The sequence below is a fragment of the Streptomyces sp. BBFR51 genome, from assembly GCF_044591655.1.
Lineage (GTDB): Bacteria > Actinomycetota > Actinomycetes > Streptomycetales > Streptomycetaceae > Streptomyces.
On sequence record NZ_CP172448.1, the window covers coordinates 9,141,498 to 9,198,980 of the forward strand.

The 57,483-nt window shown below is 71.8% G+C and carries 50 protein-coding genes (2 of these 50 running past the window's edge); 28 read left to right on the top strand and 22 right to left on the bottom strand.

Translation table 11 applies throughout. The annotated features are described in order from the left end of the window. Window positions 1-322, top strand: partial view of a serine hydrolase domain-containing protein gene (locus tag ACGH7X_RS41245; RefSeq protein WP_399896362.1) — the end only. It extends 875 nt beyond the left edge of the window; the window shows 322 of its 1,197 coding nt (coding positions 876-1,197); its start codon lies off the left edge, out of view; it ends in the stop codon at window positions 320-322. Window positions 323-422: 100 nt separating this feature from the next. On the opposite strand, the gene ACGH7X_RS41250 is transcribed toward ACGH7X_RS41245, so the two are convergent. Then, window positions 423-1,001: a DJ-1/PfpI family protein gene (locus ACGH7X_RS41250; protein WP_399896365.1), complete on the bottom strand. Its 579-nt coding sequence runs from the start codon at window positions 999-1,001 to the stop codon at window positions 423-425. 246 nt (window positions 1,002-1,247) lie between these two features. Between ACGH7X_RS41250 and ACGH7X_RS41255 the strand changes: the two genes are divergently transcribed. The 6 genes from ACGH7X_RS41255 (at window position 1,248) to ACGH7X_RS41280 (ending at window position 6,067) form a co-directional block, all read left to right on the top strand. Further along, on the top strand, window positions 1,248-2,279 hold the full coding sequence (locus ACGH7X_RS41255; RefSeq protein ID WP_399896368.1) for an ABC transporter substrate-binding protein: 1,032 nt from the start codon (window positions 1,248-1,250) through the stop codon (window positions 2,277-2,279). A 56-nt stretch (window positions 2,280-2,335) separates the two neighbouring features. Beyond that, the gene (locus ACGH7X_RS41260; protein WP_399896370.1) at window positions 2,336-3,301 is read left to right on the top strand and encodes a FecCD family ABC transporter permease; all 966 of its coding nucleotides are present in this window, start codon (window positions 2,336-2,338) and stop codon (window positions 3,299-3,301) included. A gap of 3 nt (window positions 3,302-3,304) precedes the next feature. Beyond that, window positions 3,305-4,102, top strand: a complete 798-nt coding sequence (locus ACGH7X_RS41265) for an ABC transporter ATP-binding protein (RefSeq protein WP_399896373.1) — start codon at window positions 3,305-3,307, stop codon at window positions 4,100-4,102. Window positions 4,103-4,233: 131 nt separating this feature from the next. Then, window positions 4,234-4,449, top strand: coding sequence for a heavy-metal-associated domain-containing protein (locus tag ACGH7X_RS41270; RefSeq protein WP_399896376.1), 216 nt, complete (start codon window positions 4,234-4,236; stop codon window positions 4,447-4,449). 97 nt (window positions 4,450-4,546) lie between these two features. Then, window positions 4,547-5,317, top strand: a complete 771-nt coding sequence (locus ACGH7X_RS41275) for a hypothetical protein (protein ID WP_399896379.1) — start codon at window positions 4,547-4,549, stop codon at window positions 5,315-5,317. A 153-nt stretch (window positions 5,318-5,470) separates the two neighbouring features. Beyond that, window positions 5,471-6,067: a sigma-70 family RNA polymerase sigma factor gene (locus ACGH7X_RS41280; protein ID WP_399896382.1), complete on the top strand. Its 597-nt coding sequence runs from the start codon at window positions 5,471-5,473 to the stop codon at window positions 6,065-6,067. Window positions 6,068-6,135: 68 nt separating this feature from the next. Here the strand turns inward: ACGH7X_RS41280 and ACGH7X_RS41285 are convergent, their stop codons facing one another. Both ACGH7X_RS41285 and ACGH7X_RS41290 read right to left on the bottom strand, forming a co-directional pair. Next, window positions 6,136-7,404 carry an NAD(P)/FAD-dependent oxidoreductase gene (locus ACGH7X_RS41285; protein WP_399896385.1) on the bottom strand — a complete coding sequence of 423 codons (1,269 nt, stop codon included), beginning with the start codon at window positions 7,402-7,404 and terminating at the stop codon, window positions 6,136-6,138. A 193-nt stretch (window positions 7,405-7,597) separates the two neighbouring features. Then, window positions 7,598-8,812 (bottom strand): ROK family transcriptional regulator, encoded by a 1,215-nt coding sequence (locus ACGH7X_RS41290; RefSeq protein ID WP_399896388.1) that lies wholly within the window; start codon window positions 8,810-8,812, stop codon window positions 7,598-7,600. A gap of 237 nt (window positions 8,813-9,049) precedes the next feature. On the opposite strand from ACGH7X_RS41290, the gene ACGH7X_RS41295 reads away from it, so the two are divergent. The 8 genes from ACGH7X_RS41295 to ACGH7X_RS41330 all read left to right on the top strand — a co-directional run bounded on the left by ACGH7X_RS41295 (window position 9,050) and on the right by ACGH7X_RS41330 (window position 19,959). Further along, window positions 9,050-10,390, top strand: a complete 1,341-nt coding sequence (locus ACGH7X_RS41295) for an ABC transporter substrate-binding protein (RefSeq protein ID WP_399896391.1) — start codon at window positions 9,050-9,052, stop codon at window positions 10,388-10,390. Beyond that, entirely contained in the window at window positions 10,387-11,334 is a 948-nt protein-coding gene (locus tag ACGH7X_RS41300) for a carbohydrate ABC transporter permease (protein ID WP_399896394.1), read from the top strand. The genes ACGH7X_RS41295 and ACGH7X_RS41300 overlap by 4 nt, the downstream gene beginning before the upstream one ends. Next, the gene (locus ACGH7X_RS41305) at window positions 11,334-12,224 is read left to right on the top strand and encodes a carbohydrate ABC transporter permease (protein WP_399896396.1); all 891 of its coding nucleotides are present in this window, start codon (window positions 11,334-11,336) and stop codon (window positions 12,222-12,224) included. The genes ACGH7X_RS41300 and ACGH7X_RS41305 overlap by 1 nt, the downstream gene beginning before the upstream one ends. 141 nt (window positions 12,225-12,365) lie before the next feature. Further along, complete coding sequence (locus ACGH7X_RS41310) at window positions 12,366-15,338, top strand: alpha-mannosidase (RefSeq protein WP_399897725.1); 2,973 nt, start codon at window positions 12,366-12,368, stop codon at window positions 15,336-15,338. An 83-nt stretch (window positions 15,339-15,421) separates the two neighbouring features. Continuing rightward, on the top strand, window positions 15,422-17,257 hold the full coding sequence (locus tag ACGH7X_RS41315; RefSeq protein ID WP_399896399.1) for a glycoside hydrolase family 2 protein: 1,836 nt from the start codon (window positions 15,422-15,424) through the stop codon (window positions 17,255-17,257). 133 nt (window positions 17,258-17,390) lie between these two features. Next, a complete protein-coding gene (locus tag ACGH7X_RS41320) occupies window positions 17,391-18,482 on the top strand; it encodes an FAD-dependent oxidoreductase (RefSeq protein WP_399896402.1) in 1,092 nt (363 codons plus the stop codon). Window positions 18,483-18,604: 122 nt separating this feature from the next. After that, window positions 18,605-19,072: a MarR family winged helix-turn-helix transcriptional regulator gene (locus tag ACGH7X_RS41325; RefSeq protein WP_399896405.1), complete on the top strand. Its 468-nt coding sequence runs from the start codon at window positions 18,605-18,607 to the stop codon at window positions 19,070-19,072. After that, entirely contained in the window at window positions 19,069-19,959 is an 891-nt protein-coding gene (locus ACGH7X_RS41330) for an SDR family NAD(P)-dependent oxidoreductase (protein WP_399896408.1), read from the top strand. The genes ACGH7X_RS41325 and ACGH7X_RS41330 overlap by 4 nt, the downstream gene beginning before the upstream one ends. 13 nt (window positions 19,960-19,972) lie before the next feature. On the opposite strand, the gene ACGH7X_RS41335 is transcribed toward ACGH7X_RS41330, so the two are convergent. Next, window positions 19,973-21,262 carry an MFS transporter gene (locus ACGH7X_RS41335; protein ID WP_399896410.1) on the bottom strand — a complete coding sequence of 430 codons (1,290 nt, stop codon included), beginning with the start codon at window positions 21,260-21,262 and terminating at the stop codon, window positions 19,973-19,975. A gap of 70 nt (window positions 21,263-21,332) precedes the next feature. Between ACGH7X_RS41335 and ACGH7X_RS41340 the strand changes: the two genes are divergently transcribed. After that, on the top strand, window positions 21,333-22,298 hold the full coding sequence (locus ACGH7X_RS41340) for a GlxA family transcriptional regulator (protein WP_399896413.1): 966 nt from the start codon (window positions 21,333-21,335) through the stop codon (window positions 22,296-22,298). Between the two features lie 24 nt (window positions 22,299-22,322). Here the strand turns inward: ACGH7X_RS41340 and ACGH7X_RS41345 are convergent, their stop codons facing one another. Beyond that, window positions 22,323-22,862: a hypothetical protein gene (locus ACGH7X_RS41345; RefSeq protein WP_399896416.1), complete on the bottom strand. Its 540-nt coding sequence runs from the start codon at window positions 22,860-22,862 to the stop codon at window positions 22,323-22,325. A 79-nt stretch (window positions 22,863-22,941) separates the two neighbouring features. Here ACGH7X_RS41345 and ACGH7X_RS41350 point away from each other — a divergent pair, with 79 nt between their 5' ends. From ACGH7X_RS41350 to ACGH7X_RS41385, 8 genes are all read left to right on the top strand, one after another. Continuing rightward, window positions 22,942-23,847, top strand: coding sequence for a LysR substrate-binding domain-containing protein (locus ACGH7X_RS41350; protein ID WP_399896419.1), 906 nt, complete (start codon window positions 22,942-22,944; stop codon window positions 23,845-23,847). A gap of 125 nt (window positions 23,848-23,972) precedes the next feature. Continuing rightward, window positions 23,973-24,464: a cysteine dioxygenase gene (locus ACGH7X_RS41355; RefSeq protein ID WP_399896421.1), complete on the top strand. Its 492-nt coding sequence runs from the start codon at window positions 23,973-23,975 to the stop codon at window positions 24,462-24,464. Window positions 24,465-24,821: 357 nt separating this feature from the next. Next, window positions 24,822-26,336, top strand: a complete 1,515-nt coding sequence (locus ACGH7X_RS41360; RefSeq protein ID WP_399896423.1) for an MFS transporter — start codon at window positions 24,822-24,824, stop codon at window positions 26,334-26,336. Between the two features lie 222 nt (window positions 26,337-26,558). After that, window positions 26,559-28,412: a ricin-type beta-trefoil lectin domain protein gene (locus ACGH7X_RS41365; protein ID WP_399896426.1), complete on the top strand. Its 1,854-nt coding sequence runs from the start codon at window positions 26,559-26,561 to the stop codon at window positions 28,410-28,412. Window positions 28,413-28,563: 151 nt separating this feature from the next. Continuing rightward, window positions 28,564-30,138, top strand: coding sequence for a hydantoinase/oxoprolinase N-terminal domain-containing protein (locus ACGH7X_RS41370; protein ID WP_399896429.1), 1,575 nt, complete (start codon window positions 28,564-28,566; stop codon window positions 30,136-30,138). Window positions 30,139-30,204: 66 nt separating this feature from the next. Further along, a complete protein-coding gene (locus ACGH7X_RS41375) occupies window positions 30,205-31,362 on the top strand; it encodes a hypothetical protein (protein WP_399896432.1) in 1,158 nt (385 codons plus the stop codon). Then, window positions 31,313-31,789 carry a PucR family transcriptional regulator gene (locus ACGH7X_RS41380; protein WP_399896435.1) on the top strand — a complete coding sequence of 159 codons (477 nt, stop codon included), beginning with the start codon at window positions 31,313-31,315 and terminating at the stop codon, window positions 31,787-31,789. The genes ACGH7X_RS41375 and ACGH7X_RS41380 overlap by 50 nt, the downstream gene beginning before the upstream one ends. 4 nt (window positions 31,790-31,793) lie before the next feature. Beyond that, window positions 31,794-32,867, top strand: coding sequence for a DUF917 domain-containing protein (locus tag ACGH7X_RS41385; RefSeq protein ID WP_399896438.1), 1,074 nt, complete (start codon window positions 31,794-31,796; stop codon window positions 32,865-32,867). A gap of 178 nt (window positions 32,868-33,045) precedes the next feature. Here ACGH7X_RS41385 and ACGH7X_RS41390 read toward each other — a convergent pair whose 3' ends face one another. Together ACGH7X_RS41390 and ACGH7X_RS41395 are read right to left on the bottom strand one after the other, a co-directional pair. Continuing rightward, entirely contained in the window at window positions 33,046-33,447 is a 402-nt protein-coding gene (locus ACGH7X_RS41390; RefSeq protein ID WP_399896440.1) for a hypothetical protein, read from the bottom strand. 1 nt (window position 33,448) lies between these two features. After that, window positions 33,449-35,107, bottom strand: coding sequence for a hypothetical protein (locus tag ACGH7X_RS41395; RefSeq protein ID WP_399896443.1), 1,659 nt, complete (start codon window positions 35,105-35,107; stop codon window positions 33,449-33,451). Between the two features lie 358 nt (window positions 35,108-35,465). Here ACGH7X_RS41395 and ACGH7X_RS41400 point away from each other — a divergent pair, with 358 nt between their 5' ends. Next, window positions 35,466-39,260, top strand: coding sequence for a S8 family serine peptidase (locus tag ACGH7X_RS41400; RefSeq protein ID WP_399896445.1), 3,795 nt, complete (start codon window positions 35,466-35,468; stop codon window positions 39,258-39,260). A 59-nt stretch (window positions 39,261-39,319) separates the two neighbouring features. On the opposite strand, the gene ACGH7X_RS41405 is transcribed toward ACGH7X_RS41400, so the two are convergent. From ACGH7X_RS41405 to cseB, 4 genes are all read right to left on the bottom strand, one after another. After that, window positions 39,320-40,213, bottom strand: a complete 894-nt coding sequence (locus ACGH7X_RS41405; RefSeq protein ID WP_399897729.1) for an endonuclease/exonuclease/phosphatase family protein — start codon at window positions 40,211-40,213, stop codon at window positions 39,320-39,322. Between the two features lie 94 nt (window positions 40,214-40,307). Beyond that, entirely contained in the window at window positions 40,308-41,381 is a 1,074-nt protein-coding gene (locus ACGH7X_RS41410) for a D-alanyl-D-alanine carboxypeptidase family protein (protein WP_399896447.1), read from the bottom strand. Window positions 41,382-41,566: 185 nt separating this feature from the next. Continuing rightward, complete coding sequence (locus ACGH7X_RS41415; RefSeq protein ID WP_399896450.1) at window positions 41,567-42,829, bottom strand: sensor histidine kinase; 1,263 nt, start codon at window positions 42,827-42,829, stop codon at window positions 41,567-41,569. Window position 42,830: 1 nt separating this feature from the next. Further along, on the bottom strand, window positions 42,831-43,538 hold the full coding sequence (cseB, locus tag ACGH7X_RS41420; protein WP_399897732.1) for a two-component system response regulator CseB: 708 nt from the start codon (window positions 43,536-43,538) through the stop codon (window positions 42,831-42,833). Between the two features lie 243 nt (window positions 43,539-43,781). Here cseB and ACGH7X_RS41425 point away from each other — a divergent pair, with 243 nt between their 5' ends. Next, window positions 43,782-44,741, top strand: a complete 960-nt coding sequence (locus ACGH7X_RS41425; RefSeq protein ID WP_399896453.1) for a LysR substrate-binding domain-containing protein — start codon at window positions 43,782-43,784, stop codon at window positions 44,739-44,741. Here ACGH7X_RS41425 and ACGH7X_RS41430 read toward each other — a convergent pair. The 8 genes from ACGH7X_RS41430 to ACGH7X_RS41465 form a co-directional block, all read right to left on the bottom strand. Beyond that, window positions 44,738-45,739: an amidohydrolase family protein gene (locus ACGH7X_RS41430; RefSeq protein ID WP_399896456.1), complete on the bottom strand. Its 1,002-nt coding sequence runs from the start codon at window positions 45,737-45,739 to the stop codon at window positions 44,738-44,740. The genes ACGH7X_RS41425 and ACGH7X_RS41430 overlap by 4 nt on opposite strands. A 3-nt stretch (window positions 45,740-45,742) precedes the next feature. Further along, window positions 45,743-46,264, bottom strand: coding sequence for a 3-hydroxyanthranilate 3,4-dioxygenase (locus tag ACGH7X_RS41435; protein WP_399896459.1), 522 nt, complete (start codon window positions 46,262-46,264; stop codon window positions 45,743-45,745). Then, on the bottom strand, window positions 46,261-46,734 hold the full coding sequence (locus ACGH7X_RS41440; protein WP_399896462.1) for a RidA family protein: 474 nt from the start codon (window positions 46,732-46,734) through the stop codon (window positions 46,261-46,263). The genes ACGH7X_RS41435 and ACGH7X_RS41440 overlap by 4 nt, the downstream gene beginning before the upstream one ends. Beyond that, window positions 46,731-47,498 carry a 2-keto-4-pentenoate hydratase gene (locus tag ACGH7X_RS41445; RefSeq protein ID WP_399896465.1) on the bottom strand — a complete coding sequence of 256 codons (768 nt, stop codon included), beginning with the start codon at window positions 47,496-47,498 and terminating at the stop codon, window positions 46,731-46,733. The genes ACGH7X_RS41440 and ACGH7X_RS41445 overlap by 4 nt, the downstream gene beginning before the upstream one ends. Next, window positions 47,495-48,526, bottom strand: coding sequence for a 4-hydroxy-2-oxovalerate aldolase (dmpG, locus tag ACGH7X_RS41450; protein ID WP_399896467.1), 1,032 nt, complete (start codon window positions 48,524-48,526; stop codon window positions 47,495-47,497). The genes ACGH7X_RS41445 and dmpG overlap by 4 nt, the downstream gene beginning before the upstream one ends. Continuing rightward, complete coding sequence (locus tag ACGH7X_RS41455; RefSeq protein WP_399897735.1) at window positions 48,523-49,458, bottom strand: acetaldehyde dehydrogenase (acetylating); 936 nt, start codon at window positions 49,456-49,458, stop codon at window positions 48,523-48,525. The genes dmpG and ACGH7X_RS41455 overlap by 4 nt, the downstream gene beginning before the upstream one ends. A 95-nt stretch (window positions 49,459-49,553) precedes the next feature. Beyond that, on the bottom strand, window positions 49,554-50,348 hold the full coding sequence (locus ACGH7X_RS41460; protein ID WP_399896470.1) for a 2-keto-4-pentenoate hydratase: 795 nt from the start codon (window positions 50,346-50,348) through the stop codon (window positions 49,554-49,556). Window positions 50,349-50,392: 44 nt separating this feature from the next. Next, the gene (locus tag ACGH7X_RS41465; protein WP_399896473.1) at window positions 50,393-51,892 is read right to left on the bottom strand and encodes a 2-hydroxymuconic semialdehyde dehydrogenase; all 1,500 of its coding nucleotides are present in this window, start codon (window positions 51,890-51,892) and stop codon (window positions 50,393-50,395) included. Between the two features lie 208 nt (window positions 51,893-52,100). On the opposite strand from ACGH7X_RS41465, the gene ACGH7X_RS41470 reads away from it, so the two are divergent. Then, window positions 52,101-53,447, top strand: coding sequence for an MFS transporter (locus ACGH7X_RS41470; RefSeq protein WP_399896476.1), 1,347 nt, complete (start codon window positions 52,101-52,103; stop codon window positions 53,445-53,447). 21 nt (window positions 53,448-53,468) lie between these two features. Then, window positions 53,469-54,665 (top strand): carboxylesterase family protein, encoded by a 1,197-nt coding sequence (locus tag ACGH7X_RS41475; protein ID WP_399896479.1) that lies wholly within the window; start codon window positions 53,469-53,471, stop codon window positions 54,663-54,665. A gap of 79 nt (window positions 54,666-54,744) precedes the next feature. Here ACGH7X_RS41475 and ACGH7X_RS41480 read toward each other — a convergent pair whose 3' ends face one another. The 3 genes from ACGH7X_RS41480 to ACGH7X_RS41490 all read right to left on the bottom strand — a co-directional run. Next, window positions 54,745-55,107, bottom strand: a complete 363-nt coding sequence (locus ACGH7X_RS41480) for a hypothetical protein (RefSeq protein ID WP_399896482.1) — start codon at window positions 55,105-55,107, stop codon at window positions 54,745-54,747. 219 nt (window positions 55,108-55,326) lie between these two features. Continuing rightward, a complete protein-coding gene (locus ACGH7X_RS41485) occupies window positions 55,327-57,279 on the bottom strand; it encodes a LamG-like jellyroll fold domain-containing protein (protein WP_399896486.1) in 1,953 nt (650 codons plus the stop codon). A 191-nt stretch (window positions 57,280-57,470) separates the two neighbouring features. Beyond that, window positions 57,471-57,483, bottom strand: the 3' end of a protein-coding gene (locus tag ACGH7X_RS41490; protein WP_399896489.1) for a GNAT family N-acetyltransferase. It continues 542 nt past the right edge of the window; the window shows 13 of its 555 coding nt (coding positions 543-555); its start codon lies off the right edge, out of view; the stop codon is at window positions 57,471-57,473.

Below are 57,483 nucleotides of genomic sequence, written 5' to 3' on the forward strand. Positions count from 1 at the left end.
CGACCTCAACCGCTTCCTCACCGCGCTCCTCGACGGCAGGCTTCTCAAGCCGGCGCAGCTCAAGGAGATGCAGACCACCGTCGACGCCCCCGACCTCGACACCGTCGGCGACGGCCACTACGGCCTCGGGCTCGCCACCTTCAAGCTCAGCTGCGGCGGCTACGCCTGGACCCACGGCGGCAACGCCCCCGGCTACACCACCCGCAACGCCGTGACCAAGGACGGCCGGGCGGCCACCATCGCCGTCACCGCCCTGCCCACCACCCTCCCCGCCGCGGAACACGTCGAGGCCGCCCTCGACACCGCGCTCTGCACGCGCTGACCCGGCCCCGCGACGGCAGGGACCCCACCCCGCGACGGACCACCGTGACAGGTGCCGGACGCGGGGCGGGGCATGCCCGGCTCCAGCGGGCAGGCGGGGCCTACTCCGCGGCGCCGGATTCGGAATCCCACGGATACTCCAGTACGTGAGCCACTTCCCGGGCCCGCGCGGTTCCCTCGACGCGCTCGACGAGGTGAAGCGACATGTCGATACCGGCGGACACACCCGCACTGGTCACGATGTGCCCGGCGTCGACCCACCGCTGCCCGGTGCGCACCTCGACGTCGGGGAACTGGGCGAGGTCGTCGAGCACGCTCCAGTGACTGGTGGCGGCCAGCCCGGCGAGGAGTCCTGCCGCCCCGAGGACGAGGGCACCGTTGCAGACGGACGCCAGGAGCGTGCCCGTGTCCGCGAAGGACCGCATCCGTGCCAGATGTGCCTGGTCGTATCGGAGGTGATCGATCCCCGAACCGCCGGGATGGATGAGGAGGTCCGGCCTCGGGTCGTCGTCGACACCGCCGTCGGGCGTGACGGCCAGTCCGAGGCTGCACCGCACAGGCTTCCCGTCGAGGCTCGCGGTGCGGACGAGCACCTCACGGTCGGTCAGCTCCTGCCAGAAGCGGAGGGTCTCCCACGGACCGAAGGCGTCCAGCTCCTCGACCCCTTCGAACAACAGCACGGTGACTCGATACGGAACGGTGTCGGGCATGGCTGGTCGGCCTCTCCGGGAAACATGCGGGATGGGCGAACAAGGTAGCGCGCCGCTTGGCGGCCGGCATGGTGCCGGCCTGGTGACGATGACGACATCGACGAGAAGGCGAAGCCCGGGAACTGGCGGCCCTCCCGCCGCGACTACTGCACCGAAACCACTCGGCCCAGACCACTCCGCCCATGAGTGGGTACGGCGCGCACCACAAGGAGTCCCATGTCGATGAACCGGCCGGCCGCGGCCACCCTGGCCGCGGCCTTCTGTCTGCTCACGGCGGCATGCGGCTCCTCGTCCGACGACACGGCGAGCGGCACCACCGAGGCCGCCGGATCGACGTCCGGCTACCCGGTCACCCTCGACAACTGCGGCCGGAAGCTGACCTTCGACAAGGCCCCCGAGCGGGTCGTCGTCATGAACGGCGCGTCCGTCGCCGAGGTCTCGACGCTGCTCGCCCTCGGGCTCGAGGACAAGGTCGTCGCCAACCAGCAGAGTTACGGCAGGTCCGAGGTACCCGGCCGGGCCGCCGCCATCAAGAAGCTCCCCACCGGCGGAATCACACTCAACGGCGCCGGTGACATCCCCCGCGAGGCCATGCTCGGCCTGCGTCCCGACCTCACCCTGTCCGTCACCTCGTACGGCTTCGAACAGAAGAACGGCTTCGCCACCCGTGAGCAGCTCCAGCAGGTGGGGGCCAACAGCTACATCTCTCCGCAGGGCTGCGACGACGATCCCTCCAGGATGACCGTCGCCGACAGCTACCAACTGCTGCGCGACATGGGGAAGATCTTCCATGTCGGCGACCGGGCCGAGAAACTGATCGCCGAGTCCGAGAAGAAGATCGCGGCGGTCGCCGGGAAGGCCAGGACGGACAAGCCCCCGAAAGTCATGGTGCTGTTCGCCAGCCCGTCGGGCGAAACCGACTTCAGCCTGGTCTTCGCCAAGGGCATCGTCAACGACATCCTCGCCAAGGCCGGCGGCGCCAACGCCTTCGAGGACACCGCCGAGACGCTCTTCACCAACGTCAGCAAGGAGAAGGCGGCCACCACGGACGTCGACGCCCTCGTCGTGATCGACGCCAGCGGCACCGACGCGGCCGGATACGCCAAGAAACTGCTCAAGGAGTTCCCCCAGTGGCCGGCCGCCAAGAACAACACGTACGTGACACTGTCCGACTCGATGTACCTCGGCCCCAGCAACGAAGTGGCCGTGAAGAAGATCGCCGAGGCGCTGCATCCGGACGCCGCCTGAGCCGGCTCACGCTGCCGCTGGCGTTCGCCCTCCTGCCCGTCGCCCTGGTCGCCGCCATGATCGTCTCGATCGGCGTCGGCGCGGTCAACGTGCCCGTCGGCGACGTGTGGAGCATCGTCGTCCACCACGTCACGGGTGCCGGAGCGGCACCCTCGGACCCCGCGCTCGACCAGATCGTGTGGAACTTCCGCGCCCCGCGCGTGGTTCTGGCGGCGCTGGCGGGCGCGGGCCTGTCCGTGTCCGGCGCCGTACTGCAGAGCGCCGTCTCCAACCCGCTGGCCGACCCCACCGTGCTGGGCTTCTCCTACGGCGCCACACTCGGCGCCGTCCTGGCCATCACCCTGGGCGGCTCGGTGGCGGCCGCCGGCCTCGGCGTCTCGACGGCGGCCTTCGTGGGGGCGATGGTGGCGGGAGCCCTGGTCTTCGCGCTGGGACAGCGACGCGGACGCATGGCCCCGACCCGGCTCGTGCTGGCCGGGGTGGCCGTCGGCTACGTCTTCCTGTCGGCGACGAGTTTCGTACAGCTCCACGCCTCCCCGAACGAACTGCGCACGGTGCTGTTCTGGACGCTGGGCAGTGTCGCGGGCGCCCAGTGGGACCAACTTCCCACGGTCGCCGTCGTGGTGATCGCCACGACCGTCCTGCTGTCCCTGTTCGGCCGCCGGCTCAACGTCCTGCTGGCCGGCGACGAGTCCGCCACCGCGCTCGGCCTCGACGTCAACCGGCTGCGCCTGCTCCTGCTGGTGCTCAGCGCCCTGCTGACCGGCACGGTCATCGCGGTCGCCGGCGGCATCGGGTTCGTCGGCCTGATGATCCCGCACCTGGTACGGCTGAGCACCGGTGCCGACCACCGCCGTCTACTGCCTCTGACCGCGCTGCTGGGCGCGGTGTACCTGGTCCTCGTCGACCTCCTCTCCCGCACCCTCGACCGCCCCAACGAGCTGCCCCTGGGCATCCTCACCGCACTGCTCGGCGCGCCCTTCTTCCTCTGGCTGCTGCGCCGCAACAAGAGCCTGGACTGACGTATGAAACTCACCGTCGAACGGCTCCACGTCACCCTGGAGGGCAACCCGATTCTCCGTGACGTGAGTCTTGAGGCCCGCGCGGGAGACATCGTCGGCCTCGTCGGGCCCAACGGCAGCGGCAAGTCGACCCTGTTGCGCACCGTCTACCGTTCGCTGCGTCCGGCGGGCGGCGTCGTGCGGGTCGGGGACGACGACGTGTGGACCCTGTCCGCCCGCACAGCGGCCCGCCGTACCGCCGCGGTGCTCCAGGACTCCGGCGGCAACACCACCGGTCTGACCGTCACCGAGATCGTCGCCCTGGGCCGCAGCCCCCACCACGGCCTGCTCGGACGCGACGGAGCCGAGGACCACCGGGCCGTCGAGGACGCCATCGACCACTGCGGCGTACGGCGCTACGCACAGCGCGACTACGCCTCCCTGTCCGGCGGGGAACGCCAACGTGTCCTGCTGGCGCGGGCGCTGGCGCAGTGCCCGCGGCTGCTGGTCCTGGACGAACTCACCAACCACCTCGACATCCGGGCCCGCTTCGAGCTGCTGGAGCTGGTCCGCGCCACGGGGATCACCACCCTGGCGGTCCTGCACGACCTCGACCTCGCCGCCCGGCTCTGCGACCACCTCGTCGTCCTGCACGAGGGCGCGGTGGTGGCCGCGGGCGCGGTCCTGGAGGTGCTGACGCCGCAGGTCCTCGGGGAGGTCTTCGGCGTACGGGCGAGCACCCACCGGCACGACGACGGCGTCATCCGCATCACCTACGCCGCCCAGCCACTCGCCACCGACGTGCCGGCCCCGCGCGGGTGACACGCACGACAGCGGGGAACTCCATCCGGGCGCACGGCGACTCACTGGGGGACGGCTCCACGTGAACGAGGGAGCCGGCGCACACCTCCCGGGGCGCACCCACACCTCCGGAGACCGTCAGGAGACGCACCATGGCACGTATCGAATACCTCGTCACCGGCATGACCTGTGAGCACTGCGCCGCGAGTGTCACCGAGGAGGTGTCCCAGGTGCCCGGCGTCACCGGCGTGAACGTCGACGTGAGCGCGGGAGCGGTCGCCGTCGACGGCGCCGGCCTGGACGACGCGTCGCTGCGTGCGGCGATCGCGGAGGCGGGGTACCAGGTCACGGCACTCGTCCTGGCCTGACGCGGGCCGCGGTACGGCGGCCCGCACCGGAGCGGAGCCCGTCCTGGCAGGAACCCGGGTGTCCGGCTTCTTCCGGTGGGTGCCAGGATGAGCTGCCATGGCAGCCGACGGAGCGTTGCGCGCGTTGCGGGCCGCGGTGTTCGCGGCCGTCTGCGTGGTGCTCGCCGCCCTCGGCCACGTGCTGATGTCCGGCTCCGGACTGCCCTGGTGGGTGCTGCTGTCCGGCCTCACCGCGGTCGGCGCGGTGGGCTGGTCCTTCGGCGGTAGGGAGCGGTGCGGCGCCGCGGTGGCCGCCCTGACCGTGGCCGTACAGACGGCCCTGCACCTCGGCTTCACCCTCGCGCAGTCCACGGCCCGGCCGCCCATGGCCAAGGCCGGTGGCACGCAGAGCGTCCAGGAGTGGGCGCGGTACCTGCTCTGCGGCGCCGACCCGACCCCGGCCCAGGCGGCCCGTGCCTACGACATCGCGCAGCGGGCCGGCCTGACCGAGCACCTGCACCACGGGCCCGGTCACGCCACAGGGGCCATGGCCACGTCGGGCACCACGGACATGTCGGCGCCGGCCGCCCTGATCCACCTGGGGCACATGACTGGCACCGCGTCCTGGGGCATGCTCGCCGCCCACCTGGTGGCCGCCGTCCTGTGCGGACTCTGGCTGGCACAGGGGGAACGCGCGGCCTTCGCCCTCGTACGCGCCTGCGCCGACCGCGCTTTCGTGCCGCTGCGGCTGGTGCTCGTCGTCCTCGTGCCACCGCCGGGTCCGCCCGCCTTCCGGCCCGCCCGGCGGACCCGCCGGCGGCTGCGGCGCCTCCTGTTCGTGCACACCCTCGCCACCCGCGGCCCTCCCCGGGGGACCGCTGTCGTCTGACAGCCGGTTCACCGCCGAAGCGTCCGATGCGCCCGGCGGTCCCCGTGCGCGTGTGCGCGGACGGGTCTCCCACCCGTGCGGCGGGCCCATGGCCCCCCGGGCCCCTCCTCGGCGCCGCCGTACCGGATCCTGCCGAGGAAGGACCACGGGACCATGATCCCTGCCCTGCCCGCCGTGACCGACGAGACGGTCACGGCATGGGCGCTCGCCGCCGCCGGCGGCGACAGCGAAGCGGTCGACCGCTTCGTGCGCGCCCTCCAACGTGACGTACTGCGCTATGTGGCGTACCTCGCCGACGACATCCAGGCCGCCGACGACCTCGCCCAGGACACGTTCCTGCGGGCGCTGACCGCGCTGCACCGGTTCGAGGGCCGCTCCTCGGCCCGGGTGTGGCTGCTGTCGATCGCCCGCCGGGCGGTCGCCGACAACATCAGAGGGGCCGCCCGACGGCCGAGGACGGACGGCACCGCCGACTGGGAGGACGCGGTCGAGCGCGCCCGGCCGGCCGGTCTGCCGGGCTTCGACGACGGAGTCGCCCTGATGCACCTGGTCGAAGCCCTGCCCCGCGACCGCCGCGAGGCATTCCTGCTCACGCAGGTGTACGGACTGCCGTACGCGGACGCCGCGGAGGTGGTCCGGTGCCCGGTCGGCACCATCCGCTCCCGCGTCGCGCGGGCCAGGCTGAACCTGGCGGAAATGATGGCGGACGAACCCGGCACCACGCCCCGGTACGCACCGGCCGTGGCCTGAGAGGACGTCATGGTCCGTGCCCGCGCCGCTGCCTGGGCACGCGAGCACGGGCCATGGGCCTTGCGTGGTCAGGCATCCTCGATGAGAGCGGCCGGGACGGTGGTGTGCGGCGCGACGGACCTCGGGGAGGCTGTCACGGCGGCGGTCGCCGTCCACGGAGTGTCGGTGGCGAGGGCTTCTCGCCAGGGGCGCAGCGCGCGCGGCGGCAGGCCGGCGGCCAGCACGGCGGACAGCCGGTCGCCGGTTCGGTAGGCGACGAGGAAGCGGCCCTGCGCCATGTCCCCTTCGACGACGACGTGTTGGTCGTGGCCGCGCGGGTGCCCGTAGGCCTGGAGCCTGACGTCGTACTGGTCGGTCCAGAAATAGGGGACCGGTGCGAAGGGCCGGGGCCGGTCGGGGTTGAGGAGGTTGTGCGCGACGGTCAGGGCCTGCTCGGCGGCGTTGGTGCGGTGCTCGACGCGCATCGACGTGCCGAACCGGGGGTGGTGCCAGCGGGCCACGTCCCCGACCGCGTACACACCGGGCGCCGCCACGCAGAACCGGTCGCACACCAGCCCGTCCTCCAGGCGCAGACCGCTGCCGTCGAGCCATTCGGTGTTCGGCACCGAGCCGACGGCCATCAGCACGTCGTCGGCGGGGAGAACGCTGCCGTCGCTCAGCAGCACGGCGCCGACGCGTCCTCCGGGGCGGCTCCGGATCCCGGTGACCGAGACGCCGGCACGGACGTCGACACCGTGCTCCCGGTGCATCCGGGTCAGGAATCCGCCCACCGTGTCGCCCAGGACGCGTGCCAAGGGCAGCGCGGACCGTTCCACGAGCGTGACCTCGACGCCGAGCGCCCGCGCGGTCGCCGCCGTCTCGGTGCCGGCGAATCCGGCGCCGACGACCACCAGACGGCGGCCCGCGCGCAGCCTCGGCCGGAGCGCCAGGGCGTCGTCCAAGGTGCGCAGTACGTGTATCCCGGCGGTGCCGTCCGCGCCCGGAACCGATGGCCGCCGCGCGCGGACCCCGGTCGCCACGACCAGGGACTCGTACGGGAGACGGGTTCCGTCGTCGAGACGCACGAGGCGCTCCGCGGGGTTCACCCCGGTCGCCGCGGTGGCCAGTCGCATGTCCAGGCCGAGGCTCTGAGTCTCCGCCGGGCTGCGCAGCGCGAGCCGGGGAGGATCCCAGGCGCCGCTCAGGAGCTGCTTCGACAACGGCGGCCGGTCGTAGGGGAGATGAGGCTCCGCACCGATCACCACGAGTCGGCCGGTGTACCCCAGTCGGCGCAGCGCCGCCGCGGTGGTCAGTCCGCCCGCGGAGGCGCCGACCACGACCACCGGGCCGCCGCTCACGTCGCCACCAGCTCGATCGCCGCGCCCTTGTCCTGCTGCATGTCCACCCGCACGGGGTCACCTCTATCGGTTGTCCATTTCACCCACCCGTTTGGTGAACACCGTAAGCCGGTCAAGGGTGTTCGGACAACGAACGCGGGACGACGACGGGCCGGACTCGAGCGGCGGTGTCGATACGCCGGCCCACGTGACCTCACCCCACCATCAGCGCGGACGCGCGAGGCGCGAGGAAGTGGTCCATCACCAGTTCCCCGGCGCCGACGGCGGCCACCTGGTCGCCCACGGCGGATCCCTGCACCAGGACCCGCTCGCGTGCCACCAGTTCGCGGGCGACGAGGTCGGGGACGACGGGGAGGAACGCCGGGCCGAGCCGGCTCCACAACGGGCCGCCGAGCACGACCCGCTCCACGTCCAGCAGATTGACCAGCACGCCGAGGCCGACCGCGACCCGTCGCGCCGCCCGCTCCAGGAGACGGGAGGCGACGGCGTCGCCCGCGGCCGCGAGGTCGCACAGCGCGGAGCAGGCGTCGTCCACCGCGACGTAGTCGTTGAGGTTCGGCAGCGGCATCAGGCCCACCCGGGCGGCCTGGAGGACGAGCGCCTCCGGAACGCAGGCGGCGGCCAGACCGCCGCGCCGGCCGCTCCACTCCAACTGCTCGGCGTCGGGGTCGACGACGAGGTCGCCGACCTCTCCGAGGTTGTTCGTGGTGCCCCGTACGACCTGGTTGTCCAGGACGACCGAGGCGCCCACGCCCGATCCCAGGTAGAGGAAGACGAACGTGTTGGACCCCGCCCCGCAGGAGCGGAGCTCCGCCGTGGCGGCGGCCGTGACGTCCTTGTCGAGGAGGACGGGCAGTCCGGTCGCCTCGTGCAGGTCCGCGCGGAGCCGGACGTTGCGCCAGTCGGGCAACTGGGGCGGGTCGAGCAGGAGTCCCGCGTCGACGTCGAGTGGCCCCGGGGCCGCGATGCCAAGGCCGAGCACCCGGTCCGCGGCGATGTCCGCCTCGGTGAGCAGACCCTCGACCACCTCGGCGATGACGGCGGTCGTCCGTGCCGGGTCCGTGGCCTGCGGGGTGCGTTCCTGGCGTCCCAGCCGGACCCGGCCCTCGAGATCGAGGAGCACGACGGTCAGCCGGGCGGGGTCGATGTGCACGCCGACCGAGTACGCTCCGTCCCGGTCGATGACCAGCGGAATGCTCGGACGGCCCCGGGCGCTCCCGGCCGGCGCGCTCTCGCGGATCAGCCGGTCGTCGATCAGCCGGCGGGTGATGTTGGAGATGGTCTGGGAGCTCAGGCCGGACTCCCGCTGCAGGTCGGCCCGGCTGACCCCGGGGGAGCGACGGACCAGGTCCAGCACCACCGCCTGGTTGTAGTCCGCCAGCCGGAGTTGGTTGCTCCCTCGCCGCATGTACACCTCCGTGCGTCGCCGAGGACGCGTGATCTCCACGGGCCCTCGTCTCATTTAATCCAGCGGATAGATGATAGGCGCTCAGCGGGCGGACGTGCCCATGGTCGCCTCGGATTGCCCTATTGCTGGACTTAAGACTCTTGACGTCGAGCGATGCCACTCCTTACGATCGCCGAAATTTACTCAATCCAATGGATAAAAGCACGGAGTGGAACCACAGTCAGGAGAGGTGACGCAATGAGGCGCAACCGTGTCCTTGCCGGTGCCGCGGCCGGAATGCTGCTGGGAGGGGCACTCACGGCCTGCTCGAGCTCGGCGGACGACGACGGTCCGGTGACCGTCAAGCTGCTGGAATTCCAGGAGGCCCGCGCCGAGGTCGTCAAGGACCTCATCCCGCGGTTCGAGAAGGAGATGGCGAAGCAGGGGAAGGAGATCAAGGTCGAACTGGTCGCCGACCCCCTCACCGACGAGCAGTTCCGGACCAAGATCACGCAAGAGCTCCACTCCGGCTCCGCTCCCGACGTCATCGACATGGGCGGCACCAACGTGACCGGCCTGGCCGGCGCCGGCTACCTGCTGAACCTCGACGACCACCTGGACGGCTGGGACGGCTGGGACCAGTACTACCCGTCGGTGAAGGACGGCGCCCGGCAGCCCGACGGCAGCTTCTACTCCATCCCGCACGAAGCCAGCATCCAGAGCCTCTTCTACCGCGAGGACGTGCTGAAGCGACTGGGCGTCGACACCTCGCAGCCGCGCACCTGGGACGAGCTGATCGACAGGCTGAAGCAGGTCAGGGCCAAGACCGGGGAGGCCCCGCTCGTCCTGCCCGCCGGCACCGCCTGGGGCGGCGGATCGTGGTCGGAGGGCTTCCTCCCCGTCATGGCCGGCACCGGCAGCACGTTCTACGACGCGAAGACCAAGAAGTGGGACGTCCGCAGCCCGGGACTCTCGGCGGCCTTCGGCCTGTACGCGAAGCTCGTCGCGGCCGACCTGCTCCCGGTCCGGGACCTGCAGAACCCGAACCCGTGGGAGCCCACGAAGTACGAGAAGTTCGTCAAGGGCACCCTTCCGGTCGCGGCCCAGGGCAGCTGGGGATGGAAGTACGACTGGGGCCCCGAGGGCGCGGCGCCGATCGAGGACGTGCGCGACAAGGTCGGCACGTGGGACTACCCGGCCCTGGTACCCGGCACCGAACCGTACTCGGTCGGCGGCGGCGGATTCGGCTACAGCGTCAACGCCGACAGTGCCCACGCCGACGCTTCCGTCGAGCTGGCCAAGTGGCTCAGTTCCGGAACGGCCCTGGCCGAGCAGCTGGCCGCGGTGGGGGCGGTCGCCCCGCGCAAGGACCTGGCGGACACCGCCCCGTACAAGAACGAACCCTCGCTGATCGAGGCGGAGCGCAAGCTGGGCTCGAGCGTGCAGCCGCCGCGCGGCGACGGCGAGGACCAGGTGTCCCAGGCGGTCCAGGAAGCCACGGAGAAGATCCTGTCCGAGGACGCCGACGGCGACGAGGCCGCCGACACCTTCGCGACCGAGGCCGAGGAGCTGCTCGGCGACGACCGGGTGGCGCGATGACCACGGTCGGGGCCACCTCCGGCCGAACGGCTCGAACGCCCCGGACGCCCCGGACGCCCCGGACGAGGCGCAAGGGGCGGACGCGCCTGGCGCTGCCCCTCTTCCTCGGGCCCTCGGTCCTCCTGATCGCGGTCTTCGTCATCGCCCCCGCCGCCTACGGCCTCTACCTCGCGCTCACCAACACGCAGCTGACCGGCTTCGCCGCCCGCGACCCCCAGTTCGTCGGGCTGGACAACTTCCGCACCCTGCTCGGCTCCGGCGACTTCCTTTCCTCGCTGGGCCGCACGGGTCAGTTCGTGTTCTGGTCGGCGATCGTCGGGCAGACGGTGCTCGGCATGCTGGCCGCCCTGCTGCTGCGCCAGAAGTGGCTGCGCGGCAAGGGGGTCTTCGGAGCGCTGGTGCTGCTGCCGATGGTGGTCCCCGAGGTCGTCGCGTCGCTGACCTGGGCGAGCGTGCTCTCCTCCGACGAGGACGGCACCTTCAACCGGCTGCTCGCGCTGTTCGGCGGCGGTGCGGCGGCCCCGCTCCAGGACTCACCGATGACGTCCATCGTCATCATCAACGTGTGGCGGGGCATCGCGTTCGCCATGATCATGTTCCAGGCGGCGCTGGAGGGAGTGCCCGACGAGCTGATCGAAGCCGCGCGGATGGACGGTGCGCGCGCGCTCCAGGTCTTCCGGCACATCACCCTGCCCCTGATCCGCGGGCCGGTCTTCCTCTACCTGCTGCTCACCACCATCACCACCGTCGGCGTCTTCGGCCTGGTCTACTTCCTGACCCAGGGAGGCCCGGGACACCAGACGGAGCTGGCCTCCGTCTACATCTTCCAACGGGCCTTCCAGTACTCGCAGATCGGCCTCGGCAGCGCCGCCTCGGTGATCCTGCTGGTCGTGCTGACGATCCTGGGCGTGACCTACGCCCGGCTGGCCAAGGTGGAGGTCTGATGACGGCCACGACGACGACGGCCGAGAAGACCCGCAAGCTCGCCGAGCCCGCCGCCCCGCGCCGCGGCACGCCGGGGTGGCGGACCCTGCAGCACGCGCTGCAGTACGCCCTGATGGTGCTGCTGGCACTGTTCTGCGTCGTACCGTTCGCGTGGGTCGTGCTGACGGCGGTGGACGCCGACGGGGGATCCACCGTCACCCTGCCCTCGTTCACCCTGGACAACTTCGCCCGGTTCTTCACCGACGGCGACACCCCGAGACTCTTCCTGAACAGTGTCGTCGTCTCGTTCGCGGCGACCGCGCTGAACCTGGCCTGCGGCGTCCTCGGCGCCTACGGACTGTCCCGCTACCGTTTCCGCGGACGCAGGACCTTCATGTTCTCGATCCTGCTGATCCGGGTGATCCCGCCACCGGCGACGATCGTGGCCCTGTACCTGCTCATGGTCAAGATGCACCTGGACGACAGCTACCTGGGCCTGATCCTGGTGGAGGCCGCGTCGGCGCTGCCGATCACCCTGTGGCTGCTCAAGGGCACCATCGACGCCGTCCCGTTCGAGCTGGAGGAGGCGGCCTGGCTCGACGGGAGCACCCGGTTCGGCGCCGTGCGCCGCATCGTCCTCCCGCTGGTCGGCCCCGGTCTTGGCGCGGCGGCGATGCTGACGTTCATGGCCGTGTGGGGGGACTTCCTCACCCCGCTGGTGCTGCTCCAGTCGCCGGACCTGTATCCCCTCTCGATCGGCCTGTTCCGCGCGTTCACCGCGTTCAACCAGGTCGACTGGGGTGTGCTCGCCGCGAGTTCGGTCGTCTACACGGTGCCGCCCGCCGTGCTCTACGTCTTCCTGAGACGGCATCTGATGCGTTCGAACCTCAGCGGCGCCGTCAAGAGCTGACCGCTCCCGCCCATCCAGCCCGTCCAGCCCATCCAGCAGCTCGTACGACACGTATGAGCCGTACGACATGCACGAGGAGACGCTCCCTTGGTTGACGACAATCCGAACGGCCGGGTGCAGCTCGACGCCACCGCGCTGGCGATGCTCCGGGTCCGGCGGTTCACCAAGTACCGGATCCGGCCCGCCGTCCACCGCGAGACGCGTCCGACCCGGATCACCGCGTGGACCGTCGGCGGCGAACCGGTGCCGTTCGCCGACGCCGTGACGAAGTCGTACCTGCCCTTCGAGGTCGGTCAGCCGTGGGGGCGGCCCTGGGACACGACCTGGTTCGACGTGCGCGGCGAGGTGCCGGCCGACTGGGCGGGGGGACGCGCCGAGCTCCTCGTCGATCTCGGATTCACCGGCGACCAGCCGGGCTTCCAGGCCGAGGCCATGGTCTACCGGCCGGACGGGGAGATCCTCAAGGCGATCGAGCCCTACAACTCCTGGGTCCCCCTGCCCGATCCCGGACCCTTCCGGCTGCTGCTCGAGGCGGCCGCGAACCCGATCGTCCAGGTCCCCTACGCCTACGAACCCACGGTCATGGGGGACAGGGCCACCGCCGGGGACCAGCCGCTGTACCGCCTCACCGAGCTGTCGGTCGCGTGGCGGGACCAGGAGGTGTGGGAGCTGCTCCAGGACGTGACCGCGCTCGACGGACTCGTCGACGTCCTGCCGGCGCACGGGGCGCGGCGGGCGGAGATCGCGCACGCCCTGGAGCGGATGGTCGACGTCATGGACCCCGAGGACGTGGCGGGCACCGCCGCGCTCGGCAGGGAGGTCCTGGCGCCGGTGCTGGCCGGCCGCGCGCCGGACAGCTCGCTGATCGTGTCGGCGGTCGGTCACGCCCACATCGACTGCGCCTGGCTGTGGCCGACCCGGGAGACGGTACGCAAGGTGGCGCGGACCTTCGCCAACGTGCTGGATCTCAGCGAACGCCACCCGGAGTTCGTGTTCGCCGCCTCCTCGGCACAGCAGTACGCCTGGCTGAAGGAGAGCCAGCCGCGCCTGTTCGAACGGGTCCGCAGGGCGGTGGCCGACGGGGTGATCAGGCCGGTCGGCGGCATGTGGGTCGAGTCGGACACCAACATGCCCGGCGGCGAGGCACTGGTCCGCCAGTTCGTGCTCGGCAAGCGCTTCTTCGCCGAGGAGTTCGGGGTGGAGAGCGACGAGGTGTGGCTGCCGGACTCGTTCGGCTACACCGCGGCGATGCCGCAGATCGCACGGGCCGCGGGCGCCCGGTACTTCCTCACGCAGAAGCCCTCCTGGAACGAGACCAACCCGATGCCCCACTCCAGTTTCCACTGGGAGGGCATCGACGGCTCCCGCGTCTTCACCCACTTCCCCCCGGCCGAGACCTACAACTCCGACCTCGGCGCCGCCGACCTCGCGCGCACCGAACGGACCTTCCGGCAGAAGGGCAAGGCACGACACGTCCTCGGGCTGTACGGGTGGGGCGACGGCGGTGGCGGCCCCACCCGGGAGATGCTGGCCGCGGCCGAACGCAAGCGCGACCTCGACGGATCGCCGCGGGTGCGGATGGACGACCCCGGCAGCTTCTTCCGCACCGCCGAGGCGGAGCTGCCCGCGCCGCCGGTGTGGGTCGGCGAGATGTATCTCGAACTGCACCGCGGCACCCTGATCTCGCAGGCGCGCAGCAAGCGCGGCAACCGCCGCAGCGAAGCCCTGCTCCGCGAGGCCGAGCTGTGGGCGGCGACGGCGGCCCTGCGCGAGGGAGCCCGGTACCCCTACGACGAGCTGCGGCGGATCTGGGAGACGGTGCTGCTGCTCCAGTTCCACGACATCCTGCCGGGCACCTCCATCGCCTGGGTCCACCAGGAGGCCGAGGCGGAGTACGAGCGGGTGGCCGGCGAGCTGGAGACGCTGATCACCACGGCGCTCGACGCGCTCCGCGCGGACACGGACCACACCTTGGCCGTCGCCGCCAACGCCGGCCCGTACCCGTTGGACGGCGTACCGGCGATGGGCCTCGGACCGGTGACACCGGCCCCGACGGCCGTACCGCGTCGCCGGGACGACCGGATCGTGCTCGACGACGGGGCGCTGCATGTGGAGATCGACGCCCGGGGCACGCTCGTGTCGGTCCGCGACCTGCGCGCGGACCGCGAACTGCTGCCGCCCGGCGTCGCGGGCGGCGTCCTCCAGCTCTTCCGCGACACCCCGCGCGAGTGGGACGCCTGGGACATCAACGACGAGGACAAGCGCAGCGGCACCGACCTCCTCGCACCGGTGGCCGTGGACGTCGTCGACGACGCGGTCGTGGTGCGGCACGAGCGGGGGCGGACGGTCATCACCCAGCGCGTCCGGCTGTGCGAGGGCCGGCTCGACTACACCTTCGACATCGACTGGCACGAGTCGCAGAAGCTCCTCAAGCTGGCCTTCCCGCTGGACATCCGCACGGACCGGTCCACCTCGGAGATCCAGTTCGGCCATCTGCACCGGCCGATCCACCAGAACACCTCCTGGGACGCGGCCCGCTTCGAGACCGTCGCGCACCGGTGGATCCACGTCGGCGAGCCCGGCTACGGCGTCGCCATCGCCAACGACGTCGTCTACGGCCACGACATCCGGGGCGGGCGGACCCCCGGTGGCCGGGCCATGACCACGGCCCGGCTGTCCCTCCTGCGCGCCCCCCGCTATCCGGACCCGAACGCGGACCAGGGCCGGCACACCTTCTCCGTCAGCCTCCGCCCCGGCGGGATAGCCGACGCCGTCGCGGACGGGTACGCCCTGCAGCTGCCCCCGCGCACGGTGCCGGGGGCCGCGGTGGAGCCGCTGCTGGAGGTCACCGACCGGGCCGTCGTCGTGGAGAGCGTCAAGCTCGCCGAGGACCGCTCCGGGGATCTCGTCGTGCGCCTGTACGAGGCGCACGGCAACCGTTCCCGCGCGAGCGTGCGGACCGCGTTCTCCTGGAGCGAGGCCGTCGCCACCGACCTGCTGGAGCGTGCCGTGGACGGTACGGCGGTCCGCGCGTCGACGCCCGGCCGCGAGGTCGCGCTCGAACTGCGCCCCTTCGAACTGCTCACCCTGCGCTTCCGCGCCCCGCTGCTCTGAGAGCCCTCCGGGTCACCGGCCCGAGAACACCCCACCGGCTCCGTGCGTCGCACGCCGAGGAGCCCGACGGAAAGGCTGTCCCCATGGCGCTCGACCGGTCGTCCGACCAGCCCCGGCCGGAGTATCCGCGGCCGCAGTTCCGCCGCGACCGCTGGCTGAACCTCAACGGCACCTGGGAGTTCGAGATCGACCGGTCCGACACCGGCCGGGAGCGCGGCCTGCTCGAACGGGAGCTGGCCGGTGAGATCGTGGTGCCCTTCGCTCCGGAGTCCGCGCTCTCCGGCATCGGGGAACAGGACTTCATGCGGGCGGTCTGGTACCGCCGCGTGATCACCGTGCCGCCGCACTGGCGGGGCGACCGGGTGCTGCTGCACTTCGGCGCGGTCGACCACGACGCGACGGTGTGGGTGAACGGGACCGAGGCCGGGCGGCACCGGGGCGGGTTCTCCGGCTTCTGCGTCGACATCACCGACGCCGCTCCCGCCGGGACGCCGGTGCCCGTGGTCGTGCGGGCCCGGGACGAACCGGAGGCGCCGCAGGCCAGAGGAAAGCAGTCGGCCGCCTACACGCCGAACGGGCCCCTGTACGGCCGCACGACGGGCATCTGGCAGACCGTCTGGATGGAACCGGTGCCCCGGGTCGCCGTCCGCCGTCCGCGGATCACGCCCAACCTCGCGGCCGGATCCTTCGACGTGCAGGTGCCGCTCTCCGCGAACCTGCCCGGCGGTACGGTCCGCCTCACCGTCCGCGACGCCGCAGGTGAGGTGGCCGGCGGCAGCGTCCGCGCCGACCTGGACCTCGCACCGCGGCTGAGCCTGATGCTGCCGCCGGAGCGGATCCGCCCCTGGTCGCCCGCGGACCCCCATCTCTACGACCTCGACATCGAGTTGCGGGACGCGGACGGGCGGGTCGTCGACAGGGTGGAGTCGTACGCCGGTCTGCGCGGCGTCGCCGTCACCGGCAGGCAGATCCGGCTCAACGGCGAGGTCGTCTTCCAGCGGCTGGTGCTGGACCAGGGCTACTACCCGGACGGGCTGATGACCGCGCCCAGCGACGCCGACCTGGTCCGGGACATCCAACTCGGCCTGGCGGCCGGTTTCAACGGTGCGCGGCTGCACCAGAAGGTCTTCGAGGAGCGCTACCTCTACCACGCCGACCGGCTGGGCTACCTGGTGTGGGGCGAGTTCGGCGACTGGGGCTGCAACACCGGCGAGGGACGCTCCACCAACCAGCGGCCGGACGCCTCGTACGTCCAGGAGTGGCTGGAGGTGCTCGACCGGGACCACTCCCATCCGGCGATCGTCGGCTGGTGCCCGATGAACGAGACCTGGCAGGAGTACGGGGACCGGATCACCGCGCTGGACGACGTGATGCGGGCGATGTTCCTGGCCACGAAGGCCCACGACACCTCCCGTCCGGTGCTCGACACCTCCGGGTACGCGCACCGCGTCACCGAGTCGGACGTCTTCGACAGCCACGACTACGAACAGGACCCGGACACGCTCTCGGCCAACCACGCCGCACTCGGCGTCGGCGAGCCCTACGTGAACCGCACGGACGGCACCGGCGAGTCCTGGTCCGTCGGCTATCGCGACCAGCCCTTCTTTGTCAGCGAGTTCGGCGGCATCTGGTGGAACCCGGCCGAGGCGGACCGGCCCCAGTCGGAGGCCACCTCCTGGGGGTACGGCAACCGGGTGCACGACGTCGAGGAGTTCCACACCCGCTTCGAGGGACTCGTCGCGGTACTGCTCGGCCACCCGGACATGTTCGGGTACTGCTACACGCAGTTGACCGACGTCTTCCAGGAACAGAACGGCATCTACGCCTTCGACCGGTCGGAGAAGTTCGAGACCCGGCGCATCCGCGCGGCGCAGCTCCGGCCCGCGGCGATCGAGGCCGCCGCGCGTTCGGCGCGCTGAAGGACCGTCCCCGCGCGGTGTCGGTGATCTGTCGGTGATCTGTCGATGCCGTCGGCCGGATGTCGGTACGCCCCGGCATCGTCCGGAGCACGGCCCCGGAGTTCACCCGGCGGCCCATCCCGAAGGAGCCACCATGCACACCCCCGTCACGATCATCGGCGCCGGACTCGGCGGGCTCACGCTGGCCCGCGTCCTGCACGTCCACGGCATCCCGGCCACGGTCTACGAGGCGGAGTCCTCCCCGACGGCGCGTTCGCAGGGCGGCCTGCTCGACATCCACGACTACAACGGGCAGCTCGCACTCGAGGCGGCCGGCCTGACGGACGCGTTCCGCGCCGCCGTCCTGGAGGGCCGCCAGGCGATGCGGATCCTCGCGCCGGACGGGACCGTGGTGCTGGACCAGGCCGACGACGGCACGGGCGGACGCCCCGAGGTGGACCGCGGTGACCTGCGGCGGATCCTGCTCGACTCCCTTCCGGCGGGCACCGTGCGGTGGGGCCGCAAGGCCGACCGCGTCCGCGCCCTCGGCGAGGGCCGCCACGAAGTGGCCTTCTCCGACGGCGACACCCTGGCCACCGGCCTGCTGGTCGGCGCGGACGGCGCGTGGTCCCGGGTTCGGCGCCTGTTGTCCGCCGCCACTCCCGAGTACCTCGGCAAGTCGGTCGTGGAGACCTATCTGTACGACGCCGTCGCACGGCACCCGGCCGCGGCGAAGGCGGTCGGCGCGGGGATGCTGGTCGCCACCGCACCGGGCAGGGAGATCTTCGCCCACCGCGAGAAGGACGACACCCTGCACGCCTACGTGGGACTGGCCGAGCCGCAGGGCTGGTTCGCCGACGTCGACTTCGCCGACGGCGCGGCGGCCACCGCACGCATCGCGCGGGAGTTCGACGGCTGGGCGGCGGAACTCACCGCGCTGATCACCGACGGCGACGAAGCACCCGTCCTGCGCCCCCTGTTCGCCCTGCCGGCCGGACACCGGTGGGACCGGGTGCCGGGCGTGACCCTGCTCGGCGACGCAGCCCACCTCGCGGCGCCCAACGGCGAGGGGGCCAACCTGGCCATGCTCGACGGCGCCGAACTCGGTGCGGCCCTCGCGGCGCACCCTGGCGACATCGAGACGGCGCTCACCGAGTACGAGCAGGCCCTGTTCCCCCGCAGCGCCGAGGCCGTCACCAACGGGTCGCCCGAGATCGAGTCCGCCCGCGACACGGCCGGGGCCTGATGGGTCCGCGACGGCGCAGATGACGATGCCGGACGGGCTCCGCCATATGCATACGGGCTATACATGCAGACTCCAATAGTGGGCATATCCATTAATTGGAAACTCCATGTATTGTGATCGTCATGGATGATGCCCGTCTCGACCTGGATCTGGTCGACTACTTGCTGGTCCTGCGCCAACAGGTGCAGGTCGAACTGAGAACCCTGCTGCGCGATCTCGAACTGACCGACGCGCAGGCCGACGCGCTGTGGCGTCTCAGCGGCGAGGGGCCGATGACCGCCCGGCGCCTGGCCGACCGGCTGCGGTGCGACGCGTCCACGGCCACCGCCATGGTCGACCGCCTGGAGCGGCACGGCCTGGTCCGCCGGGTGGCGCACCCCACCGACCGCCGAGTAAAGATCCTCGAACTGACATCAGAAGGCTGCGCACTGCGCGAGCGAGTGATGCGGCACACCGCCGAGCACTCCCCGTTCGCCCGTCTCGATCGCGACAGCAGACTGCGTCTGCACGCTCTGTTGCGTCGGGCGGCGGGCGGGAGTCCGCCGGACTCCGGCACCGACGCCCCGGGCGGCACCGGGGAGAAGCCATGAACCGGACCGCGGTCGTCACCGGCGGGGCCGGCGGGCTGGGGCTGGTGACCGCGCGTCACCTGGTCGAGGAGGGGATGGACGTGGTCCTCGTCGGCCGGGACCGCGCGCGCACGGCCGCGGCGGTCGAAGCCGTGTACGGCCCGGCCCGCCGAGGGGCCCCCACCGCCCCTGGCCGGGTGTACACGGCCGACCTGTCCCGGTGGTCGCAGGTCCGGCACCTGGCGTCCGAACTGGCCGCCGACGGAGTACGCGTCGATGTCCTGATCAACAACGCGGGTGCCGCGTACCCGCGTTATGAGCAGACCCCGGACGGTGTGGAACGCACCCACGCCATCAACCACGTCGCCCCGTTCCTGCTGACGCACACCCTCCTCGCGGCAGGCGCGTTCGCCGAGCATGCCCGGATCGTCAACATCGCCAGCTCGGTGGCCAGGCGCGGCGGACTCGACCCCCGGGAGCCCGACGTCACGGGCACCTCGCGGGGCGGGCGACGCTACTCCCAGCTCCACGTGTACGGCACCAGCAAGCTGGTCGGCCTGCTGGCCACCATGGAACTCGCCCGTCGGCTGCCCGTCGGCATGCGCGCCTACAACGCCGACCCCGGCATGGTGAAGAATGGCTTCAACACCAACTCCGGGGGACTGATGCGGCTCACTGGCCCGCTGTTCCGGCCGTTCGCGATCACGCCGGACGAAGGGGTGCGGCCCGCCTGCTCGCTGGCAACCGCCCGCACCGCTCCGGAGCCCAACGGCGGCTACTTCACCGGAGCCGGGCCCGTGGCGCCGCCTTCGCGGCTCTCCCGGGAACCGGCTCTCGCGCGAGGCGTCTACGAGGCGACGGCGTCCCTCCTGGGCGTCGAACCGCTGCCGGTCCGGGAGCGGGCCTGAGCCCCCGGCCCGATCAACGGCATCCCGACGGCGCGGCGTTCGCGACCGAGCGGTCGACGTCGCCGTTCACCCGGGCCGTCCCGCCCGCGCCGGCCACCGGCGGCCCGCCTGCGGACCGCGGGGAACGGTTCGTCAGCAGCAGCCCGATCAGGGCAGCGGCCGAGAGCGCGAGGACCGCCCACATGTACAGCCGGGCGGTGGGGACGAGCCCGCCGCCGTGGACCACCAGGACGCCGGCGACGACCGAGGGCACCCCCATGCCGAGGTAGCTCACGACGTAGAGGACGGACATCAGACCGGCCCGCTCGCGGGGCTCCGCGGGGGCGACGACGGTACGCAGGCCGCCCTGGAACCCGGCGCCGAAGCCGATACCGGCGACGACCGTGCTGCCGAAGAACCCCGGTGCCGACTCCGCGGCGACCGCGGCCAGCGCGGCGAGTGTCGCCGCCATGAGCACGGTGATGCCGAGCACCATCACCCTGCGAGGTGAGGCGCGGCCCAGAACGGCGGCCGACACGGTGGCCGCCACCGTCAGCAGGAAGAGCCCGAGTCCGGCCACCACCGTCGAGTCGGAACCGGACAGCTGCCGGGCGAGCGCGGGACCGAGGGACCCGTAGAAGCCGGCGAGCGCCCAGGCGGCGAAGAGGATCGGCGCCGCCGCCAGCACGGTGCCCCACAGGCCGGACGGCACGGCCATCCTGGGGATCAGCGCGGCGCGCGCGCCCGGCGTGCGGCGGACGGTCTCCGGCATCCGGAGCACGGCCGCGCCCTGGACGGCGAAGACACCGACGAGCAGCAGGTACACCAGGTGCGTGGGTGCCGGCGCGTACTGCACCAGCACCCCGGACAGCAGCGCGCCGCTGCCCGTGCCGATGCCCGGTGCGGCCGCGTTGGTGACGGCGCCGCGGTGCCGGTCGACGTCCAGCATCGCCGCGCCCAGCGCGCCGACGGCACCCCCGGTGGAGACGCCCTGGAGCACCCGTCCCAGCAGCAGCGCGTCCACGCCCTGCGCGGTGGCGAGCACGGCCAGCGCGACGGTCTGGAGGGCGAGCGCGGTCAGCAGCACGGGCCGTCGGCCGAGGTGGTCGGACACCCGCCCGAACACGAGCAGGGACACGAGTACGGCGATCGCGTAGACACCGAAGACGACGGTGGTGGTGATCGGTGAGAAGTGCCAGGCGTCCGCGTACGTCGCGTACAGGGGCGTGGGCGCGCTGGAGGCGGCCAGCAGGGACACGACGATCGAGCCCAGCAGGAACAGGCCACCGGGGCCGGTACGCCGGGGAGCAGCGGATCCGTTCATGGCACAAGGGTTGCCGGACCGCCCGGCCCCTGCGAGTGGCAGAAGTGACCCCTTTCATTAGGATGCTGCCATGTCCGTTCACCGAGTGGCCGTACTGGCGCTGGCGGGGATGGCTCCGCTCGACCTGGCCATCCCCCTGCAGATCTTCGGTCCGCGTCCGGAGACCCCGTACGAGATCCGCGTGTGCGGGCCGGGCGGTCCCGTGCCCACGGCGAACGGCTTCGCGATGGCCGTCACGAGTGGACCGGAGGGTCTCGAGACCGCGGATACGGTCATCGTGCCGGGAGGATTCGAGCAGGGACCACCACCGGGACCGTTGCCGCAGAAGGTGCTCGACGCACTGGTCACGGCCCACGCCCGGGGCCGGCGCGTGGTGTCCATCTGCACCGGAGCCTTCGTCCTGGCCCGGGCCGGACTGCTCGACGGGCGGCACGCCACCACGCACTGGCGGTACACCGACCGGCTGGAACGGGAGCACCCGGCCGTCCACGTCGACCGCGACGTGCTCTACGTGGACGAGGGCTCCGTCCTGACCTCGGCCGGAATGTGCTGCGGCATCGACCTGTGCCTGCACATCGTCCGTCGCGACCTGGGGGCCGCCGTGGCCAACCAGATCGCCAGGGGGATCCTTGCCGCTCCCCACCGCGAGGGCGGCCAGGCCCAGTTCGTGCCCGCGCCTGTCGCGGACCGCGGCGACAGCGCGCTGGCCGACACCCGGGCCTGGGCGCTGGAACGCCTGGGGGAGGCGCTCACCGTGCCCCGGCTGGCCCGGCACGCGGGCATGTCCGAGCGCACCTTCATGCGCAGGTTCGTCGAGGAGACGGGCACGACGCCCCTGCGGTGGCTGGTGGGCGCGCGGCTCGGGCTGGCGCGCGAACTGCTGGAGACAACCGACCGCTCGATCGACGTGGTGGCCCGCGACTGCGGCCTTGGCTCGGCCGCCAACCTACGGCTGCACTTCCGGCGCGCGCTCGACACCACGCCCACCGCGTACCGCAGGACCTTCGGCCGCAGGGCGCCGTACCTCCACGCCTGACGTCCTGCCGGGGAGAGGCGCCGTTCAGCCGTCGGAGACGCGCGCGTCGAGGTGGACCAGCCCGGCCACCCCGAACTGGAGCGTGACGGGGAGCGTGCGCTGTCCGGCGGTGTTACGGGCGGCCTGGGGCAGCTTCACCCTGGGCCCGCCGGCACCGCCGAAGGTGACGGTGGTGCCGGGCTGGAGCAGGATGCCCGCGGTGGTCAGGGCTCCGGTGCCCTCCGTGCCCTCGGCGCCGACCAGTTCGCCCCGGCCACCCGCGGACGTGGCGACCATGCCCAGGTGTTCGGGCACCGAGCCGTTGTTCCGCACGGTCATGCTCAGTTTCCCGCCGGACGGGCCGAGGTGCGCCACCGCGTCGGTCACGGCCAGGTCGATGCCGGCGACGCGTACGGCGACACTGCCGGGGGCGGAGGCGATACCGGGGGTCCGTCCGGCGGACGCGGTGGTCCCGGAGGGCCGGGCGTCGTCTCCGGTACCGGCGCAGCCGGCGGTGAGGAGGGCGAGTGCCGCGGACAGGGACATGGCCAGTACGGCTCGGGCATTGGGCGTCGTGCCTCTCATGTCCCGCATCCTGTCAAGGGCGTTCGCAGGGCGGCCCGCCGCCCCCGGGCCAACCCAACTTCTGCTTATGACGGGATGCGTGTTCGATTCTCGGCACATCAGAACCTTCCACGCGGTGGTGAACGTCGGCACGTACTCCGGGGCGGCCGCACTCCTCGGTTACACCCAGCCCGCGGTCACCCAGCAGATGAAGGCACTGGAGCGGTCGCTGGGCAGCCCGCTGTTCGTCCGGGTGGGGCGGCGGATGCGGCTGACCGAGGCCGGCGAGACCCTGGCCCGGCACGCCGAGAGCATCCTGGAGAGTCTGTCCGTGGCCGAGGAGCAGGTCACGGCGATCGCCCGGCTGCGCAGCGGCACGGTCAGGCTCTGCGGCTTCCCCAGCGCCAACGCCACCCTCGTCCCCGAGACCCTGGCGGAACTGGCCGCCGGTCACCCCGGGATACGGGTCGACCTGCTCGACGACGAACCCCCCGACTCCCTCACGCGCCTGGCCCGCGGCGAGTGCGACATCACGCTCGCCTTCACCTACCCGCGGCCGGCCGAGACGGTACCCGACGACGTGGTGGAGATCCCGTTGCTGGAGGACCAGCTCACGGTCCTGATGCCGGTCGGCCATCCGCAGGCCCGGCGGCGTGCCGTGCGGCTCGCCGACTTCGCGGGGGAGCGCTGGATCGTCGGCTGCGCACGCTGCCGTACCAACTTCCTGCACGAGTGCGCCGAGTCGGGCTTCGCCCCCGACATCGCCTTCACCACCGACGACGGCCTGGTCACGCAGTCGCTGGTCGCCGAGGGGCTGGGGGTCGCCGTGGTGCCGAGTCTCGTGCTGTCCTTCCTCCGGCGCGACCGCGTCGCCGGCCGGGCCCTGCAGCCGGCACTGCGCCGCCGGATCTCGGCGTACGTGCTGCGCGAGCACCTGCGGATTCCGGCCACCGCCCTGGTGGTCGACACGGTCAGGGAGGTCGCCGAACGGCGGGTGGGCTGCTGACCCGGCGCCCGGCACTGGCGGGGAGGAGCGCGTGCGCGCCACCCGTCAATCCATAAGCGCTCGTTGGGCCGCACCGAAGAAACCGTCGTTGGACGCGGTCGTGGGCGAGCCGGACGCTGGGCGCCATGACCGCTTCCCGGAGCACCACCACCCGCACAGGGGTGTCCACTCGCCCCGGCCGCCAGGACCGTCTCGACCACCTCGTGTACGAGATTCGGGCCGCCGTCCACCGGGGCCTCCCGCCCGACCGCACGGCCGGTCTGGTCGGAGACCGTCTGGCACCCCACCTCGGCGCCGCCAACCTGCTGACGGACCGTCAGTGCGAGGGCGACGCCGACCGGTACCGCCAGCACGTCCTGCACGCGGAGGAGGACGGCGGCTTCTCGATCGTCTCCCTTGTGTGGCTGCCCGGCCGGCGCACGAGCATCCACGACCACGTCTCCTGGTGTGTCACCGGTGTCCACCAGGGCCGTGAGCACGAGCGCCGGTACGAGCTGATCCCCGGCGACCCCGCCGGGCGACTGGTCGCCACCCGGGACGTGGTCAACGAACAGGGCCAGGTGTGCGGCTTCGCACCACCGGGCGACATCCACCGGGCGCCGGAGGACGAGGGGTGACATGACCGGCCCCGCGCGACGATTGCTTCCACCTTGCTTCTCGCACGGTCCGGACAGGCAAGGCCCCGTTGTCGTCGCCCGCCCGACGCGTCGTGGTGCGCGGGCGTGGCGCCTCCGGCAGGGCCGCTGCCTGCGGTGTTGACCGGCGCGGTGCCCTCGGAGGAAGGGGCGGGATGGCACGGCTCGCTCTCCGGAATCCGCCACATCGCTGCCATGTGGCCGCTATCACACCGTTGGGGAGGATCCGGGCGTCTTGGTTCGGCCGGGGCAGGACGTACTCTGCGATGATACGAAACCGTTTCGTTTCGTAAGTCTTCGTCCACCCCCTACTCCAACCAAGGACTGGAGGACGTCCCCATGTCCCAGACAGCCGCCGCGACGCCGGAGGCAACCCCGTTCCCGAAGGGCGGTGACCAAGCCGACGACGTCCCGTCCGGCCGCCGTTGGTGGATCCTCGCCATGATCGGGCTCGCCCAGCTGATGGTCGTACTGGACGCGACCATCGTGAACATCGCCCTGCCGTCCGCCCAGGCCGACCTCGGCTTCTCCGACGGCAGCCGCACCTGGATCGTCACCGCCTATTCACTCGCCTTCGGCAGTCTGCTGCTGCTGGGCGGACGGATCGCCGACCTGTTCGGCCGCAAGCCGGCCTTCCTGGTGGGCATCGGCGGATTCGCGGTGGCCTCCGCGATAGCCGGCGCCGCCCCGAACTTCGAGATGCTCGTCACCGGCCGCGCGCTGCAGGGCCTGTTCGGCGCACTCCTCGCGCCGGCCGCCCTCTCCCTTCTCACCACCACGTTCACCGACGCCAAGGAACGGGCGAAGGCCTTCGGCATCTTCGGTGCCATCGCGGGCTCCGGCGCGGCCGTCGGCCTGCTGCTGGGCGGCGTGCTCACCGAGTACCTGAACTGGCGCTGGACCCTGTACGTCAACCTCATCATCGCCGTGGTCGCGATCGTGGGCGGCTGGCTGCTGCTCGAGCGCACGGAGCGCGACCGCGGCGCCAAGCTCGACGTCCCCGGCACCGTTCTGGTCACCGCCGGTCTGTTCGGCATCGTCTACGGGTTCTCCAACGCCGAGTCGCACGACTGGAGTTCGCCGCTGTCATGGGGCTTCCTGGCCGCCGGTGCCGTACTGCTGGCCGTGTTCGCCTGGTGGCAGACCAGGGCCGCGCATCCCCTGCTGCCGCTGCGCGTGCTCCTGGACCGCAACCGTGGCGCCGCCTTCGCGGCACTGCTGGTCGCCAGCGCCGGCATGTTCGGCGTGTTCCTGTTCCTCACCTACTACCTCCAGCTGACCCTGGGCTTCTCCGCGATCCAGACAGGCCTGGCGTTCCTGCCCATGGTCGCCACACTGATGGTGTCGGCCACCATGTCCACCACCTTCCTGCTCTCGTTCGTCGGGCCGAAGATCGTGGTGCCCCTCGGCATGGCACTCGCGGCCGTCGGCCTGTTCTGGCTCACCGCCCTGGGACTGGACAGCTCCTACGCCGCCGACGTCCTGCCGCCCCTCCTGGTCACCGGTCTCGGTATCGGCCTGGTCATGGCCCCGGCCATGAGCGTCGGCACCAGTGGTGTGGCCACCGAGGACGCCGGTGTCGCGAGTGCCTCCCTCAACACGATGCAGCAGATCGGCGGCTCCATCGGCACGCCCCTGCTCAACACCCTGGCCGCCAGTGCCGCCACGTCCTACCTCGTCGGCAGGAACCCGGCCGACCAGCTCGTCCAGGCCCAGGCAGCGATGGACTCCTACACCACCGCCTTCATGTGGTCGGCCCTGCTCTTCGCCGCGGGCGCGCTGATCACGGCGCTGCTCTTCCGGCGCGGGATCGCGACGGCGGACCCGGACGCCGCCCCCACCGTCCACATGTAGGCGGCATGTGGCGGCTCGCACCCACCTGTGGGGACGGGGTGGGGTGCGAGTGACGGGCCCGGTATCGACGATGTCGTCGGTACCGGGCCCGTTCCCGTTGGCCGGAAAGACACCGGGCCAACCCTGAACCCATTCACCACGGCGGACGTTGTCCGGGGCGAGCGCCGTCCCGTCGCCACGGCGAGGCGGTGCGACCGGTGATCCTCAGACTCGGAGTATCCGTTGCTCAAACGTACTGCCGTCTATGTCGGAACACTCGCGCTCGGCCTGTCGGGTGTGCTGGCCGGTGTCGCCCAGGCCACTCCCGGTCCGACACCGCTCCCGGACACCGCACCGGTCCGTATGGACACCACCTCGGTGTCCGGGAAGGAGCAGCGGGCCGCCCGGTCGTTCTGGTCCACGGAGCGCATGCGGGCCGCGCGGGAGGCCACGCCTCCCGCCACCGGATCGGTCGAGCCGGACAGCAGACCCTCCGCAGGAAACGACGACGGGCGACCGGCCCTGGAGATACCCCCGCTCAGGGGGAAGGGCTCCCCGCACGCGACGTCTACGTCTACGTCAACGTCAACGTCTACGTCGACGTCCGAAGCGTCCGCCGACGCCACTTCACCGACGCGGTGGACCGGCGGCGGCCTGGTAGCGCGCACGGCGGGCAGGGTCTTCTTCAGCCGGGCCGACGGCGGACTGTTCACCTGTTCGGCGTCCGCGGTGAACAGCGCCAACAAGTCGACCCTCCTGACCGCGGGCCACTGCGTCGTCGACGCGAGCACCGGCGAGGTGTACAGGAACTGGGTCTTCGTCCCCGGGTACGAAGAGGGAGAGCGCCCCTTCGGCACGTTCACCGCCTCCCAGCTCCTCCACGACGCGGACTACGTGAGCAGCGGCGGAAACCTCAACTACGACTACGCCTTCGTCGTCGTCTCCCGGTACAACACCCGCTCCCTGGGGGACATCGTCGGCGGCCTGGGGCTGTCCTTCAACACCGCCGCGCCCGGGATGCGCGTGCACTCCTTCGGATACGGGGGTTCCGAGGCCGAGGGGAGGGGCGAGTGGATGAACCACTGCGAGGGCGACCAGTACGTGGACGAGGGGCGCGCCGACTCGACGATGCTGGGGATCGGTTGCGTGCAGACGGGCGGCTCCAGCGGAGGCCCCTTCCTCGCGGACTTCGATCCCGCCACGGGCGCCGGACAGGCGGTCGGTGCCATCTCGGCGAGCGCGGGCGGCAGCGAGTACTACGCGCCGCTCCGGGGCTCCGCCGAGACGATCTACCGTAAGGCGGAGACGCTGGACGGCGGAAACACCGGCGAGATCGTCCACTCCGCGGGCAAGTGCCTGGACGTCCCGTCCGGCGACTCGGCGAACGGGAACAAGGTGCAGCTCTGGGGCTGCAACGACACGGGTGCGCAGCAGTGGTACGTCGGCTCCCGAGGGACGATCGAGGCGTTGGGCAAGTGCCTCGAGGTGCCGGACGGGGCCACCGCGGACGGGACGCTGCTGCAGATCTGGGAGTGCGACGGCGGCGCCAACCAGCGCTTCTCCCTTTCCAGCACGGGTGAGATCGTCGCCCAGGAAACGGGCAAGTGCCTGCAGAGCGTGGACAGCGACCGGGTCTCGATCGCTCCGTGCAACGAGTCCATCGCCCAGCGCTGGACGGTCTCCGGCCACGACAACGGGGGCGGCCCGCAGGTCAACGAAATCCTCGACAGCCGCGGCACGTGCGTGGACGTTCCGTCGTCCAACCCCGCGAACGGGAACAAGGTGCAGCTGTGGGGCTGCAACGGTTCGCTCGCGCAGCAGTGGTACGTCGGCTCCCGCGGCACGGTCCAGGCGTTGGGCAAGTGCCTCGAAGTGCCGGACGGGGCCACCGCGGACGGGACGCTGCTGCAGATCTGGGAGTGCGACGGCGGCGCCAACCAGCGCTTCACCGTCACCGACGCGGGCGAGATCGTCGCCCGGGGAACGAACAAGTGCGTCGAGACCGTCGACCCCGGCACCACCTGGGGCAGCCGCGTGAAGATCGCCCCGTGCGACGGGTCGCAGAACCAGCGTTGGACGGTCAGGCCGGTCGCGTGAGCGGCCCGGCCCCGAGGAGGGGGTGAGTGAAAGACGCCTCTCCGCGCACCGGCTTCCTCCACGAGGGGCCGGTGCGCGACTCCCCGTTCTCCGGGCAGTCACGTCGTGATGCGCCCCCACCGCGCACCGCCACCGACGAGGAGACCTACCCATGCGGATCGGCATCGATGTCGGCGGCACCCACACCGATGCCGTACTCCTGGAAGGCGCAAGGGTGCTGACGTCGGTCAAGGCCCTTACGACACCGGACGTGACCTCCGGGATCAGCCTCGCGGTCGAGGGGCTTCGCCGGCGGCACCGTTTCGATCCGTCGCGCATCCGTGCCGTCGTGATCGGCACGACCCAGTTCCTCAACGCCCTGATCGAAGGGCACCGGCTCACCAAGACCGCCGCGCTGCGGCTGGGGTGGCCGTCGGGCGCCGCGATCCCGCCCCTGACGAACTGGCCGGAACCCCTGGTCACGGCGATGTCGGGACGCGGCTACCAGGCCCGCGGCGGCCACGAGTTCGACGGTCGTCGCATCGCCGAACCCGACCCCGGCGAGCTGCGCGCGGCCGCGGCCGACATGGCCGCGGCGGGAGTACGCAGTGTGGCGATCAGCTCCGTCTTCTCGCCCGTCGACGCCGAGTTCGAGATCCGGGCCGCCGAGATCGTCTCGGCCGAACTGCCGGACGTCGACATCTCCCTCTCGCACGAGATCGGCCGCATCGGCCTGCTGGAGCGGGAGAACGCGACGATTCTCAACGCGGCGCTGCGTGAACTGGCGGGGGATGTCGTCAACGGCCTTGTGGAGGCCGTGGCGGGCGCGGGAGTGACCTCACCCCTGTACCTCAGCCAGAACGACGGCACCCTGATGGACGCCGACCACGCCCGACGCTGCCCGGTGGCGACCTTCGCGTCGGGGCCGGCCAACTCCATGCGCGGCGCCGCCGTGCTGTCCCAACTCGACAGCTGCGCCGTCGTCGACGTGGGCGGTACCACCACCGACATCGGCGTGCTCCAGGGGGGATTCCCCCGTGAGGCGACAGCCGGGGTCCGGGTGGCCGGTGTACGGACCAACTTCCGGATGCCGGACGTGGTCTCTCTTGGCATCGGCGGCGGCAGCGAGGTTCACGGCGCGACACCTGCTCCGGTGATCGGCCCCCGGTCCGTGGGCCGTCTGCTGACCTCTCGGGCGCTGGTCTTCGGCGGCGGTACCCTCACCGCGACGGACATCGCCGTGGCGGCCGGACGCGCGGAGGTGGGGGACCCGGACCGGGTGCGGCACCTGGACCGGGCCTTCGTGGACGCGGTGCTGGCCCGGATCGCCGACGAGATCGCCGGCGGCGTACGGACGATGCGTACGTCGGCGCGCTCGCTGCCCCTGGTCGCGGTCGGCGGCGGGACGCTGCTCCTGCCCGACCGATTGGCGGACATCGGCACGGTGCACCGTCCGGAGCACTCGGCCGTGGCCAATGCCGTCGGCGCGGCGGCCGCCCGGGTCGGCGGAGAGACCGACCGCGTGTACGCGGCCGGTACGACGGGCCACCGGTCCTTGATCGACGAGGCGAAACAGGAAGCGGTGGCCAGGGCGGTGGCGGCCGGGGCGGACCCCTCGACCGTGCGCATCGTCGACTACGACGAGGTACCGCTGCCCTACCTGCCCGGAAACGCCACGCGTGTCAGGGCCAGGGCCGTCGGAGACCTCCGGCCGCCCGCCGGGGGAGAGGCGGCACGGGATACGTGAGATCACCGTGGACGACGTGGAGGCGACCGGCGCGTGCTCGCGGCGGATGCGGGCCCAGGGGCGCCCGTGAGTATCGCTCTGCGCCGCCTCCTGGCGTCCACGCCGTGGTCGGCGTCCGTCATCGTGCTGGCCGGGTCGGGCGCGCTCGACCGGTCGGTGCACACCGTGCGCGCCGTGGCGACCGCGGATCCGCCGGGCCCCTTCCACGAGGGCGAACTGTTCGTCCTGGCCCAGTCGCTGCCGCTCGACGACTGGCGGGTGGATGTGCTGCTGCGCAGGATCGCAGACACGGCGGGCGCGGGGCTCGTGCTGCCGGGGCTGAAGCCGCTGCGGTCCACCGTGCGCCTCGCCGCCCTTCTGGAGGTGCCGCTGCTCGGGACCACCGACGCGCCGCTGGATCTGTGCGTGTCGGCCCGAACGCTCCTGGCCCTGCCCGAGCTGGACGGTGCCCGACTCGTGCTCGACACGCACCGGGCGCTCGGGAACCGGGTGTACGCGCCCGAGGTGGTCGTGGCGACGTTCCGTGACATCGTCCGTGCTCCCGTGGCCCTCCTCGACGACCGGGGCGAACCGCTCGCCGGGCGGCTGTCGGCAGGTGAGCCGCGCCCACGGACACTGCCGGTCCCGACCCGCGTTCCGCACGAGCGGGGCCTGGTGCTCGTCCACCCCGTTCCGCACGCCGGGTCGAACCGGGCCGGCGAGTGGCTCGCCGTCGACCTTCCGCCGGGCTCGGTGTGCCGCGCCGACGCCGTCGCCCAGGCACTCGACGTGGCGGCCGGCGCGATCCAGCGCTGGCTGCTCTCCCACCGGCTCGACCTGGAGCGGGACGCCCGGTCGCGCGGCACCCTCCTCGGCGACCTGTTGCGGTTGAACAGGGACCCGGGTTCCGACCTGCGCCGACGGGCGGCCGACGCGGGCTGGGTGCTCGCGGGCTGGCACGTGGGCATGCGGCTCGGCACCGGACCGGACGTCGACACGATCGCGCGTCGCCCCGACATCACACGGGTGCTGGAGGCTTCGGGCATCCCGGCGGTGGTGGTCGAAGACGGAAACGGCTGGACGGCAGTGGACGACGTACGACAGCGAACCCACCGCCGACGAGGTGGACCTGCTGGCGAGGCGCCTGCGCGAGGCCCACCGCGCGTTGCGCCGGACGGTCGAGGCCGACATGGGCATGGGCAGGCCCCGTGCCCACTGGGACGGTCTGGCCACGACCCTTGGTGAGGCCGCGGACGCGGCCCGACTGGCCGCGGCCCGGCCGGAGGTGGGCCACTTCCTGCGCGCGGACCGGCTGGGGATGGCGCAGCTGCTGCTGGAGTGGGCACGGACGGAGACCTTCGAGCCGACGGCGCGCAAACTGCTGGCCCCGCTGCGTGAGCTTCCCGGCGACCTCGTCAACACCCTTTCCGCCTACCTGGACTCGGGCGGCTCGCTCGCGGAGACCGCCGCCGTCCTGGGCGTGCACCGCAACACGGTCACGGCGCGGACCGAACGTGTCGAGCGCATCCTCGACGTCACGCTCAAGGACCGCGACGACCGACTGGCGCTGCACCTCGCCTGCCGGACCGTGGCACTGGCGGACGATCCCCGCGCGAGTGCCGGGCCACCCCGCCTTGCGGCTCCTCGCCCCGCCACGGGGGAAGCAGACTGATCGCATGGTCATCGACACCTCGCACATCGCGGCACTCGAACGGGGCGCTTCGCTGCTGGCCTCGGGCGGCAGCGGCGACACGGTGATCGCGGCGGACTGGCTGACGGCGGCGCTGGCGGAGGGGCATCGGCTGTCACTCACCCCCGCGGCCGCGCTGCCGCACGACGCACGTGTCGTCCCCGTCGGCGGCTTCGGGCTGCCCGACGCCCTGCTGGAGAAGCCGCCGAGCGGTGACGAACTGGCCTCCGCCGTGGCCGCCGTCTCCCGCTGGACGGGTGAACCCGCGGACGCGCTCATGACCGTCGGGCTGGCCGGGGTCAACGGACTGCTGCCCTTCTTCCTCGGGGCCCGGCTCGACCTGCCCTGGGTCGACGCCGACCTCGCGGGACGGGGGCTCACCCGGCTCAACCAGGCATCCGTCTGCGCGGCCGGCCGCGGACTCGCGCCGATCGCCTTCTCCGAGACCGGAGGCGACCTGATGGTGGTCGCGGCGGGAGCCCCTTCCCGGATCGAGCAGAACGCACGCGCCTTCGTCGCGTGCGGCAGCGGCTGGGGGATCATGGCACTCGCCCCGATACCCGCTGGGCAACTGTCCCACTGCACGGTCCTGGACACCGTGAGCCGGGCACTCGCCCTGGGCCGCGATTCCCTCGCTTACGGCAACACCCCGGCCGGGTTCGGGAAGTTCGCCGAGGTGTCGGGAGGGCGGATACTGGGCGGGGGCCGGGTCGTCGAGGTCCGGCGCAGGCCCGGCCCCACTCAGCAGGGCCGTCCGGGATTCGCCCGCGGGAGTGTCGCCGTCGCCGAGCCGGGCACCGGTCGGACCCTGCGCCTGGAGATGGAGAACGAGTACCTGATGGTCCTGCGGGACGGCGAGGTGGCCGCCACCACGCCCGACGTGCTCGCCGTGCTCGACCGCCGCGACGGCGTCCCCGTCTCGTGCGACCAGGTACGACCGGGCCGCGACGTCGTCGTCCTGCAACTTCCGGCCGCCCCGTTCTGGTGCCACCCCCGCCGACGGCCGACCGTGGAGCCCCGCGCCTACGGCTTCGACTGCGACGCGCACACGTTGCCGTGAGCGGGCCGGCTTCTCGGAGTTTCGGGCGAGAGCGAGGGACGGCTGCGGGAAGGACCGGTGGTTTCCTACCGGTTGAGGTCCAGGACCGCGACTGCGAGGCCGTCGTGGTCGGCGGGGCGACCGTGGCCATGAGAGCTCCGTCAGGGCGGTGGCCACCCACGAGCGCGACAGCGACGGCTCAGTCGCCGCAGCACGAGGGGGCGCCCGGCGGCGCGGAACGCCGTGCGGCCGCCACCGCTTCGGGGACGGCGTCGCCCCCGTATTCCCACATCTCGCTGATCCGTCCCGAGTCGACGCGCAGGAACAGCTCCCTGCCCGGCTCGCCGTCGCCGAGTGACACAGTCGCCCCGGCGTCGTCGATCGTCACCTCCAGCCCGGCGGCGGTGGTGTTCAGGCGCTCACGCAGGGGAGACAGGTACCGCGTGACGATGTCCCGCGGCCCGCGCAGTTCCACGTCGCCCGTGCCGTGGAGCGTGGCGTGGTCGGCGAACAGGCGGGTGGCCCACTGGTCGAGGTCACCGCGGTCGAGGGAGACGAGCAGCCGGCCCACCAGGGCCTCGTTCGGATTCTGTATATACATGTCAGTACTGCCGGACGAGGAGGGTGTGTGCTCCGACGGTCGTCGGGACGACGATCTTCCCGCCCCGCGGCCGGCCCACGTCGACGGGTTCGCCGTCGAGCAGTACCTGGTAGTGGGCCTGGTCGATGAGCTGGGAGACGGTGAGGGCTGTCGGCCTGCCGGCGGAGTCGGCGTCGGCCGTGGTGATCGCGACGTTCAGTGTGCGGGTACCGGCGTCGTAGTACGCCTGACGGACCCGGACGGTGGGGTAGTCGACCCCTTCGAGGGTGGGCTCGTGGAACTTCCCGGTGTTCGGGCTGCTGTGCAGTCCGTGCCACCGGCCGGGGGAGGCGCCGGTGAACGCGGGCATCAGCCAGGCGTTGTACTGGCCGCGCGGCCAGTTCTCGCCGAGGCCGAAGCCGAAGGAGAACTCGCCGTGTTCGTCGTCCCACGTCGGTTCGTAGTTGGCCTCGATGAACCCACGCAGCGCGGAGTAGGTGGCACGGTCGCCCAGTTCCAGGGCACATGCCGCGGCGAGCCCGGTCGCCGTGTTGGCGTCGATGTCCATGCCCGGCAGGGGCGACAGGAAGGCGGTTCCGTCGGGCTGTTCCCGCAGGAAGTGGTGGAGCATGCCCTCGTACATGCGCTCGGCCAGCGGGAGGTCCAGCCCGATGCTGTGCCAGAGCAGCGGGGCGTACAACCCGGCGCTCTGCAGATGGGGCTTGTTGAGGTTGAAGTCGTGGTTGGGATCGTAGAAGCCGGTCAGGGCGTCGACCCGGCCCGACTCCTCGTTCACGGGGAAGTAGTGACGCCGCCCGTAGCGCTTCCAGTTGTCGAAGGCGCTGAGCAGGTCGGTGCCGTGCATGACGTCGAACAGCCGGACCGCGCCGCCGGTCAGGGCGTTGCACCAGGGGAAGATCTTGCCCGCCTCGCAGGCGATGCCCGGCCAGAACGCCCGCCACTGCCGCGCGATCAGCTCGTTGAGCTCGCGGTGGTCGTAACGGAAGGAGTTCTCGGAGTCGTAGACCACGTCGAACGGCCGGTCGTAGCGGTCGTCGCCGGAAACGTAGGAGTAGAGGGACAGCGTGAGGTTCAGGTAGCCCTTGTACATGAGGTTCTGGCCGGCGCCCCGGACCGGGTCGGGATCGTACTCGTAACCGCCCGAGCCGTTCCCCGCCCATCCCGCTGTGTTGTAGTTCCTCTCCTGGCCGGGCGGGAAGGCGGCCAGCCACTCCGGCGGGTAGGAGTCGCGCATCGGGTCGTCGCCCCGGTGTTCGAGCCACTCGTACAGCGACCAGTACTCCAGGTAACGGTCGCTCGAGAAGCCGAGGATCTTCGTGTAGATCTCGCGCCACGCCGGGGTCGTCTCGGCCATCAGCGCCAGTGACCACTGGCTCCATGTGAGGTCGTAGCGCGCGAAGTTGCCGAACGGGGTGAACGAGCGGTCGTCCCACGACTCGTGCGGCGTGTCCTCGATGGTCCACGTACCGCCGAAGTCGACCTTGCGGTTCAGGTGGGCCAGCCATCCGATCGCCTCGTCGCTGAGCGAGGGGACCCCGGGGACGATCTCGCGGCTCGAGCGCACCCGGCCCCGGAACGGACCGCCCGTGCCCGGTCGTGAGGTGAACGGTTCGACGAGGTTGCCCTTCCACCATTTCCCGGTGGTCGTCCTGGGAGACATCGGATCCTCCTGCGGTGCCGTACGGATGTCGTACGTGAACTCCACGGCACGACGCCGCGGTTGTCACCTGGCGATTCGCTGCGCGGAGGGTGCGACCCTGTGCGTTCGGCCCAGTGACTGCCGCGAACGGCATGGTCAGGAGCCGTGAACCCGTTGCCCCGCAGTCCCGTTGAGCCGGTAGTGATCACCGTGGACGTGTCGTCCTTGCGACATGTCCCACCCGCGCCAGGACGAACCGGTGACACCAGCCGGGGCGGCGACGGAGCGTGTGGGGAAGAACAGCGCACGGCCGGCGGGTGCCCAGCGGGCGACGGCGGCACCAACGTGCCGTGCGGCACAACGGAAGGCATGAGAACTGATGAGACGGATGCGCCTGGCGGCGGCCGCGGTGACGGGTCTTGCCCTCGCCTCCGGCGCCGTGCCCCCGGTCGCGGCGGACGCCCACGGCGGCCCCCCGACGACCAGCAGGACCGCTGCTGCCCCGGGACCGGGCGGCAGCGCCACGGTGCGACTGATCACCGGCGACCGGGTGACCGTGACGACGGACGCGAGCGGCCGGCACACGGCGTCGGTGACTCCGGGAGAGGGCCGCCGGCACGTCCTCTTCCGCACCGTCGAGGAGGACGGCCGGCTGTCGGTCCTCCCGTCCGACGCGAAGGCACTGCTGGCCACCGGACGCCTGGACCGCGGCCTGTTCGACATCACCTCCCTGATCGCCCAGGGGTACGACGAGTCCCACTCGGACACCCTGCCGTTGATCGTGGGAGGCACCCAGGGCGCCGAAGCGCCCGGGAACACCGCGGACGCCGCCCCGCGCCGGCTGACCGCGCTGGCCGCCGACGGAACGCCGACCCGCCACCTGGAGACCATCGGCGCCGAGGCCGTGCGCGTCCCGGCCGACGACCTCGGCGCGTTCTGGAAACGCCTCGCCCCCGACCCCGCCGAGGTGTCCGCCGCCGCCACCGCCCCCCGCGTCCGGCTGGACGGCCGGGTACACGCCTCGCTGGACCGCAGCACCGCCCAGATCGGCGCCCCCGAGGCGTGGAAGGCCGGTTACGAGGGTGACGACGTCAAGGTCGCGGTACTCGACACCGGTGCCGACGCCGGCCACCCCGACCTGGCCGGACGCATCAGCGAGGCGAAGAACTTCTCCACCGGCACGGGCACCGGCGACGGGAACGGGCACGGCACCCACGTCGCCTCCACCGTCGGCGGCTCGGGAGCGGCCTCCCACGGCAGCCGCAAGGGAGTCGCCCCCGGGGCCGACCTCCTGATCGGCAAGGTCCTCGGCGACGACGGCTCCGGCAGCGAGTCGCAGGTGATCGACGGCATGGAGTGGGCCGTCGGCCGGGGCGCCGACATCGTCAACCTGTCCCTGGGGTCCGACGCGCCCAGCGACGGCACCGACCCGATGAGCCAGACCCTCAACGAACTCTCCGAGTCCTCGGGCACGTTGTTCGTCGTGGCTTCCGGAAACAGCGGGCCCGGCACCGGCACGATCGGCAGCCCCGCCGCCGCGGACGCGGCCCTGACGGTCGGCGCGGTCGACCGGGACGACACCCTCGCCGACTTCTCCGGCCGCGGCCCCCGCCCCGGCGACGACGCGGTCAAACCCGACGTGACCGCGCCGGGGGTCGGCATCGTGGCCGCGCGGGCCGCGGGAACCACCCTCGGCACCGTGGTCGACGACCACTACGTCGCCGCCTCCGGCACCTCCATGGCCACGCCCCACGTCGCGGGAGCGGCGGCGCTGCTCGCCCAGCAGCACCCCGACTGGACGGCACCGCGCCTCAAGGACGCGCTGATCAGCACCGCCCGCACGATGCCGGGACAGCGCGTCACCGAACAGGGCGGCGGCCGCATCGACCTCAAGACCGCCGTACGGACCCCGGTCGTCGCCACCGGCACCCAGGCCCTGGGCGTCTACGAGACCGAGGACACCGGCACCCACACCCGAACCGTGCGCTACGCCAACCACTCGGACGACGACGTCACCCTCGACCTGGACCTCCGGCTGGCGACCGCCGGCGGCCGCGAGGCCGGTCCCGACGCGGTGCGCCCGGCGACGAAGCGCCTCACCGTCCCGGCCGGCGGCACCGCCGAGGTGCCCCTGACCGTGGCACCCTCCCGCGCCGAACTGGGCCGCTACTACGGCCGTCTCACGGCCACCTCCGCCGACGGCCGGACCGTCGTCCACACCACGCTCAGCCTGCGGGTGCGCGGTCCCGTGCACGAACTTCGGGTCGTCTCCCACGACCTCGAGGGCCGTCCCGTCCAGAACTTCCCCGTGATCCAGGGCGCCGAGGGCTACGTGCCGTACACGGACTGGGAGAAGGGTGTCGCCGAGGTCGAGGAAGGCACCTACCAGGTGTTCGCCTCCACCACGGACCAGTCGGGTGAACGGGACAGTCTGTACCACGTCGTCCTGCCCCAGGTCGAGGTCACCAAGGACACCACCGTCGTCCTCGACCCCCGCAGGACGACCAAGGTCGAGATCCGCACCCCCCGGCCCGCCGAACAGCGCGGAGCCCTGAGCTACCAGACGCACCGGGAGATCGACGGACACGGCTGGACCGACCGCGTCATGGCCTTCGACGTCGTCCGCGACCTGTACGTCAGCCCCACCGAGCGGGTCACCGACGGGACCTTCGAGTTCACCTCCCGCTGGCAGCTCGTGGCCCCGATGCTCCGGGCCGACGTCGTCGGCGGTCCGCGCGGCCTCAACGCCTTCTACGAGCCGACGTCCGCCCTGTTCGACCCGCGCGGGGCACGGCTGACCGCCGTCGCCGCCGGCACCACCGCCGCACCGGACTTCCGCGCCGCCCGGGGCCGGCTCGCCGTCGTCACCTACGCCGGGGACGGGAAGAGCGAGAGGGAGATCACAGACGAAGCCGCCGCAGCGGGCGCCCGCGCCGTGCTGCTCGTCCACTACGAGGACAACGCCTGGACCCGGTGGACGCCCAACGGCGCGCGCACCCGGGTGCCGCTGATACGCGTCGGACTGACCGACGGCACCGACCTGCTGAAGCGGATCGAACGGCGCGGGACCACGGTCGCGTTCACCGGCACCCCGCGCAGCCCCTACCTCTACGACGTCGTCCAGGTGTCCTCGCAGGGCATCCCGCACCACGTCACGCACACCGTCTCGCGCCGCAACAGCGCCGTCGTGCGCTCCGTGTACGCCGACAACGGCGGTCTGCCCTGGGCGACGGAACAGCGCTACTCCTGGCGGCCCTACCAGGAGTACGCCCAGGACCAGTTCCCCCGCCACGTGCCGACCAACTTCACCCGCACCGAGTACGTCAGCTCGGGCGACACCCAGTGGCAGCACCTGGTCCTGCACGAGACGGTGGAGAACATCGACTCGCCCCTCGACGTCGGCATGCGCGAGGCGCCCCGCACCCACCGAGCCGGCGAGCGGACCGGTGAGACCTGGCAGGGCGCGGTCGTTAGGCCCTCGATCCCGCGGGGCGGCGCCGTGCCCCCGACGACGCGGGCCGGGGACGTGCTGAGGCTGCGGATCCCGGAGTTCACCGACTCCCGGACCGGCCACTGGTCCCGTGTGATCACCGATCCCGCCCTGCCCGGTGGCGCGGGCACGTCGACGGCCACGGAAACGGTCGCCGCCGAACTCGTGCGCGACGGCGAGAAGGTGGCCGACCTGGCCGACGCCTGGCAGGACGTCCAGGTGCCGTCCTCGGCCGCCGACTACCGCCTGAGGCTGAGGACCGGCCGCACCTCCGACGAGTGGCGGTACGCCACGGCCACCGACACGACCTGGTCCTTCCGCTCCGGTTCGACCGGCGGGACGGCGCCGCTGCCGCTGCTTCAGGTGGACTACCGGGCACCGGTGGACGCGCGCAACAGCGTGGGACCGCGCCGGGCGTACACGCTCGGGCTGACGGTGCGGCACCAGGACGGACTCGGCGCGCCGCGCGGGGTCAGGGCGCGCGTCGAGGTCTCCTACGACGACGGCGCGCACTTCACCGCGGCGCCCACCGGGTCCCGGGGCGACGGCAGGTTCGCCGTCACCGTCGCCAAGCCGTCGAAGGTGCGGGGCGACGCGTTCGTGACGCTGCGCGTCACCGCCCGGGACGGGGACGGCAACGAGGTCCGCCAGACCGTGACGAGGGCGTACCTGCACCGCGGCTAGGTCCCGTCCGGAGTTGCCCGTCGTCGCCCGCGGGGCGGACGGGCAACTCCGGAAGGCACCTACAGCCGCAAGGACGCCGCCACCGGCAGGTGGTCGCTGTCGGTGGCCGGGAGGGTCCAGGCCGATCGCGCCTCCACGCCGCGCAGGAGGATGTGGTCGATCCGGGCCAGCGGGAACGCGGTCGGCCAGGTCAGCCCGAATCCGGCCCCGGCCGCTTCCTGGGCCGAGTGCATCGGGGAGGTGAGGGCGGAAAGGGCCCCGTCGTCCGTGGTGCCGTTGAGGTCGCCCACGAGCAGGGCGCGGGGGAGCGGTTCGGCGCGCAGGGCCGCCGCGAGACGGCCTGCCGCGCGGTCCCGGGCGTCCGTGCCGAAGCCCGACGCGGGGCTGAGCCGGACGGACAGCAGGTGGGCGACGTACACGGCGACCGGACCCTCGGGAGTGCGGACCGTGGCACGCAGGGCGCGCGGCCAGGGGGCGATGTCGACGGTGCGGGTGTCGGTGAGCGGATAGCGGCTCCACAGGCCCACCGTGTCCCGCACCGAGTGGTACGGGTAGTCGGCGGCCAGCGCCTTCTCGTAGACGGAGGAGTCGCCCAGCTCCTCCAGGGCCAGTACGTCGGCGCCCGAGGCGGCCAGGTCACGGGCGGTGCGCCCGGGGCGAGGATTGTGCTCGTTGACGTTGTGCGTCACCACGGTCAGGTCACCGCCGCTCGTCTGCTTGTCGGTCAGCGTCCCGCCGTAGAGCGTGCCCCAGACGAGGGCGGGCAGCAGCACGGCCGCGGCGGCGGTCGCGGAACGGCGGACCGCCGCGCACACGAGGAGCAGCGGCACGACGAGGCCGGTCCAGGGTAGGAAGGTCTCGGTGAGACTGCCGAGATGCCCGGCCCCGTCGGGGACCAGGGAGTGTCCCAGCATCACGAGCGTGGCCAGCAGCGCGACAAGGGCGGTGACCAGGCCGCGGCGGCGGCCGCCGAAGAAACGGCGAGGCGGTCGCGGAGCCGCGGGTTCCGGCGGGGCGGAGGAGTCGAGCACAGTGGTCAATGTCGTCTCACCGGGTTCGGGACGGGGCGCCGGAGGTCGCGGCGGGGTCGGTCGCGGCCACCCGGTGGCGCACCTCCTCCACGAGCACACGGCTGGAGTCGAAGGCGGTTCGCAGACCTTCCTGCGGGTCGGTGCCGGCGCGTTGGTGCAGCACCACGCCGAGGGCGAGATGCCGCCGGCCGCTCCGGTCCGCAACGTCGACCGCCCACATCAGCGCGCCCCCGGCAGGGGTGCTGGAACCGGTCTTGATCCCCGTCACGCCCGGCGTGTTGAGCAGTTCGTTGCTGTTGGGAATCGTACCGGAACCCACCGCGGCGGCGGTGCGGGGCAAGGAGACGACGGACCGGAAGACGTCGTCGCGCATGACCTGCCGCGCCAGCTTCAACTGGTCCGCGGCCGTACTCGTGGTGGTGGGCTCGATACCGCTGGCCCCGGTGTACGTGGTGTGGTCCATGCCGAGGTCGTCGGCGGCGCGGTTCATCCTGGCGACGAACGCCTCCTGCGACCCGGCGTCCCAACGGGCCAGCAGTCGGGCGATGTTGTTGCCCGAGGGTACGAGCATCAGTTCCAGCAGGCGTCGTTGGCCCAGTCGCTGGCCCTGCCGCACCTCGACGGTGGACTCCGCGCCTGAGAAGGACTCGTTCGCGGCCTGCTCGTCGACGGTGACCAGGGGGCCGGACGCGTCGCCGTGCAGTGGGTGGTCGCGCAGGACCACGTACGCCGTCATCACCTTGGTGACGCTGGCGATCGGCACCGGCCGCCGGGGTCCGTGGACGCCCGGGGCACCGCGCGGCCCGAACCCCTCGACCAGGACGGCCGCCTGACCCTCGTCCGGCCAGGTCAGCGATGCGGTGAGTGAGCCCGGTCGTCCGCCGGGTGCGTCGTCGGCGCCGGCGGCGGACGGCGCGTCGTCCGCGGCTCCGCGGGCCACGAGGACGCTCCCGAGGGTGACCAGGGTGAGCAGGGCGGTCGCGCCGGCGCCGAGGAGCGCGGAGCGCCGCCGCAGGCTGTGCGGCAGCCGGGAAGCCGACGGCGGAGCGGGGGAACCGTCACGCTCGCCGGGTTCGGGGACTGGGCGCATGGGAGCACCTCCGAGGGACGCGGTGCGCGCCGTTCGCGCATCTCGGTCACTCTCGGCGAGGGGGATGTCCGCACGGCCGTCGCCGTGCCTCCGCTGCTGCTCTGCCGGTCATCCGTTGTGTATCGGCTCCTGCACAGTGGCCCGACACACCGGGACGTGGCCGGACCGCGCACGGTCAGCCGGCGTCAGTCGGCAGCGGTCGGCAGCCGGAGGGTGGCGACGGCCCCGCCGTCGGGCGCGTTGGTGAACGACAGCGATGCGCCGAGGACCCCGGCCTGGCCCAGCGCGATGGTGAGCCCCAGGCCGTGACCGCGGCCGCGTTCCGGTGCCCCGGTGCGGAACCGCTGGGGGCCCCCGGCCAGGAGCGCGGCCGGAAAGCCGGGACCGTGGTCCCGTACGGTCACCGAGGTGCCGGCGACCGTGACCTCGACGGGCGCGCGACCGTGCTGGTGGGCGTTGACGACGAGGTTGGTGACGATCCGGTCGAGCCGGCGCGGGTCGGTCTCGGCGGACAGGGCGCCCCTTGCGGTGAACCGTGTGTGCAGCCCTGTTCGGTCCAGGGACTCGGAGACCGCCTCGGCCAGCGGCACCCTTCTCGGCTCGGCCCGCTCGGCGCCCGCGTCGAGCCGGGAGATCTCCAGCAGGTCCTCGACCAGGGCCCGCAGCACCCGCACCCGGTCCTGGACCAGGCCGGTCGCCTCCCCCTCGGGGAGCAGTTCGCTCGCGGTGACCAGGCCCATCAGCGGGGTCCGCAGTTCGTGGGCGACGTCCGCGGTGAAGCGCTGTTCGGTCAGCAGCCGCTGGTGCAGGCTGTCGGCCATCGAGTCGACCGTGGCCGAGATGGCGGTGATCTCGTCGTTGCCGCGCCCGGCTCCGGTTCTGGCGGTCAGATCGCCGTCCGTGATCAGGCGTGTGGTGCGCGCCACCCGCCGCAGCCGGCGGTACGGCAGTTCGGCGGCGAGCGCCGACAGGGGGACGACGACGGCCAGGGCGAGAAGAGAGTATTTCCACATGTGCCGGTCCAGGGCACGGCGAGTGAGCAGGTCGGACGTCATGTCGATCTCCGTGGCGACGGGCTCGCCGCCGTAGATGCGCGCCGCCCACATCGAGGGGTGGTCCCCGGCGTCCGGATCCTCATACCAGGTGACCGCGTCGTGGTCCGGCTCCGGTTCCTGCCGGTGGTCGAGCCGGCGCAGCAACTCGTCCGGAAGCTCCCCCGGCACCAGGTGGAGCCCCGGGGGCGGGACGCCGTCCCGCTCGTAGGCCTCCACGTCACCGAGGAGTGCCGCGGTGGCCCTGGCGGCCCCGTCGTTCATCGACCGGGCCCGGGTGCTGGCGTGCACCAGGGTCCCGATGGTCAGCGCGACGGCACAGCAGCACACGGTGACGAGCAGACAGGTCTTCCAGCGCAGTGAACGCCAGTTGAGCAGGTCACGAACGGCATCCACGTCAGCGCCGCAACTTGTAGCCGAACCCGCGCACGGTCTCGACCCGGTCGGCCCCGATCTTCCTCCGCAGCCGCTGCACGCACAGGTCGACCACGCGGCTGTCCCCGTCCCAGCCGTAGTCCCACACGTTGCGCAGCAGGGTCTGCCGGTCGAGCACGGTGCCCGGGTGCGCGGCGAACTCCAGCAGCAGCCGCAGTTCGGTCGGGGCCAGCGCGACGGGCCGGCCCGCCAGCGACACCTCGAGGCCCGCCGTGTCGAGGGTCAGGTCGCCGAAGACCAGCAGGGTTTGCCCGTCGGCACCGGACCGCTCCGGCCGCCCCCGGCCCGCGGCGGGCGGGGCGGCGGGGGTGTAGACCGCCCGCCGCAGCAGCGAGCGGATACGGGCCACCAGAACCGCGGTGTCGACGGGCTTGACGACGTAGTCGTCGGCACCCGCCTCCAGACCGGAGACCACGTCCAGGGCGTCACCGCGCGCGGACATCATCAGCACCGGGTCCATGCTGGTCTCCCTGATCCGCCGGCACAGTCCGATGCCGTCGAGGCCGGGCAGCATCACGTCCAGGAGCAGCAGATCGTGGCGGCCCTCCCGGAACAGCTCCAGTCCGGTCAGACCGTCACCGGCCGACACGACCCGGTAGCCGTAGCGTTCCAGCGCGAGCGTGACGGACCTGCGGATGACCTCGTCGTCCTCGACCAGCAGGATCGTCACGGGCGCCGGGGCGTCCTCCTCGCTCACTGCGCCCAACCTCTCTTCCAGCCGCCCACCGCGGGAATCCCGCAGGGCGGCGCCGACCTCGCACTGCCCGCATTCTGCCTGTCGTGTGTCGTCCCGGGGCATCCGGCAGGGCTCGGCCGTGTATCAGCCGCGTATCGGACCTGCCCTGGGCGCGTGCGCACACGGCCGGGGAGCGGCGGGCGGCGGGCGGCGGGCGGCGGTGGATAGAGTCACGGGGTGGAGATGCCCCGCCTGCTCGACGGCCGGCTCAAGTTCCGGCACCTGGTCCTGATCGACGCGCTCTCGCGCCAGGGGAGCGTCGTCGGCGCCGCCGGCGAACTCCATGTGACACAGCCCGCGGCGACCCGGAGCCTGCACGAGCTGGAGGACATCCTCGGCGTGTCGCTGTTCGAGCGCGGCCCCCGGGGCGTCACCCCCACCGTGTTCGGCGAGGCGTTCACCCGGCACGCACGGGCGGTGCTGGCGCAGTTGACGCAGGCGGGGCGGCATGTGGTGGAGCTGGCCGACGCCGACCGCGGCACCGTGGTCGTCGGCACTCACCTGGCGGGCTCCAACGTCCTGCTGCCGCGCGCCATCGCCGCTCTCAAGAAGGAGCGCCCCTACCTGACCGTGATCGTGCGGGAGGGGTCGCCGGAGGCGCTGCTGCTGGAGCTGGAGGCGGGGCGCGTCGACCTCGTCGTGGGGCGGCTGACCGCGCCCTCCGACGAGCGGATGGAACGCCGCAAGCTCTATGACGAGTCGGTGGAGCCCGTGGTCCGGGCCACGCACCCGCTCGCCGGCCGGGAAGGGGTGGAGCTGGCGGAGCTGGTCGACCACCCGTGGATCCTGCCGGGCGCGGAGACTGTGCTGCGCCGGGAGATCGAGGAACTGTTCGGCCGCCACGGGTTCGCCCTGCCGCTGAACCGGGTGGAGACCACGTCGTTCCTCACCATGCGCCAGCTCCTGCTGGAGACCGACGTCGTCGCGGTGCTGCCCAGCCTGATCGTCCGGGACGACAGCCGCATGGTGCGGCTGTCGGTCCCGCTGGCCCCGATCGGGCACAGCGTCGGGCTGACCAGATCGGCCGCCCGGACGTTGAGCCCCTCTGCCGAGGCCCTCATCCGGAGCCTGGAGACCGTCGCCGGTGACATGGCCGCACCGTCGGCGAGCAGACGGGAATCTGACGACGTGGTCTAGGAAGAGGACAGGCCGAGAAAGCGTTCGGCGTTCTCGTAGCCGATCAGCCGGCGGGCGGCGTCGTCGAGGAACTGGCTCTTGCGGACCACCTGACCGACCGGACGCTCGCCCAGCGGGTACGGGTAGTCGCTGCCCACCATCACCCGCTCCGCGCCCACCGTGTCCACCAGCAGCCGCAGGGCACGCTCGTCGAAGACGACCGAGTCGACGTAGAACCGGCCGAGGTAGTGGGACGGCGGGAACCGCGAGGTGCCGATGACGTCGTTGCGTCCGTGCCAGGCGTTCTCCATGCGGCCCAGCCAGAACGCGAACGAACCGCCGCCGTGCGCGAAGCAGATCTTCAGACGGTCGTCGATGCGGTCGAAGACCCCGCCCAGGATCATGGCCAGGATCGACAGGTGCGTCTCGGCGGGCATCGCCGTCAGCCACTGCGCCATCCAGCGGTCTAGCCGGGCGGAACTGGCCATGTCCCACGGGTGCACGAACACCGGTACGTCCAGCGAGGCGCAGTGCTGGAGGAAGGTGACGACCCCTTCGCTGTCCAGGTCCAGGTCGCCGACGTGGTTGCCGATCTCGACCCCGCGGTGCCCGGCCGCGACGCAGCGTTCCAGCTCGCGGCAGGCCGCGTCCGGGTCCTGCAACGGCACCTGGCAGAACGGGATCAGCCGGTCCGGTGCGGGCTCGACGATCTCCAGAGCCAGGTCGTTGAAGATCCGCGCGATGTTCGCCGCCTCCTGGCCGCTTCGCCCGTAGCTGAAGAAGGCCGGCGTCGGGGAGACGACCTGGGTGCGCACGCCGTCCGCGTCCATGTCCCGCAGGCGGACCTCGGCGTCCCAGCAGTCCGAGCGGATCCGCCGGAACTCCTTGGTCCCCATCATGATCATCGCGTCCGACTCGGTCTCGAACCGCAGCCACGGTGCGTCCGGCCCGCCGTCGGCTCTCAGGTCGGGCCAGCCCCGGGGCACGTAGTGGGTGTGGATGTCGATCACTCGGTCCACCGGTCAGCCCTTCCCCGGGTGGAGCGCGCCGCACTCGCGGCAGACCCGGGCCCGCTCGTCCTCGTAGAACGCGGTGAAGACCGGCGGCAGGTCCTTGACGATGTCCCTGACCTGGAGCTCGGTCCCGTGGATCAGGGCGGAGCAGTTCAGGCAGTACCACTGGAACCGCTCCAGGGTGCCCTCCTCGCGGACCCGCTCGATGACCAGACCGATCGAGTCGGGGTCGGGGCGCTGCGGGGAGTGCGGGACGTTGCCGGGCAGCAGCCAGGCCTGGCCCTCCTTGATGTGCACGGTCCGCGGCCCGTCCCCGGTCATGAGGTTGACGTGCATGTCGCCCTTGACCTGGTAGAACCACTCCTCGTACGGCTCCTGGTGGAAGTCCGTGCGCTGGTTGGGGCCGCCCACGATCTGGACGATGAAGTCGTCGCCGAGGAACATGGTGCGGTTGTTCACCGGCGGCTTGAGCAGGTGCGCGTGCTCGTCGATCCAACCCTGGAAGTCGATGACCTCGGGAATGTCGGTCATGAGACCACCTCCGTGCTGTGCGATGCGGATGTACTGGGGTTGCCCGCGGCTCGGGACGTCCGGGGCAGGTGGGCGACGGCCTGGATCTCGATCAGCAGGTGTGGGTGCGGCAGTTGGTGCACCGCGACCGTCGTGCGGGCCGGGCCCCGCTCGTCGAAGAACTCGCCGTAGACCTCGTTGTATCCGCCGAAGTCGTTCATCGACACCAGGTACGAAGTGACCTGGGCGACGTCGTGGAGTTCGGCGCCCACCTCGGCGAGCATGTCCCGGATGTTCTCGATCACCGCGCGTGTCTGCGCGCGGATGTCGAGGTTCGTGGTGCCCATGGCGTCGGCCTCGGCGCCCACGAACGTGTTGTCGGGCCGGCGTGAACTCGTGCCGGACACGAAGACCAGGTCGCCGACGACCTTCAGGTGGGGGAAGCGGCCGCGCGGGACGGCCCGTCCCCGGAGAACACGTGCGTCGCTCATCCGACGACCCTCACTTCCACCGTGCCGAGCCCCGCGACCTCGCAGGCGGTGACGCCGGCGGTCAGCGGCACGGCGGCGGTCGCCGCACCGGCGAGCACCACCTGCCCGGCCCGCAGCGGGATGGACCGGCGCCGGCACATGTCCAGCAGCGCGTGCAGGGCGCGCACCGGGTCGCCGAGGATCGCGGCGGTCGAGCCGACCGTCTCCGCCTGGCCGCTCACCAGCCGCACCGCCCGGTTGGGCACGCTCTGAAGGGGCCGCCAGGAACCGATCACGTAGGCGGAGGCCGACGTGTTGTCCGCGACGACGTCCTCGTAGGTGAACCGGAAGTCCCGGTAGCGGGAGTCGATGATCTCCATGGCGGGGGCGAGGGCGTCCACGCACGACTCGATGTCCGTCGCGGGGTCGTCCATGTCCACGTCGCGGCAGATCCGGTATGCCACCTCGGGCTCCACCTTCGGGTGGATGAACCGCCCGAGGTCGAGGTCGCCGCCGTTCGCGACCCGCATCGCGTCGGTGAGCCGCCCGACGATCACGTCGGACACCCCCATCTGGGCCATCTTGGCCTTGCTGGTGAAGCCCAGCTTGACCCCGGTGACCCGCTCGCCGCGCGCCTCGCGGCGGGCCAGCAGCGCCGCCTGGATCGCGTACGCCTCGCCGATGTCGAACCGGTGCGTGTCGGCGAGGCTCGGTGTGTCGGTGCGCATCGTCTGCGCGGTGTCGAGCCGCTCCGCGAGAGCCTCCACGGTCCTTGCCGTGCTCATGCGGCGCTCCCTTCCGTGCCGGCCCCGTCTCGCGCGGCCAGGTCCAGTGCGATGTCGACGATCATGTCCTCCTGGCCGCCGACCAGTTGACGGCGTCCGACCTCCATCAGGATCCGCCGGGTGTCGACCCCGTAGCGCAGGGACGCCCGTTCGGCGTGCAGCAGGAAGCTGGAGTACACCCCGGCGTAGCCGAGGGTCAGCGTCTCGCGGTCCACCCGCACCGGGCGCTCGCGCAGCGGGCGGACGACGTCGTCGGCGGCGTCCTGGAGGGCGAACAGGTCGCAGCCGTGCTCCCAGCCCAGCAGGTCCGCGACCGCGACGAACGGTTCCGCCGGGCAGTTGCCCGCCCCGGCGCCCTGACCGGCCAGGGCCACGTCGACGCGGTACGCGCCGTGCTCGACGGCGGCCACACTGTTGGCGACCGAGAGCGAGAGGTTCTCGTGGGCGTGGATGCCGATCTGCGTGCTCTCGTCCAGCACCTGGCGGTAGGCGTCGATCCGCTCCGTGACGTCGCGCGTCGTCAGCCGCCCGCCGGAGTCGGTGACGTACACGCAGTGCGCGCCGTAGGACTCCATCAGCGCCGCCTGCTCGGCCAGGCGTGCGGGGGAGTTGAGGTGGCTCATCATCAGGAAGCCCGACACGTCCATGCCGTGCTCCCTGGCCCAGGCGATGTGCTGCGCGCTCACGTCGGCCTCGGTGCAGTGGGTGGCGACGCGGACGCTGCGCACCCCGAGGTCGTGGGCGCGGCGCAGGTGCTCGATGGTGCCGATGCCGGGAAGCAGCAGGGTGGTCAGCTTCGCGTGCTCCAGGACCTCCGCGGCGGCCTCGATCCACTCCTCGTCGCTGTGGGCGCCGAAGCCGTAGTTGGCGCTCGATCCGCCGAGCCCGTCGCCGTGCGCGACCTCGATGGCCGCGACGCCCGCCCTGTCGAGCGCGGCGACGATCCGGCGCACCTGGTCGAGGGAGTACATGTGCCCCATGGCGTGCATGCCGTCCCGCAGGGTCACGTCCTGTACGTAGATCTTCACGCGTCCACCCATCCTCGGAGTACGGCGATCCGCTCCGCGGTCCTGACCGCGGCGGAGGTCATGATGTCCAGGTTTCCGGCGTAGTCGGGCAGGTAGTGGCCCGCGCCCAGCACCTCCAGGAACACCGAGACCCGCACTCCGGTGATCCGGCGGCCCAGCGCCGGGACCATGACGTCCTCTACGGGGTCGAACTGCACGTCCTGCTTGAGCCGGTAGCCGGGGACGTACTCCCGGACGTCGGCGGCCATCTCCCGTACGGAGCCGGCGATCCGCTCCCGCGTCCCCGCGTCCACCGCGCCCTCGACGAGGCAGTACACGGTGTCGCGCATGACGAGGGGCGGCTCGGCCGGGTTGAGGACGATGATCGCCTTGCCCACCGCGGCGCCGCCGACGACGCGGATGGCCTCGCCGGTGGTCTCGGTGAACTCGTCGATGTTCGCCCGGGTGCCGGGACCGGCCGACCTCGACGCGATGGACGCGACGATCTCGCCGTAGGCGACCGGGGCGATCCGGGAGACGGCGGCGACGACGGGGATGGTCGCCTGGCCGCCGCAGGTCACCATGTTGACGTTCGGCGCGTCCAGATGCTCCTCCAGGTTGACCGGGGGAACGACGAAGGGGCCGAGTGCGGCCGGGGTCAGGTCGATCATCAGCTTGCCGTGGTGCCGGGCTATCTCGGCGTTGCGGACGTGGGCCTTGGCGGAGGTCGCGTCGAATATCACCTTGATGCCGGCGAACTCGTCCATCTCCACGAGGCCGTCGATGCCGCCCGCGGTGGTGGCGACCTTGAGACGTCCGGCCCGGGCGAGACCGTCGGACGCCGGGTCGATACCGGCCATGGCACCCATCCGCAGGGTCTTGGAAAGCCGCATCACCTTGATCATCAGGTCGGTGCCGATGTGGCCGGAGCCGATGACGGCGACGGGGACCATGCCGGTGCCGGTGCCGGTGCCGGTGCGGGCGAGGGTGCCGGTCGCGGTCGCGGTCGCGGGCGGGTGCGTGCCGCCCGGTCCGGTGGTTGCTGGACTCACTTGGTTCCCTCCTCGACGACTGCTTCCACTTCTCCCAGCCCGTCCAGCTCCAGCCGGAACCGCCCCGGTCCCTCGACCGGGACCATCGGGCCGAGCGCACCGGACATCACCACGTCCCCGGCGGCCAACGGCTGCTCGCGCCGGACCAGTTCGCGGGCCAGCCAGGCCACCGCGACGACCGGTGAGCCGAGGCAGGCGTGCCCCGCGCCGTGGGCGACCGCCTCGCCGTCCCGGCGCAGCGTCATGCCGACCCGGGCCAGATCCAGGCCCGCGACCGGGTACGGGGTGGTGCCGAGGACCACCGCGCCGCTGGACGCGTTGTCGGCCACGGTGTCGGTGATGGCCAGGTCCCAGCCCGCGATCCGGGAGTCGACGATCTCGATGGCGGGCAGCACGAACTCGGTGGCCCGCAGCACGTCGGCGACGGACGCGCCGGGCCGGTCGAGATCACGGCCGAGGACGAACGCGATCTCGCCCTCCGCGCGCGGCTGGAGGAACCGGGCGAGCGGCAGCGGCTCGGTGTGCGCGTACAGCATGTCGTCGTGGAGCACGCCGAAGTCCGGCTGGAAGACACCGAACTGCTGCTGTACGACGGGGGCGGTGAGCCCGATCTTGGCGCCCGCCCGGCGCGCGCCGGCCGCGACGCGCGCCCGGGCCACGCGGCGCTGCACCTCGTAGGCGGCGTCGATGTCGTTCGCACCGAGGTGCTGGCGGACCGGGGCACAGGGGGTGCGGGTGGCGGCCGCGGTGGTGAGCAGTTCGACGGCGGCCTCGACGGGGTCACCGGACACGGCACTCAGGGGACGGCCGGGGGCGTGGGGGTTCGGGAGTTCGTTCACAGCTGTACGCACACGTTCGTCGGCTCGGTGTAGAAGTGCAGGGACGACTCGCCGCCCTCGCGCCCGATGCCGGAGAGCCCGACACCGCCGAAGGGGGAGCGCAGGTCGCGCAGGAACCAGGTGTTGACCCAGGCCATGCCGACGTTCATCGCCTGCGCCACACGGTGGCCGCGACGCAGGTCGTTGGTCCACACGGAGGCGGCGAGGCCGTAGTCGGTGTCGTTGGCCAGGTCGATCGCCTGCGCCTCGGTGTCGAAGGGGATGAGGGCGGCCACCGGGCCGAAGATCTCCTCGCGTACGACACGGTCGGCGTTGGTCAGCCCGGTCCACAGGGTGGGCTCGATCCAGGACCCGCCGTCGAGGCCCGCGCCCAGGGCCGGTACGTGACCGCCGGTGAGGACGGTGGCGCCGGCCTGTTCGGCCAGGTCGAAGTAGCCCAGCACTTTGTCGCGGTGGGCGTGGGAGATCAGTGGCCCGGTGGTGGTCGCCTCGGACAGCGGGTCTCCGAGCCGCAGGCGTTCGGCGCGTTCCACGAGTCCACTCGCGATGTCGTCGAAGACGGACCGCTGTACGTAGACCCGCTCGGTGCACAGGCAGACCTGCCCGGTGTTGGTGAACACCGACTTGCTCAGCCCGGTCACCGCTTCGTCCACGTCCACGTCGTCGAAGACGATCGCGGCGTTCTTTCCGCCGAGTTCGAAGGAGACCGGCCGCACTCGCGGCGCGACGGTCCTCATGACCTGCGACCCGGTGGCGGACGATCCGGTGAAGGTCACCCCGTCGATCCCGGGGTGGGCCGTCAGGTACTCGCCGGCGGAGCCCCCGCCGAAGCCGTGGACGACGTTGTACACCCCGGCCGGCAGGCCCACCTCGGCGAGTACCTCGGCGAGCAGGGTGGCCGTGCCCGGCGTCTCCTCGCTCGGCTTGACGACCACGGCGTTGCCGCAGGCCAGTGCCGGAGCGATCTTCCAGGTCAGCAGGAGGAGCGGCAGGTTCCACGGCACGACGACCGCGACCACGCCCAGGGGCTTGCGGACCGCGTAGTTGAGGGCCCGCTTCCCGCCGGCCAGGTCGGTCAGGAACGACTCCTGACCCGCCGCGGCGACCACGTCGGCGAAGGCGCGGAAGTTCGCGACGGCGCGGGCGACGTCGAGTTCCCGTGCCTGGGTGACGGGTTTGCCCGTGTCGGCGATCTCGGCGGCGACGAACTCCTCGAACCGCTCCTCGATCCGGTCGGCCGCCCGGCGCAGCAGTTCGGTGCGCTCACGCACCGCCGTGTCGGCCCACCCCGCGCGCAGCGAGCGCCGTGCCGCCGTCACCGCACGGTCCACCAGCGCCTCGTCCGCCTCGTGGACGCGGGCGTGGACGAGACCGGTGGCCGGATTGATCTTGTCGAAGCCGCGGTCGCCATCGGGGCCGTCATCGGGGCCGTCATCGGGGTCGACGAACCGTCCGTCCACGAAGTTGCGGATCCACCGCCCAGTTTCTGCCGTCATGCCTCTCACTGTGGGAGGCGCGGCCATGCCCGACAAATTAACTTCTCGTCCACTCGTATGCCAGATTTGGTATATCCGACCTTCAGGTCGTGGCTGAAATCGAGCTATGTCCAAACTGGTATGACGCAGCGTGCATTCGGCATTTGTGCGTCATGTCTCAGCGGGCCAGGATCCACCGTTAACGCGTCACCGAGTGATAGGTCATCCCATGAACAGCTCACCTCAGAAGGACGGCGCGGGCGGAGGCGGGGCCGCGGCCAGAAGGACCGCGGTCGCGACGCTGGCCGGCACCACGCTCGAGTGGTACGACTTCTTCCTCTACGGCACCGCGGCCGCGCTCATCTTCGACAAGCAGTTCTTCCCCTCCCTGAGTTCCGGAGCGGGCACCCTGGCCGCCTTCAGCACGTTCGCCGTCGGCTTCGTCGCCCGGCCGCTCGGCGGTCTGGTCTTCGGGCACTTCGGCGACCGCATCGGACGCAAGGCGACGCTCGTGGTCTCGCTCCTGCTGATGGGCGTCGGTTCCACCCTCATCGGCGCCATCCCGAACTACGACGCGATCGGGTTCTGGGCGCCGGTGCTGCTGGTGCTGCTCCGCATCGTCCAGGGCATCGGCCTCGGCGGCGAGGGCGCCGGCGCGACCCTGATGTCGATGGAGCACGCCCCCGCGGGCAAACGGAACCTGTATGCCGGCTTCCCGCAGATGGGAACCCCAGCCGGGCTGGTTCTGGCCAACATCGTCTTCCTCACCACCAACTCAGTTGCCGGCGACGCCGCCTTCACCTCGTGGGCCTGGCGCATCCCCTTCCTGCTGAGTTTCGTCCTGGTCGCGGTGGGGCTGGTGGTCCGGCTCCGGGTCACCGAGTCACCGTCCTTCAACCGCGCCGTCGAGCAGGACGAGGTGGTCAGGTTCCCGCTGGCCGAAGCGCTCAAGGTCGGATACCGCCGCCTCGGCCTCACCCTCCTCGCGGTGGTCGCGAACTCCGCCGTGGCCTATGTGTTCCTGGTGTTCACGCTGTCGTACGGAACCAAGGAGCTCGACTACAAGAAGAAGTTCCTCATCCTCGGCGTGACCGCGGCGTCCGTGATCTGGTTCGCGACCATCCCGTTCTGGACGAGGATCGCCGACCGCTACGGCCGCAGAACCATGTTCGTCGGCGGTTCCGTCGCCATCCTGGCGTGGTGCGTGGCCTTCTTCCCGCTGCTCAACACGAACAGGTCCCTGCTCGCCCTGCTGGCCCTGGTCGGAATGGGGATCATCATCCCAGTGACGCACTGCGTACAGGGCGCGATCATCGCCGACACGTTCCCCATCCACGTCCGGTACTCGGGCTCGTCGCTGATCCTCCAGCTCGGCGCCATCCTCGGCGGCGGACTCGCTCCGCTGATCTCCACCGCGCTGCTGGACGCCGGCGGCTCGTCGACCGGCGTGACGTGGTATCTCGTAGGGATCTGCGCGGTCAGCCTGATCGGGGCGATCGCACTGTTCCGCCTGGTCCCGGAGAACACACCTGAACCGGCGGCAGAACCCCCGGCGCAGGCTGTCGCCCGCACCTGAACCCCTGTACGGAGGCCGCACATGCCCGACTCCACTGGCACGGTGGTGCGCTCCGGCCCCGTCCGTTACGCCACCGCCGCACGCTTCGCCCCGCCTCGCCCGGTGGACACCGACGACACCCGCCCGCCGAGCGGCGAGATCTGTCCCCAGCTCCCCTCCCGCCTCGACGCGGTGATGGGACCCCCGCTCGACACCCGTCCCCAGGGCGAGGACTGCCTCCACCTGACCGTCACCACCCCGGCCCGCGACGACGGCGCCCGCCCGGTCCTCGTCTGGTTCCACGGCGGCGGCTTCAGCAGCGGCGCGGGCCTCATGGACTGGTACGACGGCGGGGCACTCGCCGCCGAGGGCGACGTGGTCGTCGTCGCCGTCAACTACCGCCTCGGAGCCCTCGGATACCTCTGCCTGGACGGGGTCAGCGAGGGCAACCTCGGCCTGTACGACCAGCTCGAAGCGCTGCGCTGGGTGAGCCGGCACATCGCCGCCTACGGGGGCGACCCCGGCAACGTCACGGCCTTCGGCCAGTCCGCGGGCGCCCTCTCCATCCGCCTGCTGCTGGAGACGCGGGAGGCACGAGGGCTCCTGCGCAGGGCGATTCTCCAGAGCCCGCCGCTGTCCATCACGGCCAGGCCCCGCGCGGACTCCGAGGACCTCGGCCGAGTCTTCGCCGACCTGCTGGCCGAGGACCCCCTCACTGCCGGCCTCCCCGCGATCCTGGCTGCCCAACGGGAGACCGCGAGGGCCAACCTGCGACGCACCGGAAGCACGCTGGAACCCCCGTTCCTCCCGGTCGAGGCCTCCGCGGCCGAGAGCGGCGAGGCCTCCGCGGCCGCGCGCGGCCTGGACATCATGTACGGCTGGAACGCGGACGACATGACCGCCTTCCCGGGCGAGGGCGACGACGCGGCGGAGCTGACCCGCCGCCTGTACGAGGAGCCCCTGGCACGCTACGGGGCGGCCCTGGCGCGGGCCGGGGCCCGGGTCCACACGTACCGCCTCGACTGGCGCCCGGCCGGCTCCCCGTTCGGAGCGACCCACTGCCTGGAACTGCCTCTGCTGCTGGGCACCCGGGAGGCGTGGCGGTCGTCGCCGATGCTGGGCCGGGAGAGCTGGGCCGAGGTGGACGCTCTCGGCGCGGCCGTGCGCGCGGCCTGGATCGCCTTCGCCCGCACCGGTACCCTCGGTCCGACACCGGCCCCGTTGATCTGCGGGTGTTGACCCGAACCGGGCTGAGGCCGATGAGGGGGACCGAGCGGGGACGGCGACGCGTGTGATCGTCGCCCCGGGGCGCTGATGATCAGACGATTCGGATGGCTTCCATCCTGACCCCATCCGGGTGGTTGGGCCATTTGTAAAGGGTGTTCTTGGGGATCGGTGTGGCGGGCTGCCATCTCCCGTCACCGAGCCACTGGACGCGGTTGTTGCCAGTGGAGATCCATTTGACCCAGGCGTTGGGGCCGTAGCTGATCTGTCCGCCGTTGGCGAGACATGAGACGCCGCCCACCCCGGGGCCGTGCCATTCGAACTTCAGGAGGTCGGTCCGGTTGCCGCACGGAACGAAGTTGATCGCAGACGCCTCCGTCGCAGTGACACCGACAAGTGAGGCCGTCATGGCGAAGGTTGCCACCGCGGCGTGGACCGCCCGCTTCATTCGTTTCATGAGTGTTCTCCTTGGTGAGGTCAGGTTCGGGTGAGGCCAGGGGGCACGTTTGGGCACACGTCTGCCTCTGGTCGGAGTGCTCGGTGCATCCGTCAGGCTCAACGGCCTGGGACCGAGTCCGGTTCATTCCGGCTGGGCGACGACGACCCGGGTGTGTGCGTGCGTGAGACCGAACTGGGGCTGAGACCGAGCCCGTGGGGCACGGTGCGGCCGACACGCTCACTCGGCTGTCAGGAACTCCCCCGGACCCAGCGGGCGGTTCACGACGCGGATGTCACCGACGCTGCCGTGGAAGACGACGTCGATCCCGCCGGCGTATTCGTGGCCCCCCACCAGCCATGGCAGGCCGAGTGAGGTGAGGCCGCGCGACACGCGCCTCGGATCGTCCGCGACCGGGGAACCCTCGACATACAGCCTGGTGCGGCGGCCGTCATTGACGACGGCGATGTGCCACCACCTCAGCTCCGCCAGGCCGTGGCTCCAGTTCGTCGTGGGATAGGTGTTGTTCAGCGGGTAGTGGTTGAACTGCACCTCGCGGCCGTTGTTCGTGATGGCCAACTGGGCCAGAGACTCGTCCGGGTCGGTGTTCCTGCCGTGCTTGCCGGCGGCGCGGGCGGCGCCGCGGCGGCTGAGGACCGACGCGTTGCCGTTCCGGCCGGCGTCCCAGTCCAGCGGTATGCGCACGAAGGTCTCGATCGTGTACCCGCCCCTGAAGGTCTCGGTGTTCAGGGGTGCCGTGTCCTTCGTGGTGAGGTACGAGCCGTTGACCGGGTTCCTGCCTCCGGTGAACTTCAGGCCGGCGTGCCCGGGCTGGTCGGGGTGGTGGTCGTCGGACCAGGTCAGCGCGTCGGCGGCGGTGCCGGGAGTGGTCACCACCGTCAGGTGGTTGCCCTTGCCGGAGAGGTCGCGGACCGTCTGGCCCTCCGTGAGCGCGGTGCCCGGCGCGCCCTGGCCGTCGAAGCGCCAGTACGCGACCGTACCCCTGATCAGCAGCCGGTCGGCCGGCCGGGCGGGACGGGCCGGGACGGGGGCGAAGCCGGAGAACCGCTTCTCGAAGTCGATCGGGATCGAGAAGTCGTCGACCGGACCCGTGATGCGCGCGTGCTCGGCGGCCAGCGCGCTGCGGGACTCCGGCCTCTGGGCCAGGATCCACGGGTTGACCGTCTCGACGTCGATCGTGTCGCGGGCCAGGTCGAAGTGGTACAGCCGGATCATGCCGCCACCGCCGAAGAAGCGGTTCTGGTAGTTGGCGATGTGCAGGTGCACGTCGTGGCCGTGGGCGTTCTTCCTGGTCGTACGACCGGACGGCCAGTAGTGGCCGTTGAGGGCCAGGAAGATCTGGTCGTTGTCAGCGATCAGTCTGTCCCAGACGGACTGTCCGTACTCGGAGAGCGAGGCGTTGTTCTCCGGGTCGCCGGACTCGTAGGGGAAAACGTTGTCATCGTAATCGGGGTGGACGATGTCGTGGGCCGTGAGGATCACCGGCATCCGGGGGTGGGCCTTGATGGTCTTCTCCGCCCACGCGAAGCCCTGCTCGGTGGTCCGCCAGTCCAGCGCCAGCACGAGCCAGGACCGGCCCGCGGCCCGGAAGACGTGCGCGGTGTTGTAGCCCGTGGCGTCCGACCCGACGAAGGACTTGGAGTGCCTGAACCGCCGCGGACCGAGGGTCCGCAGATACGGGCTGTCCCCGCGAGTGTCGTCCCCGCTCACGTCGTGGTTCCCGGCCACCACGCTGTACGCGGCGCCTTTCGAGTCCAGGATGTCGAACGCCTTGTCGATCTGCTCGAACGACGACGCGTCGGCGTCCTGCGACAGGTCACCGAGATGCGACATGAACACGATGTTCTGGTCGTCGACACCGCTGTTCCTGACGACGTAGCGGAACGACTCCTCCTGCGGGGCGCGGTTGACGCTGTCCTGGCTGCCCCAGTAGAGGTACTGCGTGTCCGGCATGACGGCGAAGGTGAACCGTAGGGAGTCGGGGTCCGGATTCCACCGCCCCACATGGCCTCTCGCGGAGGCGTCGGCGGCTTGCGCGGGTGCGGCGCCGAGCACGGACGAACCTGCTCCCAATGCCACGGCGCCCGCACCCGCCAGTGTCGCGTTGCGCAGGAAGCCGCGCCGCCCGTGGCCGGTCGACTCGTAAGGCGCCGTGTCTCCGTGAACGCACATGTGGGGGCCCTTCCCGAGGAGGTGTCTCAATCGAGAGCGACGTTAGGCGGGGAGGGCTGGGCCTGGGCGTCTTCAAGATGGCGAACAGAGATCGCGTACCTGTCGGTGAGTGAAAGCGCGCCCTTGCCGCAGAACCGGTCCACCGTGGCCCGAACGTTCCCGGTCACCGCGCACGGTCCGCCGACGACGCGCTACGTCCGCAGG

Coding starts and splice junctions, on each gene's coding strand:
- ACGH7X_RS41280 (WP_399896382.1), top strand. CDS start 5,471: ATGATCCCTGCCCTGCCCGCCGTGACCGACGAGACGGTCACGGCATGG.
- ACGH7X_RS41370 (WP_399896429.1), top strand. CDS start 28,564: ATGCGGATCGGCATCGATGTCGGCGGCACCCACACCGATGCCGTACTC.
- ACGH7X_RS41475 (WP_399896479.1), top strand. CDS start 53,469: ATGCCCGACTCCACTGGCACGGTGGTGCGCTCCGGCCCCGTCCGTTAC.
- ACGH7X_RS41290 (WP_399896388.1), bottom strand. CDS start 8,812: ATGCGGCGAGGGAGCAACCAACTCCGGCTGGCGGACTACAACCAGGCG.
- ACGH7X_RS41335 (WP_399896410.1), bottom strand. CDS start 21,262: ATGAACGGATCCGCTGCTCCCCGGCGTACCGGCCCCGGTGGCCTGTTC.
- ACGH7X_RS41480 (WP_399896482.1), bottom strand. CDS start 55,107: ATGAAACGAATGAAGCGGGCGGTCCACGCCGCGGTGGCAACCTTCGCC.
- ACGH7X_RS41255 (WP_399896368.1), top strand. CDS start 1,248: ATGTCGATGAACCGGCCGGCCGCGGCCACCCTGGCCGCGGCCTTCTGT.
- ACGH7X_RS41275 (WP_399896379.1), top strand. CDS start 4,547: ATGGCAGCCGACGGAGCGTTGCGCGCGTTGCGGGCCGCGGTGTTCGCG.
- ACGH7X_RS41270 (WP_399896376.1), top strand. CDS start 4,234: ATGGCACGTATCGAATACCTCGTCACCGGCATGACCTGTGAGCACTGC.
- ACGH7X_RS41435 (WP_399896459.1), bottom strand. CDS start 46,264: ATGACCGACATTCCCGAGGTCATCGACTTCCAGGGTTGGATCGACGAG.
- ACGH7X_RS41315 (WP_399896399.1), top strand. CDS start 15,422: ATGGCGCTCGACCGGTCGTCCGACCAGCCCCGGCCGGAGTATCCGCGG.
- ACGH7X_RS41345 (WP_399896416.1), bottom strand. CDS start 22,862: ATGAGAGGCACGACGCCCAATGCCCGAGCCGTACTGGCCATGTCCCTG.
- ACGH7X_RS41295 (WP_399896391.1), top strand. CDS start 9,050: ATGAGGCGCAACCGTGTCCTTGCCGGTGCCGCGGCCGGAATGCTGCTG.
- ACGH7X_RS41385 (WP_399896438.1), top strand. CDS start 31,794: ATGGTCATCGACACCTCGCACATCGCGGCACTCGAACGGGGCGCTTCG.
- ACGH7X_RS41465 (WP_399896473.1), bottom strand. CDS start 51,892: ATGACGGCAGAAACTGGGCGGTGGATCCGCAACTTCGTGGACGGACGG.
- ACGH7X_RS41360 (WP_399896423.1), top strand. CDS start 24,822: ATGTCCCAGACAGCCGCCGCGACGCCGGAGGCAACCCCGTTCCCGAAG.
- ACGH7X_RS41400 (WP_399896445.1), top strand. CDS start 35,466: ATGAGACGGATGCGCCTGGCGGCGGCCGCGGTGACGGGTCTTGCCCTC.
- ACGH7X_RS41380 (WP_399896435.1), top strand. CDS start 31,313: ATGGGCAGGCCCCGTGCCCACTGGGACGGTCTGGCCACGACCCTTGGT.
- ACGH7X_RS41260 (WP_399896370.1), top strand. CDS start 2,336: ATGATCGTCTCGATCGGCGTCGGCGCGGTCAACGTGCCCGTCGGCGAC.
- ACGH7X_RS41355 (WP_399896421.1), top strand. CDS start 23,973: ATGACCGCTTCCCGGAGCACCACCACCCGCACAGGGGTGTCCACTCGC.
- ACGH7X_RS41340 (WP_399896413.1), top strand. CDS start 21,333: ATGTCCGTTCACCGAGTGGCCGTACTGGCGCTGGCGGGGATGGCTCCG.
- ACGH7X_RS41445 (WP_399896465.1), bottom strand. CDS start 47,498: ATGAGCACGGCAAGGACCGTGGAGGCTCTCGCGGAGCGGCTCGACACC.
- ACGH7X_RS41305 (WP_399896396.1), top strand. CDS start 11,334: ATGACGGCCACGACGACGACGGCCGAGAAGACCCGCAAGCTCGCCGAG.
- ACGH7X_RS41300 (WP_399896394.1), top strand. CDS start 10,387: ATGACCACGGTCGGGGCCACCTCCGGCCGAACGGCTCGAACGCCCCGG.
- ACGH7X_RS41440 (WP_399896462.1), bottom strand. CDS start 46,734: ATGAGCGACGCACGTGTTCTCCGGGGACGGGCCGTCCCGCGCGGCCGC.
- ACGH7X_RS41395 (WP_399896443.1), bottom strand. CDS start 35,107: ATGTCTCCCAGGACGACCACCGGGAAATGGTGGAAGGGCAACCTCGTC.
- ACGH7X_RS41410 (WP_399896447.1), bottom strand. CDS start 41,381: ATGCGCCCAGTCCCCGAACCCGGCGAGCGTGACGGTTCCCCCGCTCCG.
- ACGH7X_RS41310 (WP_399897725.1), top strand. CDS start 12,366: ATGCTCCGGGTCCGGCGGTTCACCAAGTACCGGATCCGGCCCGCCGTC.
- ACGH7X_RS41485 (WP_399896486.1), bottom strand. CDS start 57,279: ATGTGCGTTCACGGAGACACGGCGCCTTACGAGTCGACCGGCCACGGG.
- ACGH7X_RS41470 (WP_399896476.1), top strand. CDS start 52,101: ATGAACAGCTCACCTCAGAAGGACGGCGCGGGCGGAGGCGGGGCCGCG.
- ACGH7X_RS41455 (WP_399897735.1), bottom strand. CDS start 49,458: ATGGTCCCCGTCGCCGTCATCGGCTCCGGCCACATCGGCACCGACCTG.
- ACGH7X_RS41320 (WP_399896402.1), top strand. CDS start 17,391: ATGCACACCCCCGTCACGATCATCGGCGCCGGACTCGGCGGGCTCACG.
- ACGH7X_RS41325 (WP_399896405.1), top strand. CDS start 18,605: ATGGATGATGCCCGTCTCGACCTGGATCTGGTCGACTACTTGCTGGTC.
- ACGH7X_RS41265 (WP_399896373.1), top strand. CDS start 3,305: ATGAAACTCACCGTCGAACGGCTCCACGTCACCCTGGAGGGCAACCCG.
- ACGH7X_RS41330 (WP_399896408.1), top strand. CDS start 19,069: ATGAACCGGACCGCGGTCGTCACCGGCGGGGCCGGCGGGCTGGGGCTG.
- ACGH7X_RS41390 (WP_399896440.1), bottom strand. CDS start 33,447: ATGTATATACAGAATCCGAACGAGGCCCTGGTGGGCCGGCTGCTCGTC.